Raw genomic sequence first — 52,531 nt, 5'->3', positions numbered from 1 at the left:
TTTATTTGTTTTTCAAAGTTTCGTTTTTCGGAACAACGAAAAACTCCACAATGTAAAACAGGGCCTTGCCCTAACAACAAAAGGCTTCAAACCATGAACGATTTGAAGCCCTTACGCCAAACTGATTATTCTGCCTCTACCGGAACGATAGAAACCTGTTTCTTATCGCGTCCTTTTCTGGTGAATCTTACAACACCATCTGTCAGTGCAAATAATGTATAGTCTTTACCGCAGCCTACGTTCACGCCTGGGTGAATCTTAGTTCCACGCTGTCTGTAAAGGATGTTGCCAGCTTTTACAAACTGTCCGTCTGCTCTCTTGGCACCAAGTCTTTTGGACTCGGAATCACGGCCGTTCTTTGTAGAACCAACACCTTTTTTATGTGCGAATAACTGAAGGTTCATTTTCATCATGTCGTTACACCTCCCTGACTTTTACTTTTAAATAACGTTTTGAATAGCTATGCTCAATTTCTGTCAGTCCAAGAACAAGGGCATCCATAAGGAGTGTCCCTCCCTCTGATACGGGCTCTGTAAAAATAAAAGAAACATAACCGTCCTTTTCTTTTACGGAAATCTGATCATGAGTCAGAGTTTCAAGGGAATTCACGGTATTGATCACCAAAACGGAAACCGCAGCACAGATTATATCCTGCCCTTCCTCAGCGTAACCGGCATGTCCCTGTGAAGTAAACTCTGTATAAGAATTGTTCTTCTTCGTGACTGTCACTGTAATCATACAAACACCAGATTAAGCGTTGATCTTTTCGATTTTCACTTTAGTGAACTGCTGTCTGTGACCGTTTTTCTTGTGATATCCAGTTTTTCTCTTGTACTTGTAAACGATGACTTTTTTAGCCTTTCCGTTTTCAACTACAGAAGCGGTAACACTGGCATCTTTTACATCTTCTCCAACTTTTAATCCGTCATTGCTGACTGCGATCACGTTGTCGAAAGTTACGGTTTCACCAGCTTCAACACCGAGTTTTTCAACTCTGATTACGTCGCCCTCGGCAACTTTGTACTGTTTACCACCTGTTGCAATAATTGCGTACATCTGTGGCACCTCCTGTAAAATTTACTCGCCAAATATGGTGGGCAGGTATAAAACCTTACCACTTCAACCTCTTTGTGCGGCATCTTTTGTATGATAGCACGATTATTTTCATTCGTCAAGATATGTAATGAAAATTTTTATTTTTTTAAACAATCGACTTATTTTTTACAAAGACGTTTGCGGCGCATGCGCTCGTTTCTGCTTCCACCATTATATAAATCCAGAATAGCATCAAGGATCATAAGCAGGGAAACAGGGATATAGCTAATCAGTCCTATCAGAAATCTTCCTTTATCCGATAATGCTGATCGTATTCCGGAATGTATATATAACTAACATTCTTCTATCATAGATATCCCTTCCGTATCTCAAAGATCTCTTCCCGCACAGGTTTTCTTACTTTTTTTCGGGTCATCTCCAGAATGTGCAGAGGTGTAATATCCACCGCTCTGGCTTTTACAGGATCTTTTCTGAGATATTTCTGAAGCACATGAAACAGCTCGTCCTGATGATCCGGATTCTGCATATTGATAAAATCAATCAGTATAATTCCCGAAAGATTGCGAAGCCGTATCTGACGGGCGATTTCCTCAGAAGCTTCAAGATTGATCTTCCGGTAGGTTTCCTCTGCCTTTTTCTTTCCTGTGTATTTGCCGCTGTTTACATCAATGGAAACAAAAGCCTCTGTCTGCTGGATCACAAGAAAGCCACCACTTTTCAGCCATATTTTTTCCTGCTGCACCTCTTCCAGAGCATGCTCCAGCCGATAGAGCTTATAAACAGGCAGAAGCTTATCTTCATAAAATTTCAGTTTTTCAAGCTCATCCGGAATAAAATCCTTCAGATATTCCTGCAGCTTCTCATAGATTTCCGGAATGTCCGTAATAATTTCCTCCAGATTACGGCTGTATACATCACGGACTGCTGCCACATAAAAAGGCTCTGCTTCATAGAGAAGACTGAAACAGGTACGGTTCTGTCCGCTGACTGCTGCCTTCTCATATGTTTTTTTCAGACAGAAAAGCTCATGAAGAAACTCTTCCTTGGAAGCTTCGGCTGCATTGGTACGGGCAATCAGCCCGTATCCTCTGTTTTTAAGCTCTCTTTCCGGTTCCAGCCACTTATTCAGAAGATTGCTTTCTTCCTTCGTAAGCTTCCCGGAAAATCCAATTTTGCGATTTCCGGTTGTAAGTACCAGATATTTTCCCGGAAAGTTCAGGTTTGTAGTAAGAGCAGGAAGCTTTCCTTTCATAGCGTCTCTGCTTACCTGAACCAGAAGCTCGTCTCCTGCCCTTAATGGAGCATTGCCTTTTCGACCGGCGGTAAAAATCACCTGCTCCGGCGGAACAAGGGGCAAATATCCGGTAAGCCCGTCCCCGAAGCGTACAAAAGCCGCCTGAATATTCTGGGCGATCTTTTCAATCTGCCCCACATAAATATTATTCAGAATACTTCTTTTCCCAGCTGCCTCAAGTCTCAGCTCCATTACTTTCTGATTTTCTGTAATGGCACACACAATGGCCGGACAGCCAAAAAGCTTCAGTTCTGTGATGATCAGCTTACTCAATTTTTTCTCCCAGGGCTTCCAGCGGAAGAAAGCGCGAATTTTTGTCCTCGCCTGCATCCGCATAAACCTCTCTCCGTTCAATCATATAAGAAAACTCCTGCGGTTCTCTGCCCATCCATCGCACAAAAGTATCCATTACCAGTTCCGGTTTTGTGTAATTGGAGCTTGCAGAAGCCAGCTGCATGAACACTCCTCCATCACAAACCTTCATCTGATAAATAAACGGCCGGATATCCACAGTTTTTTCACTTCGCTTTGTTTTTTTGGTTACTGTAATCTCTTTCTGTGCAAGAAAATCTGCCAGTTTATCCTGCCAGTTTCCGCAGGGTTCTTTTCCCGGCCGGAAAGCAACAAAATAATCTGCTGCAGCCACAAGAGCCATGGCAGTGCTTGCCTTTCCATCCTCTACCTGCCTTGCAGAGCAGACCGTAACACCCTCCACCATAACTGCATTGAGCCGTTTCTCTATTTCATCAGTAGGAACCGTTTCCGTAAGTTCCATGTCAAAATATTCTCCCAAACTTGTTGTTCCCACGCCAAGAGGAGCTGCAAAGGACATGATCATATGAGGACTGTAGCCTCCGGAGAATGCCACCGGAAGCTCTGCCCTTCTGATTGCCTTCTGGAAATAACGCATAGTATCCAGATGTCCCACAAATTTCATATATCCGGTTTTTGTAAACTTAATTCTTACCTTCACAGCACACCCCTCCTCCGTATTTTCTGGCTCCGCAGCCTGAGCATTTCTGACGGCAGTTAGGAGTTACTGTCTCCGCCTTTGCCTGTTTCCATTCACGGATCAAAAATTCTTTGCTTACGCCTGCATCAATGAAATCCCAGGGAAGGATCTCATCTGTTTCTCGCTGACGGAGAGTGTAGAACTCCATGTCGATGCCTGTTTCCGCAAAAGCTTCTTTCCAGATATCATATCGGAAACTTTCAGACCAGGCATCATAAAGCGCACCCTTTTCATAGGCTTTCAGGATTACCTGAGAGCTTCTTCTGTCTCCCCTTGCCAGAAAACCTTCCAGAACTGTCACATCCGGTTCATGCCAGCTGTACCGGATACTTCTTTGATTTAACTGAGAACGTATCTCATTTTTTACTATTTTGGCTTTTTCAATAAATTCTTCTTCCCTGAACATAGGCGCCCACTGAAAGGGCGTAAATGGTTTTGGCACAAAGAAAGAAGTGCTGACATTGATCTGTACCTTGCCGTTACGTTTGTCCTTTGGAATCTCATAGTAGCGTTCTGCAATTTTTTCCGCAAGGTGGGCAATACCCTTCATATCCTCTTCGGTTTCTGTTGGAAGCCCCAGCATAAAGTAAAGCTTTACGCGGTTCCATCCGCCTTCAAAGGCCTGTCCTGCTCCATGCAGGATATCTTCCTCTGTAAGCCCCTTGTTGATCACATTACGAAGACGCTGAGATCCTGCTTCCGGAGCAAATGTAAGACTGCTCTTTTTTACATCCTGAACCTTACTCATAACATCCAGAGCAAACGCATCAATACGCAGGGAAGGGAGAGAAATGTTTACTGCCTTTTCACGGAATTCATCAATCAGAAAATTTACAAGTTCCTTCAGTTCACTGTAATCACTGGAGCTTAACGAACTTAAGGAAATTTCTTCATGTCCGGTATTTTTTAACATGATCCGCGCAGCTTCTTTTAATTTTTTAATATCTCTTTCCCGTGTCGGACGATAGATCATTCCGGCCTGACAGAAACGACAGCCTCGGATGCAACCTCTCTGGATTTCCAGAGTTACACGGTCCTGGGTAGCCTTAATAAAAGGAACCACCGGCTTCTCCAGAAAATTGTAGTCCTTTTCCATATCCATAACCAGCTGTTTTTCTACCTTCTCCGGCACCTCCGGCTGATTTGGTCCAAAGGAAGCAATGGTTCCGTCCTCTTTATAAGTTACATCATAAAAGGCAGGTACATAGATTCCCGGAATCTGAGCTGCCTTTAAAAGAAATTCTTTCTTTGTTCCGCCTGCCTTTTTATTGGCAATATATGCGTCAAACAGCGCATTATAGGCAATCTCGCCTTCTCCGATATAAAAAATATCAAAGAACTCTGCCAGCGGCTCCGGATTATAAGCGCAGGCCCCTCCGCCGATCACCAGAGGAAATTCCTCGCCGCGCTCTTTGGCCAGAAGCGGAATCTTTGAAAGATCCAGAAGCTGCAGAACATTGGTATAACACATTTCATAGCCCAGTGTGATACCAAGAAAATCAAAATCTTTTACCGGGTCCTGAGATTCCAGAGCAAAAAGAGGGATTTCCTGTTCCCGCATGATCTTATCCAGATCCATCCATGGGGAAAACAGGCGTTCGCACCATACGTCCTCCCTTTTATTAAACATATCATAGAGAATAGCCATTCCAAGATTGGACATTCCGATCTCATAGACATCCGGAAACGCAAGACAAAATCTGAGTTCTGTTTTGCTCTTATCCTTCATCACTGAGTTGACCTCACCGCCAATATAGCGGGCGGCTTTGTCAATACTCATTAAAATTTCATCATTTAATGCCAGTTTTCTCATAGTTATCCTTTCGAACTCCGCAAAAATAATTATATGCGGAAAGTCATAATTAATCTATTGTATTATATACATTTTGTGCAAGAAGTTCAAGGGCGAGAAAAAAGCATGCACGTTAAACCTCTTCCTCGCCCTTGAAATTATTCGTTTTCGTCGAATTTCGTATATTCCTGTTTTTCAAACCATCTCTGAAATTTCTGTGCCAGGGAATCATCAGAAAATTTTAATGTATGTATTTTTCCGTCGATATCTTCATAAACCACATGATAGACCTCTCCTCTTGCATGTTCTGCGATTTCTGTCTCCACCCGGGAACCGATCACACGCTCAATATAATCCCTGTGGCATAGAATAAACCCCGCCCGGTCACACTCCAGATACCAGTCTCTTTCCCATTCCGGGCGATTGTAATCCGTTCGGTCCTTCCAGTAAATGCCAAGTCGATGTTCCTGCTTCCAGACCTTGATCAGACTGATAAATGGCAAACCATAGGAGAATGGCAGAGTAAGTGCCAGCCAAAATAGTATGATCTTTATATCATCGGAATCAGAATGTCTGTAAAAGAATGCAAAACCTCCTATAAATATACCGGCGATCAGCATGATAACAAACACTGTGATTCCGGACCAGAAGAATATCCCGAACAGGGAATAGTCATAAATTGTTTTTTCTTTATTGTTATTACTTTTCATTATTTTTCTCCAATATGCTGCTCAGAGCTTTTTTCGTAAGTCTGTTTTTCCCCATGGTGTTTTTAGCACCGTATTACTCTCTCTTACTTTTCCTGTTATAGATCTACACGCATAATGTATTCCTCTGGACTTTCATCAACAACAGTAAAGCCAGCTTTTTGATACATTCTCACTGCATAATTATTTTTTTGTACCGATAAGGAAATTCTGGAATAACCAGCAGCTTTTTCTTCTGCTAACAGTTGGTTTAACAATGACGTTCCAATCCCCTGTCCTCTGTACTCTCTGTAAACAGAAACAGCAAGAGACGGCGTATCTGTATCAATATGTCCATAATCATTCATAACCCTTACCCAGACAGCGCCCACAACATTTCTCTGAACTTCAGCAACCAAAGCTTTATCATGTTGTCTTTTTCCAAATTCCGCAATATATTCCTGAAGCTCAGGACAGTTTATTACAGATCTGTCTGGCGGCTCCATGCCCTCTGGGATATAAATTGCCTCGTATAAAAAATCATCAAGCAGACAATATTCTTCTTTTTTCATCTCTCGTATCAGATAATCCACTGCTTCGCCTCCGATTTCATGCTATACTCCCGTCAGGAATTTTTCCGTCCACGGGCACTCTGCTTTTTCCTCCTGTTATCCGGCAGGGAAAAAGTCCTGATATAATCCTGTCGGATCTCCGTTACATCCCGGGAAAGAAAAGCTGTGATCCGCTCCTGATCAGAATTCTGTTCCGGGAAAAAGGAAACAAATTTCTGTGCCAGTTCTTTCTCTTTTCCATGTAGTTTCAATGGTTCCTCATATCCTATCAGCTCCTTCAGAACAGAAGTAAGATCCCGGTATCTGGAATCGTCGATATACAAACCGACTTTCACTTTGGCAGTTGTTCCATCAAGGTAAAGTACCTTCAGTAAAGTATCGTGTTGTCCACGATCCATTGTAACTCCAAACGCCAATTTTTTGGAAAACAGCTTTCCACCTATCAGCATCCAGTTCTCACTTCGATAAACGTCAAGATTCTGTTTCATAAAAGTATCTTCAAACCCTATTTGTTCAAAGCATTCTCCATCCATAAGCATCTGCAACTGATTTTTTTCAAGAATCTGTCCCAGCACCGGTATGCTGTGATACGGTGTACAGATATATCGTTTCACTTTTTTAAAAAATACAGCAACCAGAACACCTGTAACAAAGAAAAATAGTAAATATTCCCCGTCCAATTCTATTTTTCCGGTTATCGTCACCCAAATACCCCTCAGAATTATCACGATACCAAAACTCCACAGTCCAAAAACCAGCAGTTTTTTCAACGGATAAAAATGAATCCACTCAATGACGCTCAACTTTTGTTTACCACTCATTGGTTTATCACTTAAAAGCTGACGGGAAACCCATTGATTGAGCATCACCGGAATATTTGCGATTCCAAACAAAAAAGCAGCAATACCGGCATAAAGGGCAATGCCGATCAATCCAATATCAAGGTAAGACTCCAGAAGTAGAAGAAAAATAATCACCAGAATCGGTATGATAAAAAATAGTAAATCTGATTTCTTTTTTCCCTTTCGGATGTTTAAGTCATTTAACGCTGAGGCGATGCACAGGGCAGCGATCATTGTTGCTGACATACCGCCGCTCACCCAGTTTTTAAGACCTGAGAACCGCATTATATGCTCAACTTTGTGCATAGCGGGAAATTTCCCGGTAATACCTGCATAAAGACAAAACCCCAAATAGCTTAGCGCAATCAGTGCCACTGTCAACTTCAGAATTGTTTTTCCTGAAAGCTTTCGTTTCTCCATGTTTTCAACTCCTCCTGCGGAATTAATATTGTATGTAAATAATCAAACAGCTTATTCCCCACGGCGCTGCCGGATGATAAAGTAAAGCAGAAAACAAAATGCAATAAAGGAAATTCCCATGCAGGGGAAATAAGCGGTATCGGATATTCCGGCAACAGCCGGATGACTCAGGATACACAGAATAACACCTGCTGCAAAGGCCAGTCCGCTCAGAAGGATATACAGAGGATTTCGATTTTCTGACGGCTCCAAAGTGTTTTCCCAGGTTTTTCTCCTTTCCAGTTCCTGAAGCAGCATTTTTTCATCTGGGATTCCCTTAACCAGAAAGTAGGTATGACGTCCTATATGCTTACCGAAATAGCGCGACTGACAGCGGACTGCATAATGACTGCTGTTTTCTTTGATACTCAACACCTTCAGGATTTCCTCTGCTCCTTTTGGAAGAAATGGCTGTTTACTCTCCTTGCGTAAAAATGCCTGGGTTTTCATAGAGCTGATGGCAAACGCCAAAAATCCGTCCCCATGGCTGGGAATACCGCGGGCATCCATAACCCATAAGCGGTCTTCTTCTGTAAGGAAAAAAATTACAGCATCCTGCAGCCCGCGCCGCCCCATGCGTACAGTCAGTGCAATTCCCAGTATACCGGCAAAAAGCACCAAAATCATAGAAAAGCTTTGCTGAGGCAATCCAAAAGAAATAGACAAAAAGCTCCCCAGAAAGAGTAACACTGTCATTAGCAGAACGATTCCAAGAATACCTCCAACCGTCCGATACCCATATCGACTTTTCTTCCCTGTTTCCGAGGACATCCATACTTTTTTCAGCTCCATAAACACCTCTCCTTTTCACCCGCCATATATTTTCTGATTTTGTTTTTTCTACTTTTCATAATTTTTATCATAATATCAGAGATTCTTATTACAGCCCAAAATCTGTTTCTCCTTTTACGATATTTTTCTTTGTAAGTATTTTATAACAGCATTATATATTATCAGATGTTTTTTGTATATATTTTTTTGATACAGGAAACATGTAAAATTCAGATAACCGGTTCTGCGTATGCTGATATACAGTCCATACCGAGAAAAAGGGGAGCAAAATCTTTGCCGATTCTGTTCCCCTTTTTGTTCTGCTAAACAATCTGAGCCTATTTTTTATAAAACTCTTCCAGCTCTCCCAAAAACACCTGAAGGATTTCCTCCCAGTTCACTCCTTTTTCTGCCATCAGTACCATAATATAATAAAGGAAATCTGAAATTTCATATTTCAGTTCATCCTTATCCGGATTCTTGGCAGCGATTATGATCTCCGCACATTTCTCACCTGTTTTTTTCAGAATTTCGTCAAGTCCTTCATCAAAAAGACAGCCTGTGTAAGACCCCTCTTCCAGGTGTTCTTTTTTGTAAAGGATCATGTCATAAACCTGCTGAAAAACTCTGAGAGGATTGACGTCATCATATTCCTTTTTTATAGGAGGCTTAAACCAGGAAATTGCACTTTCACAGATATTCATCGGAATTTTTTCTTTTTTGCACAGCTCTTTAAACACTGTAAGATCTGTATCAACTGCACTGACAAAGGCTCCGCTTAAACCGCCCACAGCCTTTTGTTTCATAAGATCCACCAGAGCCTTTTCATGATTTTCCTCTGTATGGAGGATCACCTGCATAGAAGAAACCTTTTCCACCTCATTCTGTACCATGTCCAGAGCCAGAATGCCTCCTGCGTAATTTTCGATCAGATTTTTATTCTCTGTAAATTCCTCAGGAGAGGAAATGCATACATACATTCTTTCCTGACCGAAGCGTTTGGACATTCCTTCCAGAAGCTCTATATTGCTCTGCTTGGAAAAATTCAGAGCAACTCTGGCACAGCCTGCATAAATCAATTTTTTTACATCTTCCGTCCGGTTGATATTGCCTGCTGCCATAACCGGTATTTCTGAGGCCGCACAGATCTCGCGGATTCTGGAAATGGCTTTTTCATGTTCCTCGTCCCCTGATGAAAAGTCAAAAACAAGAAGTTCATCTGCGCCATTACCACTGTAAAAGCCTGCCAGCGCTTCTACATCTCCGTTTCCAAAAAGATTTCTCTGACCGAATCCTGTTACCGCCCTGCCGGATTCCAGATAAAGGCAGGGGATCAATCGCTTATTTATCATAGGTTTTCTCCTTTTATCAGGTATTTGCAATAGGGACTGTCAATCCCGTAAATTCAGATCTGTTTTCAGTCCCTCCAGATAGGGAACAAAAAATCCGCTCTGTTTTGGAAGGTAAAACTGCTGTTCCAGTTCCTCTCTTCGGAAGCTTTTTCTGCCGCCCTGTTCCATTCTCTCCCAGAATATGAGAAGCTGACGTAAAGGAAGGTAATAAAAAGCATCCTCTCTGCTGAAAAAGAGCAAAAAGAATGCCACTCCTCCCTGCTCTTCAAACGATTTCATAAAGGCTACCTGATGTGAATGAATGTTGCTTAAAGGAAACGTATCTGTACTGCATTCCTTTGCGTCAAAGCATACAGGGATCCCCTGCACAGCGCCAATATAATCTACGGTACTGCGCTGTTCAAAATACGCCAGAGTAATCTGATGATGATCTTTATCCATGCGGACAGGTGTAATAGGAGTGGGGATCTTCTGTATCAGTGCCAGTTTTTTTTCTGCATATTGTTCATTTGTACGATTGACAAGTTCCTCCAGGGTAGAGCCCCGGAGGCCTCTGCTGACCCATGCCATAGACTGCTCCTTATTTCAGGATTTTAATGGATGGGAAATAACGGATCATTGCTTTTCCCACAATCTGGTCAAAGGTAACAAAAGTATTATCCCAGAATCTGGAATCTCTTGAATTTTCCCGGTTGTCTCCAAGCATAAAGTAAGAGTTCTCAGGAACTTTATATGGTCCGTAATCTCCGGTAGGCACTTCAGGGACAAAACTGTCATCCAGAGGCTCCTGTGATCCGTCAATATAAACTTTTCCGTCCCGGATCTCCACTGTTTCTCCCGGAAGCCCGATCAGACGCTTGATAAACAGCTGACTTTCATCATCCGGATATTTAAAAATAACAATATCAAAACGCTCCGGATCTTTTACTTTTTTGGAAATATGGTTTCCGAAAAGATCCACGTTCAGTCCATACGCAAGACGGAATCCAAATACGCGGTCTCCGGTCATAATGGTATTTTCCATGGACTCAGAAGGAATTTTTGCATTAATAAGAATAAAATTGTTGACAAAAAGTACCACAACCACTACGATTATGATCATTTTTACATAATCCCAGATTTCATTCCAGATTTTCATGATAACTCTCCTCTAAATGTTCTTCTTTTATAATGTGATCAAAAAGTTCCGGCAGCTCCGCATGAAAGGTTCTTTCTGAAACCTCGCAAAGACATCCCTCCAGCTGTGGGAAAGTAAGGCTGAATGCATGAAGAAGCTGATGATTCAGACCATAGCGCTCCCGACATTTTTTATTAAACACTCTGTCTCCGTACTTGGCATCTCCCATAAGCGGATATCCCTCAGAGGCAAGATGCGCTCGGATCTGATGAGTTCTTCCTGTCACCAGCCGCACCTTCAGAAGCGTTGCTTTTCCATTGTTTCCTAAAGGTGTGTACACGGTTTCTACAGGCTGGGCGTCCTGAACTTTATTTTTATATACAGTGACTTTATTATATCGGGAGTCCTTTTTTAAATATCCCCGGATATGCGTCTGTTCTTTTAATACCCCTTTTACAACACAAAGATAATCCTTATGGATCGTTCTGTCATGAAACAGCTCTGAAAGAGCCTGCAGTCCTGCCAGACTTTTTCCTGCTGCCACAAGTCCGCTGGTATTTTTGTCCAGGCGGTTGCACACAGAAGGCCTGAAAGTAACCAGCTCTTCTTCTGTCACAGCGCCGGTATCTAAAAGATAGCCTGTCACATACTCCACAAGAGAAGGTTCCTTTGTTTCATCCGGCTGAGAAAGCATTCCTGACGGCTTATTGATAAGAAGGATATCACTGTTTTCATAAACAACAGACAGTTCTGTATTTGCCCTGGGCGCGGATTCCTTTCCACTGAACTTCAGATAGGTTTCGTCACTTAAAAAAAGTCTGATCTTATCTCCCTGGTTCAGCTTCTCATTTCCTGTTGCCTTTTTTCCGTTCAGGGTAATATTTTTTTTTCGGAGCATTTTGTATACAAAGCTTTTGGGTGCCTCTCTTAAAAGCTTTGCAAGATATTTGTCAAAACGCTGCCCCGCTTCGTTTCCGTTGATCATAAACTGCTTCATAGGCCACCTACAGACAAATTGCCAGAATGGTATGACGGATCAGTTCATTTCTGGAAAGCTCCGGATAGCGCTCGTCCGGTCGGAATTTGATTCCCTCCTCCAGAGAGTCTTTATGCTCATTCATGGAATCCAGACGCTCCAAAAATGGTTTGAGATCTTTGAATATTTTTACATTTGCCCGGTATCCGTTGCCTTTCAGGATTTTCTGGGCTTCTGTTTCCATAAAGGCTGTGTCGATTTTGGGATCGCTACTGTATCCGACTACCAGATTACCGCAAATGGCAAAGGCATCAATAAACGCGCTTTTTTCATAAAAAGTCATATACATTTCGTAGGACATGACCAGGCTTCCACAATGCTTCTGAATCTGGCTGTAGATTTCCGGATCCATGGACGGGCAACGGAACAGCATAATAAGATTTACCAGCATTTTGCAGGCAGGAAGGCAGCCTACAACAGCAACCACTGTCCAGATAGTCAGTCTTGTTTTAAAATAAATCATTGCCGTAAAAAAGATCAGAAGCGGCACTGCAAACAGAATCGCCGTGATCAGGAATTTTCGTTTCTTCTCTGCTGCAATGTAACCGAATTCGCCCTTTTTGGCATGTTTCCCGGCATTTTTTTTGCTCATGAGATCCTCCTTTTTTCTATCTGTTTTTTTTCTTATGAGTATTACGAATTGTTTTTTTTACAGATTTTTTTGCAGGATTTTTTCCTGTTGTTCCCTGTGTTTTTCCTTTTTTATTGCTGCTGAAGCCCTTTTCTTTGAAGCCTTCTTTTCTGCTGCTGACAAAATTTTTCTCTCCCAGGCTTCCTTTTCTGCCTGTCCTTACCCCGTCGCTGTTTTTCCGTTCCGGACGGATCAGGCATTTCGGTCCGAATCCTACAAGATCCATTCGGTCTGCCATTTTCAGGCCTTCCAGCACCAATGAACGGTTGACCGGATTTTTATACTGCATCAGAGCTCTCTGAATGGCTTTTTCATGAGGATTTTTCGGAACATAGACCTTTTCCTTTGTAAGAGGATGGATTCCCGTATAATACATACAGGTGGAAAGAGTGGACGGCGTAGGATAAAAATCCTGCACCTGCTCCGGTGTAAATCCCAGATCTCTTACATATTCCGCAAGCTTCACAGCTTCTTTCATGGTACATCCCGGATGAGAGGACATAAAATACGGTACTGCATACTGCTTCTGTCCTGTTTTTCTGTTTTCATTTTCATATGCTTTCAGAAAATCCTGATAAACCTTATGGGAAGGCTTTCCCATATAATGAAGCACCTGGTCAGACACATGCTCCGGTGCTACCCGAAGCTGCCCGCTGATGTGATGACGGACCAGTTCCTGAAGAAATGCAGGATTTTTGTCTGCCATTACATAGTCAAACCGTACTCCGGAACGGATAAATACTTTTTTAACCCTTGGAATCTTCCGAAGCTTTCTAAGAAGCGCAACATAATCGCTGTGATCTGCAGTAAGATTTTTGCAGGGTGTGGGGAAAAGGCACTGTCGGTTCTGGCATACGCCTTTTGTCAGCTGCTTCTGACAGGAAGGCTGTCGAAAATCTGCAGTAGGACCTCCTACATCATGGATGTACCCCTTAAAAGCAGGATCCTCTGTCATTTTTTCTGCTTCTTTCAAAATAGACTCATGGCTTCTAGTCTGAAGAATCCTCCCCTGGTGAAAGGTAAGAGCACAGAAGCTACAGCCGCCAAAGCACCCACGGTTACTGGTAAGACTGAACCGGATCTCATCCAGAGCCGGAATCCCGCCCTGACTGTCGTACATGGGATGCCAGGTTCCCGCATAGGGAAGAGCATACACGTCATCCATTTCCTGCGTACTGAGAGGAAGAGCAGGCGGATTCTGGATTACATATCCCCGTGTACCGTAATCCTCGATCAAAGGTTTTGCTGTAAAGGGATCTGTATTTCTGTACTGAACGGCAAAACTGTCCGCATAGGCTGCTTTACTGTCCCTGACCTGCTCAAAAGACGGAAGAACTATGGGATTATAAGCAGTGTCACAGGTTTTGCTTTTGTAAACAGTTCCTGGTATGTAGGTGATCTCTTCCACCGGGATGCCACTGTTCAGCGCATCTGCAATTTCAATAATAGAATGTTCTCCCATTCCGTAAGAGATCAGATCTGCGCCGGAATCAAGAAGCACACTTCTTCTTACCCGATCCTCCCAGTAATCATAATGGGCCAGACGCCTTAAACTTGCCTCGATCCCACCCAGAATGATCGGCGTATGCTTATAAGTCTGACGGATCAGGTTACTGTAAACCACTGTAGGCATATCCGGTCTTAAACCCATTGTGCCTCCGGGAGAATATGAATCTTTCTGACGATGTTTTTTTGACACTGTGTAATGATTCACCATGGAATCCATATTTCCGGCGGTCACAAGAAAACCCAGGCGAGGTTCCCCGAACACCTGGATACTTTCTTTTTTCCGCCAGTCAGGCTGAGGAATGATTCCAACCCGGTATCCATGGCTTTCCAGAAGCCTGCTGATAATGGCGCTGCCAAAAGAAGAATGGTCTACATAGGCATCGCCTGTCAGATAGACAAAATCCACCTGTTCCCATCCCCGGTCTTTCATTTCCTGTGCTGTTACTGGTAAAAATTCATGCATGTATCTTGCTCCTAATTTGCTACTGACTGGGCACGATAGCCCTCTGCGATAATATCAAGCTGTCTGTGGAACCGTTCAAGCTGCTGAAGATCCTTGGTCTTAAATACTCTCAGGAATTCATCCTGGATCTTTTCCACCTCACGTTTGTTGGAAATCTTATAAAGATTCTCAATACTTAAAAGAATATCCTTTACAAGATTGGACTGCATCCTGGAAGAGTTCTGAGCATCCATGATCTCATTTCGCACAGAAGACATTTCCTGATCCAGCGCGATAATAGCGTCTGCCGCCTTGCTGAGGCGCTCTGCAACATGCATAGGCATTTCTCCTTTATATTTATACTGAAGAGAATGCTCGATGGTTGCCCAGAAATTCATTGCCATGGTACGGATCTGAATTTCTGCCTGGATAGTTTTTGGTCCTTCAATGGTTTCCACCGTATAATAAATAATCAGATGATAGCTGCGGTAACCGCTCTGCTTAATATGTTTCAGATAGTTTTTTTCACTTTTTATCCGCATGTCACTGCGCTTCTGGATCAGGGCCGCCACTGTATCAATGTCCTCTTCAAACTGACAGATGATACGGATCCCCGCGATGTCCTCCACTTCCTCTTCCATCCGTTCCATGGGGATATGCTTGCGCTGCATTTTTTCCAGAATGCTGGTAACACTTTTTACACGCCCTCTGACCTGCTCAATAGGCGAGTAAAGATCATTTTTTTTATGCTCCTCTATCATATGCTCAAACTTCACAGTCAGCTCTCTGACAGCAAGCTGATAAGGGCATAAAATACTTCTCCATAACTGTATTTCCATATAAATCACTCCTTGCAGGAAAATACCGGAGTATCCTTTGATACTCCTGCCTATTATAGCATACTTTTAAAAGATTATGTAATTTAATATGTATAGTTTCTGATTTTTTTCTCAAAAATTTTCAGAAGCCAGTAGGGATTTACACTCATCTCTTTCTGAAATGGAACTTCGATATAAATCCCCAGATGAAGATGTACAGGAAACCTGCCTCTGGTACCCTCCGGTCCATATCCGGTATTTCCCATGTACCCCAGAACATCTCCGGCTGCAACCATCTGGCCTTTCTCGATACCGCTTTCATATCCGGAAAGATGTGCATAATAAAAATATCCGCCATGAGGAGAACGGATACCGATCCGATAGCCTCCCAGAGGAAGCCAGCCTTTTTGTTCCACAATACCACTGGTCATACTGACAACAGGATAATAGCCGGACTTTGTGACTTTTCCAAACAGGTCTGTTCCTTCGTGGGTTCGCTGTCCTCCATATTCCCTTTTTGCCAGCCAGGTATTTTCAAAAGCAATTTCCGAAGAAGCAACCGGAAAATATCGCACATCCTCCCACACTGCCCGGTAAGCGTTCACAAGAAGCTGAAATTTCTCAGGTTTATATTTTCTGTAAAGCTCCCGATTCCCGGAAATTTCCTCAGGGTAAAATCCTCCCTCCGCCATAGAAGCAGCCAGTAACGGAATCCAGTCCCCAGTGTTATCGGAAATCTTATGAAGCTGTTTATAAAGGTTACCAGACAGTTTTTGCTCTCGAAATTCTTCGCTTTTCAGTACATCTCCGGATAAAACCGACACTCGGCTTCGATCCCGTATCACACCTTCCAGATCTGTAAGAAACAGGAGATAAAAAAATGCGATCATTATCAGAAATAGCTTTTTTCTTTTCATAAAGCCTCCACTTTAAATTCACAGTTTAAGGTATGCAGAGGAGAAACAAAAATTGCCGCTGCAGAAGTTCTCCCTCCACAGCGGCGCTTATATACCGTATTATCTTTTACTCCACAGATTCATCATTTTCTCCGAATGCTTCCATGCAAAACACCACCAGGTGTACTCCGGATAAAATTCTTTACACAGAACGGTAATTTTTACTTTTTTTATTTTTTCAGGGATTCCAGAACTTTTACAAGATATTTCCATACGCGCTCTGTGGAAGCAATATCAAGAACTTCCTCAGAGGTATGAATATCTTTCATGTTCGGTCCCAGGGAAACACAGTCCAGTCCTTCAATTTTTTTGTAGAACAGACCGCACTCAAGTCCTGCATGGATTGCCACAACATTTGGTTTTTCCCCGTACATTTCCTCATAAACTTCAACCATACGATCTCTCAGCGGAGAATCTTTCCGGTATTCCCATGCCGGATAAGCTCCCTGAACCGTGTAATCTCCTCCAAGAAATTCTGTCAGATAGCAGATCTTATCAGAAAGAGCTGCTCCTGCTGCCTCCACAGAGCTTCTGACACTGGAGGTTCCCAGAAATTCATTTTCTCCAGTCTTCACGATTCCAATATTGGTAGAAGTTTCCACAAGACCTTCAATACTTCCGCTCATTTTCTGGATGCCAAAAGGAACCTCCATCAGGAAAAACAGAACTTTTTCTCTGCTTGTAGGATGAAGAACTTTTGCAGATGCAGCACCCAGATCTGTAATTTCAATTGTGATGCCCTCGTCTGTTCCTGCATACTCCTCGCGGAATCCCTTCTGGACTTTTTCCGCACATGCCTTTACTGCATTTACGTCCTCAACAAGAAGTTCTGCATCCGCTTCTCTTGTAATGGCATTGTCTTTCTGTCCGCCTGCCAGAGAAATGATCTCATAAGCTGCTTCTTTCTGAAGTGTGTAAAGAAATCTTCCCATCAGAACATTGGCATTGGCACGTTTTTTGTCAATTTCTGCTCCTGAGTGACCTCCCATAAGACCTGTGATCTTTACTGCCACCTTCTGTCCTTCTGTCTCAACTCTCTGTACCGGAATTGTACTGATACCGGAAAGCCCGCCTGCACAGCTGATCCACAGACTTCCCTCAGCCTCGGAATCCAGGTTGATCAGTCTTTTTCCTTTTAAGAGACTGCAGTCAAAGCCTTCCGCTCCAAGAAGACCAATCTCCTCATCAACAGTGATCAGAACCTCCAGAGCAGGATGAGCAAGCTCTGTACTTTCCAGAAGAGCAAGTCCGTAGGCGACAGCAATACCATTGTCACCGCCTAAAGTTGTTCCGTTTGCAGTCACATATCCGTCCTTTACAGAAATGTTTAAAGGATCTTTCGTAAAATCGTGATCCACATCCGGTCTCTTTTCACATACCATGTCCATATGTCCCTGAAGAATCACTACAGGCGCATCCTCATAGCCTTCTGTTGCAGGTTTGTAGATCACAACATTATTCATCTCGTCCTGAACATATTCAAGTCCGTGTTCTTTTGCAAAGCCTACCAGATAATCGCTGATCTGCTTTGTGTTTCCGGAACCATGAGGAATCTTGCAAAGCTCCTCAAAGTAATAAAATACCCGTTTTGGTTCACAGTTTTCCAATGCTCTCATGTTCTGTTCCTCCATTTCATGTGATTATGAAAATTCTTCATATTTATTTAATACAAACCATATATTAAAGAAAAAACGATGGTTGTATATGAAGCGAATTTTTTATACAGCAGGAGCTCTCCTGCTGCTTCTGTTTTTGCTGCGTTTTCCAAAAGAAGCATTAAGCGCCTCAAGAGACGGTATGGAACTGTGGCTGAACACGCTGCTTCCTACGCTTCTGCCTTTTATCATCCTTACCGGAATTCTCATTCATACAGGAATCACCGAAAAGCTCCTGAAACCCCTAACTCCTGTATGGAGCCATATATTCGGCATTTCTTCGTCAGGAGCTTACGCCCTGCTTCTGGGACTTCTGTGCGGTTATCCCATGGGTGCCAAAATCACCTCAGATCTGTATGGCTGCGGCAAAATCAGCCACAGAGAAGCAGAATATCTTCTCACCTTTACCAATCATGCCAGTCCTGTTTTTATTTATACATATCTGATGCATATCTGTCTTAATGACAGATTTCATCCCTGGCTTATATATGGACCATTGCTTTTATCCAGCTTCCTTACTATGATGATCTTTCGTTTTTTTGTTTACAGAAACCATACAAAAAGCCCTGACAGTTTTTCTGATGAAAAAAATAAGGAGCCATCCGCGCCCGGTGTAACCGGAACTCTGCTGGATGCCTCCATTATGAATGGTTTTGAAACAATCACCCGTCTGGGCGGTTATATTCTCCTGTTTTCTATCCTGTCTGCCTTTGTCAGACATTACTGGAACGCAGGGAAAATGGCAGAATATCTGTTTCTGGGTACCCTGGAACTTACAACCGGACTTCATCAGCTTGCAAAATCAGGTTATTCTCCTGTTATCAGATATCTCTGCTCCATGCCCATGGCTGCTTTTGGCGGAGTCTGTATTCTCGCACAGACGAAAAGCCTTCTTCATGAAGATCTTTCTGTGCTGCCATATATTTCTGCAAAATGCCTCAACGCAGCAATTACTGCTATCTGTTCCTTAGTTTTCATCAAGGTCATCTAACAGCTCGTCATCCTCCGGAATCGGTTCACTGTCGTGATAGGTTCCGGTGATCGCAGCTGCCTGTGCAGTCTGAGGAGCAAGTTCCTGACGGTTCTGATTCACAACATCCAGACAGGTCTGAAGGGCTTCGATAAAACTCTTGTATTTACCGCCGGCGTCCTCAAATGTCTGATTCAGAACAGACCCGATGCTTGCCATCATATCGTCGGTATAAGTAATCGCACTGAGACGAATACTGTTTGCATCCTGTGTGGCGGAATCAAGGATTTCCTGAGCCTGCTTATTGGCTGCATTAATTGTATCATTTGCCTGTGCATAGGCCTTCTGCATGATCTCATGCTGAGTGACAAGCTCCTGAGCCTTGGCCTGAGCATCTGCAATGATCGCATCTGCCTTAGCCTGAGCATCCTCCAGAATCGCATCCTTGTTGCTGATGATCTTCTGGTAACGTCTGATCTCATCCGGAGTTTTCAGACGAAGTTCTTTTATCAGCTCATCAATTTCGTCTCTGTTTACAATAATCTTTGTATTAGACAAAGGCTGGTATTTACAACTGTCTATAAATTCCTCAATATCATTAATAATCTGTTCAATTCTGCTGCTCATTGTACATTCTCCTTATTTCTCTTCATTTTGTTCCTGCATCTTGGAATGCAGGGCCTGAATAATCTCAGGCGGTGCGAAATTAGACAAATCACCGCCAAAGCGGGCAACCTCTTTCATGATCGTAGAGCTGACATATGCATATTCCAGACTGGTGGTCAGGAACACGGTATCTACATCCGGTGCCAGAACGCGGTTTGTCTGTGCCATCTGCAACTCATATTCAAAGTCTGTAACTGCACGAAGTCCGCGCACAATAACCTGGGCTTCATTCTCTTTTGCAAAATTAACAGAAAGCCCATTAAATGGCTTTATAATAACATTCGGGATGTCCTTTGTTGCCTTTTCTAATATATTAACACGTTCTTCCACAGAAAACAACGGACTTTTTGCAGAATTATGCAAAACTCCCACTACTACTCTGTCAAAAGAAACGCTGGCCCTGCGGATCACATCCAGATGACCGTAGGTGGCAGGATCAAAGCTTCCCGGATAAACTGCTGTTACCATGTATGTTCTCACTTTCTTCTGTACAGAAAAACATGCTTGTTTGTCTTATATTCTTTTGAGCGGCTGATCTGATAACCGATTTCTTCCGCATAGGAAAAATCTGTATGAAGATCTGCCTCGACTATGATCAGCGTATGTTCATCTGCCAGTGTACTTTCCGCCAGATATTCCAGAACCTGACGTTCCAGGTCTTTTTCGTAAGGCGGATCCATAAAAATGCAGTCAAACGTCTGGCGTCCCTCCAGGGAACGCAGTGCCTGTAATGCATCCATGGCTAACAGTTTACCATTTTCCGCAAGTTTTGTAAATGTCAGATTTTCTCTGATACATGAGCAGGCTTTGGGATTTTTTTCTACAAAAACAGCAGATGCAGCACCTCTGCTTAACGCCTCGATACCAATCGCACCACTTCCGCTAAAAAGATCCAGAAAAGAGCAGTCCGGTATTTCCGGCTGAAGTATATTAAATAAAGTTTCTTTTATACGGTCCGTTGTGGGCCGTGTATCCGAACCCGGCAATGTCTTCAAAGGAAGACGGCGGGCTTTTCCTGCAATTACTCTCATTTAAGATTAAGTCTCCAATCCAGATCCCCGCGAGCAAGTCCGAGGATCAGAAGTTCTGCTGTAGCTATATTGGTAGCTACAGGTATATTATACTGGTCACAGCGCATGGTAATGGCTGCGATATCCGGCTCCTTGGGATCAAGCATTGCCGGATTGTAGAACAGGATCACCATGTCAAGATCCTGGCGCTCGATCATTTCCATAAACTGTTTGTCACCGCCTATGCTCCCTGCAAGAAATTTATGCACATGCAGGTTTGTGGCCTCCTCGATCCTTCTTCCGGTGGTTCCCGTAGCATAAACTTCATGCTTAGCGAGAATATTCTTATAAGCGATACAAAAATCTTCAATAAGTACTTTTTTACTGTTGTGTGCAATGATTCCTAAATTCATTGATCATCTCTCCATTCTCACCAATACATTTTATAGTTTCTTTATTTTGTCCCTTACACATTCTTTATTTCCCTTGATATTATAACAAATGTCCAAAAAAAACGCAATTAAATCTTATAGAATATACAAAATTCACAGAAAATTAATAATTTCAAGATTCTGGAAACAAAGACAGTATATTCTAGTGTATTATTCCGCAAATTTCACATACTACCAGTGTAACATCCAAATAACAAAAACAACCAAGGAGGAAATGAATCATGTCAAACACAAATTCTTCTAACAAAGCAACTGTACCGGAAGCAAAAGGTGCTCTTAACCGTTTTAAATTTGAGGTTGCCAATGAGCTTGGAGTACCGCTTACTGATGGTTACAACGGAAACCTGACATCCAAACAGAACGGATCTGTAGGCGGCGAAATGGTCCGTAAAATGATCGCTGAACAGGAACGCCAGATGTCCGGCAGCGCTCAGAACAGCCAGTTCTAATAAAACGACCAGAAGAAAAGCTCAGGTGACAAAACTGTCTCCTGAGCTTTTTTCTGTTTCTTATAAACCAAGGAAGCCTGTAATGTCGCCGTTAATGACATAATGTGCTCCATTGTCTTCCGGCTTAATGTATACTTTCAGGTCTTTCAGATCTGATTCTTTTTTGCCCATCTCGTCAGTCCAAATCTTTTTAACGCTTTCCACTATATCCTTTGTATATACCTCTTTACCCCAGAACTGTACATATACTTCCGTATTTACTGCTGCTGTTTTTTTCGCCGCAGTTCTTTTTACAGGCGTTTTTTTCACAGCAGGTTTCTTTTCCGTAGTTTTCTTTGCAGCTGTTGTCTTTCTGACAGTTGTTTTTTCTGTAGTTTTTTTAACTGCAGCTGCATCCGTTTTTTCCAGTTCTGCAGCAATATTTGCAGGAGCCTCTTTTTCCATAGCTGTTTTTGCAGTTGTTGTCTTAGGTTCTGCTTTCTTTGTTGTTTTTGTAGCCATAATAGCCTCCTTACAAGGTGAAATAAAATTATTACGGTACTAGAATACTACGTTTTTTGTTTTTTTGCAACAATTTATTTCGCTAAAGTCCTGATATTGCAGATTGTATCTTCTAAAGTCCAAAATTTTCCGGTCCGTCTTTTCTGCAGGAATCAAGCTGTTCTTTAAGAAGGCGATCCTGTTCCAGAGAAAGATCAGGATCGAGAGCAAGTATCTGTGCGGCAGCTTCGCTGGCAGTCTGCAGAATATTCGCATCATTATAGATATCTCCGATACGAAATTCCATCAGACCGCTCTGACGGATACCGAACAGATCTCCAGGACCCCGAAGCTTCAGATCTTCTGCCGCAATATAAAAACCATCGTTTGATTTCCCAAGAATCTCCAGACGCTTGGAAATTGTGCTTTCCTGACTGCCCTGAATAAAAATGCAGTAAGACTGATGTTCTCCGCGCCCTACCCGTCCCCGCAGCTGATGAAGCTGGGCAAGACCAAAGCGCTCGGCATTCTCTATCATCATCACCGTTGCGTTTGGAACATTGACGCCTACCTCCACAACGGTTGTGGAAACAAGTACCTGGATGTTTCCGGCTGCAAATTCCTCCATGATCCTGTTTTTTTCCTTTGGTTTCATTTTTCCATGCAGAAACTCCACGGAAATATCCTCCGGCAAAGCTTCTTTTAATTTTTTTGTATAATCCAGGACATTTTCCGCTTCCATGCCCTCGCTTTCTTCTACCATAGGGCAGATCACATATGCCTGCCTGCCTTCCCTGACCTGACGTTCAATAAAACGATAGGCTTTTGGGCGGTAGGATGTATCTACAACACAGTTTTTTATAGGAAGTCTTCTGGCCGGCAGCTCATCAATCACAGAAATATCCAGATCTCCGTACAGAATGATCGCAAGAGTTCTGGGGATAGGTGTTGCACTCATAACAAGAATATTGGGAGGATTCCCTCTGGTTGCGAGAGCTTCTCTCTGCTTTACCCCAAAACGATGCTGTTCATCTGTGATCACAAGCGCAAGGTTACGGTACTGTACCGCCTCCTGGATCAACGCATGAGTTCCTATGATCACAGACGCCTTTCCCTGCCTGATTTCCTCATAGATCAGTCTTTTTTCCTTTGCCGTATTGGATCCGGTAAGAAGAACAGCCGGAATATCCAGTCCCTGTTCCCGGACAAGTGTCTGAAAAGCTTCAAAATGCTGGCGGGCAAGAACCTCTGTAGGCACCATAAGTGCAGACTGATATCCGTTTTCAAAAGTCAGGATCATGGCAAGGAAGGCAAGGATTGTTTTTCCACTTCCCACATCTCCCTGCACCAGTCTGGACATCAGCGACTGGCCGGAAAGATCCCGTTCGATCTCATGCCAGGTATTCAGCTGAGCCCCGGTAAGCCTGTAAGGAAGATTTTCGATAACCTGCTCTGTTGTCCATGTTTTTTCCATGGGGAACAAATTTACTGCCTCTTCTGTTTTTTCTTTCAGCAACTGAACAGAAAGGATAAAAAACAGAAACTCATCAAACACCAGCCTTTTCCTGGACACCAGAAGCTCATCCATATTTTTTGGGAAATGAATGGTGCGAAGCGCATAATTAATATCTGAAAGCTGATATTTTTGCCTGATTTCTTCCGGGAGATATTCGCTTTTCAAAGACTGCTGCTTCAGAAGCTGATGAAGCAGCTTCACCACTGTCTTATTGGAAAGTCCTGCTGTAAGTCCATAAACCGGCTGAAGGCTGTGCAGTATCTCCTCGTAGGCAGCAGGGGTAAAAATTTCAGGATGTTCCATCTGAAGCTTACCCTGTCGTCTGATCACCCTTCCCCTGAATACAAAAACACTTCCCTTTTTCAGCGTGTTTTTCAGGTAGGATGCATTAAACCAGGTAACAGGAAGTCGTCCGCTGCTGTCGCACACCGTAACGGAAATCACCTGTTTTCCCCTTACCGGATTTACATAAACGCCGGAACATACTGCAGCGGAGACGGCTTTTACCGTCCCCTCCTTAAGATCTGCAATATCTGCCGGCGTTTCATACTCGTCATAATTCCGGGGATAATACCGGAGAAGAGATTCCGTATCAGAAATGCCTATTTTCTGAAACAGCTTCTCCGTTTTTTCTCCCACACCTTTCAGAGTTCTTAAACTTTCTCCCATTTTACTCTACAGAAATAATGTAATAATAAATTGGCTGTCCGCCTCTGTTAAGCTCTACTTCACATTCAGGATAAAGCTCTTCCACGGCAGCGGCAAGTTCCTCTGCCTTTTCCTCAGAAGCATCTTCTCCGTAATAAATACTGATCACTTCCGCATCTTCTGTCATCATGGCAGAGATGGTATCCTGAGCAACCTGTTCCTTATCTTTTCCTACAGCGAGAATTCCTCTGTCTCCGATTCCCATGATGTCTCCCTCATGGATCTCTTTATCATCAAGACGAGTATCCCGAACTGCATAGGTAATCTGACCGGTCTGAACCTTGGAGATTGCCTCTTCCATTTCCTGCGCGTTTTCTTCTGCTGATTTTTCCGGAACAAAGCTGATCATGGCAGTGATTCCCTGAGGAACCGTCTTTGTTGGAACAACGATGATCTTTTTATCCTTAGTCAGGTCACGGGCCTGATTTGCAGCAAGGATAATATTTTTATTATTCGGGAAAATATAAATGGTCTCTGCATTTACTTTCGCAATAGCGTTCAGCATATCCTCCGTACTTGGGTTCATGGTCTGTCCACCCTCAATAAGATAGTCAACGCCCAGCTCACGGAAGATCTCTGTAAGTCCGCTGCCTGCTGAAACTGCAATAAATCCGTTTTCCTTTGGCGGCTGCGCCTCTTCCTGCTCTCTGGCAAGCTTTTCCGCATCCTTGATCAGTCTTTCCTGATGCTCCTCCCGCATATTGTCAATTTTCATTCTGGAAAGAGCGCCGTAGGTCAGAGCCCGTTCAATGGCCTGTCCTGGGTGATTGGTGTGTACATGTACTTTAATGATCTCATCATCTGCAACCAGAACAATGGAATCACCGATAGAAGTAAGAAATTCTTTAAACTTATGTTCCTCTTCCTCTGAAACAGCTTTGTCCAGAAGAATAATAAACTCTGTACAATAGCCAAATTTGATGTCTGCCTCAGCCTGAGGAGAAATTTTTGTTACAGCAGGCGCACTGCTCTTTTCAAAAACAGAATAGTCAATTTCCTTACCAAGGAATCCGTCCATGGCGCCTCTCAGCACTTCCAGAAGTCCCTGTCCGCCGGAATCCACCACTCCGGCTTCTTTCAGAACAGGAAGCATTTCCGGAGTTCTGGCAAGAGTTGCCTCCGCATGAGCAAATACCTCCTCAAAAAACGGCTGAAGTTCTTCTGCTTCAGGAGCAATCTCCGCAGCTTTCAGCGCAGCCTCTTTTGCAACAGTAAGAATAGTTCCTTCCTTTGGTTTCATAACAGCTTTGTATGCAGTTTCCACCGCCCGTTCCATGGCAGCTGCAAGAGCAAGGGCATCCAGACGCTCTGCTTTTTTTACACTTTTTGTAAATCCTCTTAAAAGCTGGGAAAGGATAACTCCGGAGTTTCCTCTTGCGCCGCGAAGGGAACCGGAAGAAATGGCTTTTGCCAGAGTTTCCATATCAAATTCTTCAAGAGAGCTTACTTCAGAAGCTGCGGACATGATCGTCATGGTCATATTGGTTCCTGTATCTCCATCGGGTACAGGGAAAACATTCAGTTCATTGATCCATTCTTTTTTTGCCTCCAGATTTCTGGCTCCTGCCAGAAACATTTTAGCCAGTGTTTTTGCATCTATGGTTTTTATACTCACCACAAGTTCCTCCTCATAAACTTAGTCTATTGCACGTACGCCTTCCACATAGATGTTGATCTTTTCAATTTCCATGCCGGTAAAAGCTTCTACCTTATATTTGACATTGCTGACAAGGTTGTCCGCAATCGTGCTGATATTGATACCGTAAGCCACAATCACGTGGAAATTCAGACGGATTTTGTTTTCTTCTGTAATGATCACACTGATACCATGTTTCAGACTGTCTCTGTGGAGCAGCTTGACAAGACCATCCTTCATGCTGACAGCAGCCATGCCGATAATGCCGAAACATTCCACTGCCACACTGCCTGCATAGGTTGCAATCACATCGGTGTCAATCACTATCTGTCCGAGTCCGGAATCTATACGTCCATTCATATAGGTACCTCCATTTTTTTAATATGTATGTATTATAACCTTTTTTCACGGAAAAAGGAATATTATTTTTATATTTTTCCTTTTTTTGCTTGCAAAAGCCTTTTTCATCTGTTAAAATAAAATCTGTTGAAAAAAAGCGTCAAGGAGGTGCTATCATGGCTAAATGTGCAATCTGTGAAAAAGGTGCTCACTTCGGAAATAATGTAAGTCATTCCCATAGAAGATCCAATAAAATGTGGAAATCCAACGTAAAGTCTGTAAAAGTTAAAACTGCTACAGGCGGAGCTAAAAAGATGTATGTATGTACTTCTTGTCTGAGATCCGGAAAAGTTGAAAGAGCATAAAACTCAAATTTAAAAATTCCCCTCGCAATAGCGTGGGGAATTTTTTATCTGCAGAACATATGATATCCGCAAAGCAGGCAAAGACCTGCTGCGATCACAATAATCACACTTTCAGCGATCAGCATCCCGATCACCATTCCAATCCCTATACAAAAAAGCATCAGTCCCAGAAGTCTTCCCACATCGCACAACCTTTTCTCTCTGGTCTGTACTATCTTATGCGGCAAACACTTCCGGGAACACAAAAACAACTGCAAAATCAGATTTCTTCATTTACAGACTCACTATTTTCTTTACCTGCAGCAAATCTGTCCACAAAATCTGGCACCATATCAAGAATTTTTGTAAGTCCGTCCTGATTTTTGATGTTTACCAGTTTTGTGGTTCCATTCTGGATCACAAGCACAGCGCTTGGCGTCATCTTTCCGGTCATTCCACCGCCGCCATTGCTTTTTTTATCTCCCTCAAAGGCTCCGGCGCCAACACCAAAGGTAACGTCTACCAGAGGAAGAATGATCGTATCACCTACATGTACCGCTTCTCCCACTACAGTTTTTGCAGAAATAAAAGTATCCAGTCCTTTAAAAAGAGAATTCACCGTATCCTTAAAATTATTTTCGTTTGCCATTTTCAGACCTCCTTATGCTTCCATCGGCTGATGATATATTTGATATTTTTATTAAAATAAAGCTCTGTTAGTATTTTCACCGGTACAAAGCCGTAAATCCTGCCTTTTATTTTTATATTTCCCTTCAGAATATTCTGATTATCAAAAACAGGAATAATCTTCACTTTGTTTTTGTGGAACGGCATTGTCATTCCCAGAACAGCAAGAGCGGTTCCGGTTATGGAAGGATCCTCACTTCCAAAGGTCACCTGTCCTTTGATCTTCTTGGGAAATATATGATGCAGCAGTTTTTTGCTCCGGTCAAGAACCAGGTTCACCGCTTCTTTTGTCCTGGGATGGTCAAAAAACTGTTTGTACCAGTCTATCTTAGCATAAATCCTCTGGATTGTTAATGGAATCCTGCGAAGCATAGAAGGAATCTGCACAAGCTTATTCAGGATTGCCTTTAGTTTATCCAGAATTACTGATATTTTATTCGTTGTTTCAGAACGGATCCCCTCTTGTTTTTCTCTAAAATCAGAAGTTTCCGGTTCAGGCTCTTTTTCTTCCTTTATTGGATCAGAACTGCAGGAAAGATTGTTTTTCTCTTCCTCTGGTATGGATATTTTCGTTTCAAAGATGGATGTTTCTGTCTCGGACAGCAAATTTTCAGCCGACCGCTCAGGCAAAATACGGTTCCTGACCGAGCGGGATTTTTCCGCAGCGACCTTTTTTTCTCTGCGTTTCTTCAAAAAGCTCAAAATCGGAAATCCCAGGATCCGAACTTCCTGAATGTTTTCTCCCCCGGACCGTTCCACTCGAAAAGAAAGACCTCCGAACAACCAGCTTATACGAACCGTAGCTTCCGCTTCTTTAAAGGAAGATGTTTCCTTTACTGCCTCAGCACTGTACCTGACAGGGCAAAACAAAAGCAGAACAAGAACAAGCGCTGCCAGTCCCAAAACTGTTCCCAGAAGGATCAATATCAATTTTATCAGCATCCATAAGATATGTAACATGCCTTCACCTGTTTTTTAAATATTCTTCCACCAGGACATCCCCTGTTTCCTCATACACAGTCTGAACGATCATTTGTACTAGCTCCATGGCCTCATCCATGCCTTTTGCAATGCCTACGATCTCAGGACACAGCCGGGCAGCAGTTTTCTGGAACAGAGTCACAGCCGGGAGAATCTCCAGAATGTTATGAGGGTTGTCCGAAAAAGTCACCAGATAAATTCCGGGTACAAGTTTCCCTGCATCCAGTTTCTCATGGACAGCGCTTTCATCACGTACCTGTTCCCCTACGTAATAATGGTCATACCATTTCAGCATTTAAAGGATTCCCCCTTTTTGATAAATCTAAACAGGGCTGCGAAAAACACAACCCTGTTTATTTTTTGCCCCAGAGTCCCTGACTCCTCATTTCCAGATATTCCTGATATGCTTTCTCCACAATCTGTTTTTCATTGGAAAAACGGAGAAGATGATAAATTTCATGAAACTTGTAATACCCGGAGTCCACAAAAAATTCCTCTCTCTGAGGTCTGCTATGATAATTATCAGCCGTCATCAGATACCAGTGAACTTCCTTGGTGACCATATCCTCAGGAACTGTAAAATTGTAATGACTTTTACCTACATATTTTACAATAGAAGCATTTACGTCTGCTTCCTCCTTTACCTCCCGAAGTGCTGTCTGGATATGGGTCTCTCCCTTTTCAACGGTTCCCTTTGGCAATACCCAGCCTTCATATCTGTTTCTGTAAGATTTGTACAAAGCCAGTATTTTTCCACGATAAATTACCACACCGCCACAGCTCGTTGCTTCTATCATCTGCAAGTCCCTCCTGTAATGCGTGTGAATGATATTTCAAACTGGATATAGTATAACTCTTTTTGTGTCTGCTGGCAACTGTTTGTTCCGGTCAGTTGTAGTAATAAGCGTCAAAGAGCTGAGATGCGATCGGCACAGCAGCCTCACTTCCGGTGCCGCCCCCTTCAACGATCACCGCAACGGCAAGATCCGGATCATCCACATTGGAATATCCGATAAACCAGGAATGGCTAGAACCGTTTTCATCATATTCCGCAGAGCCGGTTTTTCCTGCTGCCGTGTACCCCTGTCCGGAAAGAGCAGAGGCTGTTCCATATTCCACAACATCTTTCATCAGCTCTCCCAGCATCACTGCCTCATTTTTTGTCATAAGACGTTTATATGCTTCTGGAGTCGTCTCATCTACCAGATCCCCCGTATTGTTTACTACCCTGTCAATGAGATACGGCTTCATAAGTACTCCGTTATTTGCAATGGCGCAGGTGATCATTGCCATATGAGCAGGAGAAACAAGGGTGTTTCCCTGACCGATAGAAGTCTGCATGGTAAGAGGGATTCCTGACCTTCCATTCAGGCTGAAGATACTTTTTTTATAGGAGGCAAGAGGAAGCTTTTTATTAAAAAGCAGATCCTCACTTGTTTCCAGAAGAGAGCCTCCACCGAGATCCAGCCCCATCTGCGCAAACGCACAGTTACAGGAGCTGGCAAAAGCTGAGTAAAAATCCTCCTGACCATGAACGGTTCCGTTATAGCACTGAATGGTATGGTCTTCTTTTGTAATGCTTCCCTCACAGACATAGGAATATCCGTTAAAGCTTCCGTGTTTTCTGAAATAATCAAGCGCTGTTACCACCTTGAAAGTAGAACCCGGAGGGTACTGTCCCTGGGTAGCTCTGTTTAACAGACTGGAGTTTGTTTCGTCACTGACCAGCCAGTCCCAGTTTTCCTCAATGGAATTCGGATCAAAATCCGGTTTACTGACCATGGCAAGAATCTTCCCGGTAGAAGGTTCCATAGCAATGACAGCACCTCTTCTGTCACCCAACGCATTGTAGGCTGTTGTCTGTAGATTTGCACTTAAAGTGGAAATTACCGTGTCTCCCATATTTTTTCTCTCCAGAAATTCGTTTTTCATCTGGTTCAGAAAAAATTCATGAGAACTCAGAAGCTGAAAATTTGCCTCGGATTCCAGCCCGCTTTTTCCATTGGAATCATATCCGATCACATGGGCAAATACATTTGCATAAGGATATATCCTGTCTTCCGTGCCGTCATCATAGACATCTGTTTTTGCAAGAATTTCTCCCTCGGAAGAAAGAATCTGTCCTCTTACAACCCGGTCCGAAAAGGTATCCTGTCTGGTATTATATGGGCTGTTGATAAAATCCTCGCTTTTTACTACATTAAAATATACGAGATATCCAATCATTGCCATAAAAACAGCCACAAAAAACCAGGATACAAATGTATACTCTCTGTTTCTAGCCCGTCTTCTTTTAGATTTCTCTCGCTCTGCGCGCTTCCTCTCTTGCTCGAATTCTCTGCGCTGCTTCTTTTCTGCGTCTCTCAAATTCCTCGTCCTCGTCTTCTCTTAAAATGTACAGTCCCTGAATAATGGCAAGCATCAGAATCGTACTCATCACCGAACTGCCTCCATAACTTACCAGCGGCAGCGTGACACCTGTCATAGGAATAAACTTGGTGGCTCCGCCTATGGTAAGGATTACCTGAAATGCATATTCTGTCCCCAGACCCAGAGCAATCAGCTTGTAGAAGGGATTTTTGATCCGAAGTGCAATATTTACGATCATCAGGAAAAAACTCATGCATACAAGGATCAGACAGATGGCAAAAATCCCTCCCAACTCCTCACAGATAGCACTGAAGATAAAGTCGTTTTTTACAACCGGAATAGCTTCCGGGGAACCCTGACAGAGTCCCATGCCAAACCAGCTTCCGGTTCCGATTGCAAACAGTGACTGAACAATCTGGTAGCCTTCATTCTGATAAACCGCCATGGGATCACTCCATGCACTGACTCTCTGACGCACATGGCCGAAGAGGAAGTACGCCACTACTGCACCAAGGCTTCCTCCTGCCAGTCCAAGTCCAAGATACTGCGGCTTTTTGGTGGAAACATATATCATCACGAGATAGGCGGCAAAAAAGATTACAGCACTTCCAAGATCCCTGGAAAGAACCAGGATTCCCACATGGAGAGCCGCCACTACCGTTACCAGCACTACTGTCCGGAAATCATTGGCTCTGGAAAGCAGAGATGCCATAAAAAATACAAAAGTAATTTTAATGACCTCAGAAGGCTGGATACCCATAAGAGACAGTTTTGCCCCGTAGCTTGTCCTTGCAAGAAGGAAAACTGCCGCAAGCAGGATAACACCTACCCCTGCATAGAGCCAGGTAAGCCTGCGCAGAAATTTCATTTTCCGGATCATAACCGGGATGATCAGCGCGATCCCACTGGCTGCGGCTGCGATCACAAGCTGTTTTGTGGCTGTGGCAATATCCAGCCTGCAGAGCATGATGAAACCCACGCTCAAAAGCATACACATATTATTCAGAAGAAGCAGGGACGCCTTTTTGTAAAAAATCCTGTACAAAATCTGCACCGCCGCAAAAAATACCATCATTTCAAGGTAAAAAACAATCACCTGAAAATTAAAGGTTTTCAGATAGATCACCAGAAATGCAGTAAAATCCATAAAAAAGATCAGAACAAGCTGCTGACGCAGAAGTTCATTTCTTTCGATCTCATCCTGCTGACGCACTGTGTAAAAACAATGAAAGGTATATATGATCATCAGTGTCAGGATCAGATACTTTGATAATTCAACAATTACATTAATCATATGCCTTATTCGGCTCCTCTTTTAAAATGTCCCTTTGTGAACTCGCGTACAGGAGCTTTTTTCCCGTAAACATACACATCCAGAAACTCCCTGGCGATCGCCTGTGTCTCTTCTGCAGATTCCAGTGTAAAGGAAAGTCTGAGAGATGTGGTGTTAAGCTCCTTTACCTTTTGACTTTCATTCAAAAGTCCATAGGGGATGCTGTTATAAATAATATTATAACAGAACTCTTTTCTGTCTGTAGTTCCGGTTTTCCAGGGATGGCAGACGCAGACGCACGGAAACTCCTTGTCATATCTGTCCTTTAATACCATTTGCGCCTCTTTTCGGTCACACTGAAGAGTATTTTTACGCACACACTGAGCAGACAACATCAGGGGAATATAACCGTAAATAACGAACTCACTGTCCCGGTTTATTCTGTGACGCAGTTCCTTTTCGTTTAATTCCAGAGGAACCGTATTTCTCAAAATCCCCTGGTCTTTCCAGAAGGCGCAGGCTTCGTCATTCCAGGTATACAGAGATGCGTCTGCCACACAGTATTTCTGAAGTCCCTCTTCTCGCAGCATTCCATAAGATTCCAGATTCCGCACCAGAAATCCTTTCATTCCCATAGAAAGCCAGGTCAGGGCTTTTTCCCGAAACTCCTGAGGCATCTTCCCACGGGTGATCACCGGAAGAGAAAGATACAGTTCTTTTTCTTTCTGAAGCCCCTGTTCCATACAGATTTCCATAATATCAAAAGGCAAGTAAAGGCCTGAAATCTCCGGACTGTTAAAGAGAACTTCTGCCTGTTCCGGTTTCTCACAGGATGCGTAGATGGGCGGAATGTTCTCTGCACTTTCTTTCACGGACTTCTGCATCTCATCCGGGCAGATAGATTTTTCCGGAAGCATTCTTTTGTATTTTTCAAGAAACGCCTGTTCTAACTGCGCAAGAGCGGTTCTTCTCAGTTCATTCAAAACCTTCACCGGAACAAAAATATTTCCGTCTGACTGAATATCCAGGCTGTCCCAGACGAACTCCGTATTTCCCAGCTTTTCCATCTGCTGACGGATTCGCGTTTCTTCCATGGGATGCTCTCTGGCATACTGAACCTCCCCCGCAGATACCACTGCCTCTGTATCCTTCAGAGAAACCTGAAGCACAGCAGGACTTTCCGGATACAGCATCAGGGTTCCGCTGATTTTTTCCTTTTTCCGGGTAAGAGATACGGAAATATCTCCTGTTTTTTTATGGTTGGAAAAAGCCACCATGGAAGGGCCGTTCTGCTGTTTATAATATCCGGAACAGGATCCTCCTCGGTTGAATACATCCAGAAGATATTTTCGGTCACAGTCATCCACCTTATAGGAATCTCTGTTTTCTTTTAGTATATCCAGATATTTCCGGTAAATTCCCGTAACTGCCGCCGTATATTCCGGCTGCTTCATTCTTCCCTCTATCTTCAAAGACATCACACCTGCATCCAGAATTTCCGGAAGAATATCAAGAGTACAGATATCCTTAAGACTCAGAGGGCAGGTTTCTTTCCCTTTAAATCTTCCCTGTTGTTCCCGTACCTGATAAGGAAGCCTGCAGGGCTGAGCGCATTTTCCCCGGTTTCCGCTTCTTCCTCCGATCATACTGCTCATAAGACACTGACCGGAAATACTATAACAAAGCGCGCCGTGTATAAACGCCTCGATCTCAATCGAGCTTTCTCTGTGCATGGCTGCAAGCTCCTCAAGAGTCAGTTCACGGGCAGGCACCACACGGGTCACTCCCTGCTGCTCCAGGAACCTCATCCCTTTCGGTCCGGTAACAGCCATCTGTGTGCTTGCATGAATAGGCAGATCCGGAAAATTTCTCCTGATAAACCGCAGGACTCCCATATCCTGTACGATCACCGCATCCAGTCCTTCCAGATAAGATGGAAGAAGAGAATCATAAAGCCGCTCCTTCAGCTCTCTGTTTTTCAGCAACGTATTTACTGTAAGATATAACTTTTTTCCATGGATATGGGCTGTACGAACAGCACGGATCAGTTCCTCCTGGGTAAAATTTTTTGCATAAGCTCTGGCGCCGAAATCAGGTCCGCCAACATACACTGCATCTGCCCCTGCTCCCAGGGCAGCCTCAAAAGCTTCATAAGAACCTGCAGGCGCCAGAAGCTCTGTTTTATTCATATCTGTCATAATCCCTCGCTTATCTTTTCTGCTGAACAGAAACTGTTTTCAGAATACTTAAAAACAGACAAAGGGGACTACCGAAGCAATCCCCCCTCTGACTTTTACTTTAGTAATGACTCAATTTCACCTTCCAGCTCTTTGATCTTCCCTTCCATCAGGATACGCTGGTGTTCTGCTTCCTGCTGGTGTTTTTCTGCTTCCTCCATTTTCATACGGAGAGCGATCAATTCGTGTTTTAATTCATACATTTCCTGATCTTTTTGCTGAAGATCCTGTTCAAAAATTTCCGCCTGTTTTTTGGCCTTAAAATAATCGTCTGTAATATTCAGGCTGAGCAGAGTATGCTTTGTCTCCATAGGCTGCCTGGAATAACCCGGCATTTCGCTGAGCTCCGCAATTTTGTTATTTATGTAAGACGCTACCTTCTGAAAATATTCCTCTGATTCATAGCCTCCTAAAGTGATGATCTTTCCTCCGATCACTACCTGTGCCGTATTCTTGACTGCCATACAAAGCCTCCTGTGTATATAAAATTTCCTGGATTTTCCATTAAAGTTTCTGTCTCATTCCTCTTCAAAATCAAGGTTTGCCAAAGACAGAAAAAATCATTCATATTTTATTATACCCGAAACCTGTCGAAAAGTATAGAATTTTTTATGAAATCTTCTCATAGCCCAGATGACTGTAAGCAAGAGGCGAAGCCATACGCCCTCTGGGTGTACGGTTTAAAAAACCATTTTGAAGAAGATACGGCTCATAAACATCTTCCAGTGTACCGGAATCCTCACCGATAGCAGCAGCCAGTGTTTCCAGACCTACCGGTCCTCCTTTGAAGTTTACGATCAGAGTTTTCAGAATACGCCTGTCGATCTTGTCAAGTCCATACTGATCCACTTCCAGAAGATCCAGAGCAAAAACAGCTACCTCATAGGTGATCTTTCCGTCATATTTTACCTGGGCAAAATCCCGGACACGTTTTAATAGTCTGTTGGCAAGTCTTGGTGTTCCCCTTGATCGTTTGGCAATCTCCGCCGCTCCCTTCTGGTCAATCTCCACTTCCAGAACCTGTGCAGAACGGAGGATGATAGTTTCCAGTTCTTTGTGATTATAAAATTCCAGATGATGCATCACTCCGAAACGGTCACGCAAAGGCGCAGATAAAAGTCCCGCTCTTGTGGTTGCTCCTACAAGCGTGAACTTAGGCAGGTCCAGACGGATAGAACGAGCAGACGCTCCCTTTCCGATCATAATATCAATGGCAAAATCTTCCATGGCAGGATAAAGAACTTCCTCCACCTGCCGGTTCAATCTGTGGATCTCATCCACAAAAAGAATGTCTCCCTCCTGAAGGTTGTTAAGGATCGCGGCCATTTCCCCCGGTTTTTCTATGGCAGGGCCTGAGGTAACCTTCATATGCACTCCCATCTCATTTGCAATGATTCCGGACAGAGTTGTTTTTCCCAGCCCTGGAGGGCCGTAAAAAAGCACATGATCCAGAGCATCCTTTCGCTGTTTGGCTGCCTCTATATAAATTTTCAGTGTTTTTTTTGTTTTTTCCTGACCAATGTATTCTTCCAGTGTCTGAGGTCTTAAATTCCCCTCCAGAGGAAAATCTTCTTCTGTTACATCGGTGGTGATCATTCTTTTTTCCATATATACTCCTACAGATTCTTAAGGGCTGCTTTCAGAATGGCTTCCACATCATCCGGCGCCACATCTGTTACCTTACGGACTGCGCGCAAAGCATCTGTACTGCTGTAGCCCAGTGCAACCAGAGCTTCCACTGCCTCTTTGCTTCCATCCAGAATATTTGTCCCGGAAATAGCAGCCGCCTCCTGCTCATGGGCAAGCTTCTTCTCAAATGCATCCTCCAGCTTCAGCTTGTCCTTCAACTCCAGGATCAGTTTCTGAGCCGTTTTCTTTCCAATACCCGGAGCTCTGGAAATAGTTTTTGTATCATCGGATAAAACAGCAAATCTCAGTTCATCGGCTGTAAGCCCTGCCAGAACCCCCAGTGCTGCCTTTGGTCCGATCCCGTTAACGCCGAGAAGAAGCCGGAACATCTGAAGATCATCCTTGTTCAAAAATCCGAACAGCTGCATGGCATCCTCTCGCACATGAAAATGCGTATGTATTTTAACCGGCTCTTCTTTTCTGACTGCCTGTTCAATGGCAGAACCTGTCATAAAAATTTCATAACCGATCCCGGCTGTCTCCACGATCACGGAAGTTTCTGTAGAGTCCACCACTGTGCCATATATAAATGAAATCATAAACTTCTGCTCCTGTGATTAATTTTTCTGTATCGACTTATGATATCATAGTTACCGCAAAAAAGCAAACATCTATTCGAAAAATTCTACAGATAGATTGCAGCAGCTATTATAACTTCTTTTCTGTTAAAAAATCCCGGCACAGATTTTATCTGTAAACCGGGATTTTACTGTATATACAACAGTTTTATGTTTTTTACAGGATTACGCCTCTGGGACAGACATCTTTACATGCGCCGCAGTTGGTACATTTTTTATAATCAATATGCGCACAGAAATCTGTTACAGTAATAGCGCTGTTCGGACAGGTTTTCTCACATTTTTTGCAGCCGATACATCCCACCTCACAGGCAGAAGTAACTGCCTTGCCTTTGTCATGAGAGCTACAGCCCACAAAAACAGTCTGAGTATACGGAACCAGCTCAATCAGATGATTTGGACATTTGGCAACACATTTGCCGCAGGCTTTGCATTTTTCCTTATCTACCACAGCCACACCGTTGATTATGTGAATAGCATCAAAAGGACAGGCCTTTACACAGCTTCCAAAGCCCATACATCCATAGGAACAGCTTTTTGCCCCGCCGCCTGGGATAAAGGCCATCATCTCGCAGTCCTCAACACCTGTATATACAAAATCACTTTTTGTTTTTTCACAGGTTCCGGTACATTTTACAAAGGCAGTCTGACGAACGGTTTCCACAACCTCCTGCCCCATGATCCCTGCGATCACTTTTCCCACTGCTTCTCCTCCTACCGGACATCCATTAACCGGCGCCTCTCCTTTGGCGATTGCCGCAGCCAGACCATCACAGCCGGGAAATCCGCATCCGCCACAGTTGTTACCGGGAAGAGCCTCACGGACAGCCACCTCTTTTTCGTCTGTTTTCACCGCAAATTTCTTTCCTGCAACTCCAAGAAAAATGCCGATAAAGAGGCCTACTGCCGCAACTACAATAGTTGCTATGATAATTGCTCCGATATTCATATTCACGCCTCCTTAGATCAGTCCTGAAAATCCGAAAAACGCGATCGCCATCAGTCCTGCTGTAATTAGAACAATAGGAAATCCACGGAAAGATTCCGGAATGTCATTGTACTCGATTTTTTCACGGATACCTGCCATTACAATGATAGCCAGGGTAAAGCCCACTGCCGTGGCAAAACCGTTTACAGTACCCTGAAGGATATTATATTCCTTCTGCACATTAATAAGAGCCACACCCAGAACAGCACAGTTTGTGGTGATCAGAGGAAGATACACTCCAAGGGCCTGATAAAGAGAAGGCATTGCCTTTTTCAGGAACATTTCCACAAACTGAACAAGGGCTGCAATAATCAGAATAAAAACAATGGTCTGCAGATACTCCATATGAGTTGGAACCAGAATAAACTTATAGATCACACTTGTAACAAAAGAAGAAAGCGTAATAACAAAGATGACTGCTCCACCCATACCTGCTGCAGTTTCTGTTTTTTTGGAAACACCCAGAAACGGACACAAGCCCAGGAACTGGCTGAGGACTACGTTATTTACAAGTACAGAACCTACAATGATAAGCATTAATTCTTTCATTAATGTTTACCTCCTTTGCACATGGTATTTCCGCAGGAAGCGCAGGCTCCGCCGCACTTATCCGGATTACTCGGATCAATTCCGCGCTTTGCAGCGCCAATCTTGAATTTATTCTGAAGGGCTGCCAGAATAGCCAGAACAAAGAAGGCTCCCGGTGCCAGAATGAAAATAGTAACCGGCTCATATCCCATTTTTCCGGCTGCCGCATCTGCCAGCGGCAGAATCTGCCGTCCGAAAAGCTGTCCTGCACCGATCAGTTCTCTGACTGCACCGATACAGGTAATACTTAAAGTAAATCCAAGCCCCATTCCGATACCGTCAAAAAGTGATGGAATCGGAGGATTTTTGGATGCATATGACTCTGCGCGTCCAAGGATAATACAGTTTACAACGATCAGAGGAATATATAGTCCCAGAGATGCATAAAGTCCGGGAAGGAAACCTTCCAGAAGCATCTGTACAATCGTTACAAATGATGCCACAACCACAATAAACGCAGGCATACGCACACCGTCCGGAATGAATTTACGCAGCATGGAGATCAGAAGATTGGACGCTGCAAGAACAGCCGTTGTTGTCAGCCCCATTCCGATACCGTTCACCGCTGAAGTGGTAACTGCCAGTGTAGGGCACATACCAAGCATCAGCACAAAAGTAGGATTTTCCTTAATAATACCGTTGATCAGACGTTCTGATGGTGTATTTGCTTTCATTGTTCTCCTCCTTCCATGTACTGAAATGCAGTGAGTCCTGCGTTTACTCCATTCGTCACAGCATTGGTGGTTATGGTTGCGCCGCTGATCGCGTCAATTTCATTCTCTGATGCTGCTCCTGTTTTGGTATATTTGAATTTTTCCACCTTTTTATCCCGGAACTGATTTTTAAAATCGTCTGTGTCTGCCTTCATTCCAAGGCCTGCAGTCTCACTGATTGACAGTATGGAGATTCCGTTAAGAGTACCGTCTTTCTGTACGCCCATGGCAAACTGGATATCTCCGCCGTAACCCTCAGAACTTGTTACGGTAAACGCATATCCGATTTCATTTTCAGAAGCGTCAAAAGCAGTCATGACTTCATCAATGGTCTGCGCGCCGTAGCTATTGTCGCTGAGCACACCGGCCAGTTCCTGAGCCTTATCTCCCAGAACAACTTCGCCAAAGCTGTCTGCGTCCGGAAAGACTGATTTATAAGCTTCCTGCTTTGCCTTTAATTTCTGTTCTGCAATAGGATCTGCAGTAATATCCTGGACCACTCCCAGAGCCAGACCTGCAACGAGGGTGATAACAGTAATAGAAATCGTGTCTTTTACAATACTCATGCTTTTTTCCCTCCCTTTCCAAATGCTGCAGGATAAGTTGCTTTTTCAATAAGCGGAACCAGAAGGTTGCAGAAAATAATCGCATAGGAAACACCTTCTGCGGATCCACCGAACAGACGGAATACTGCCGTTACCACACCAAGGCAGCAGCCGTATACAAGCTGTCCCTTAAAGGTGATTGGTGTCGTCACATAATCCGTTGCCATAAACCATGCTCCGAGCATCAGACCGCCGCCGAACAGATAGCTTAACAGATAATTTGCATCAAAGCCCATTCCGGTACACAGCATATAAATAATCACAAATACAGAAAAGCTGCCGATATATGTAAGGGGGATCTTCAGGTCGATCACCTTAAACGCAAGAAGGATTACTGCGCCAATAAGGATCGCAAGAGCCGAAGTTTCTCCGATGGTTCCCTGGATATTTCCGAAAAACAGATTCTGTACCGGTACAGAAGTACCTTCCACGAATCCCTGAGCTTTCAGAGCTGCAAGAGGAGTCGCTCCGGTAACTGTATCCACAACGCCACGGAAATGGTCTGACACTGCAAAATCTGTCATTCTTCCTGCGAAAGAAATCATCAGGAAACATCTTCCTGCAAGAGCCGGGTTCATAAAGTTCTGTCCCAGTCCGCCAAAAAGCTGTTTTACTACAATAATAGAAAATGCGCTTCCCAGAACAGGCATCCACAGAGGGATCTGCGGCGGCATATTCAGGGCAAGAAGAAGTCCTGTGACAACTGCACTGAAATCTTTTATGGTATTTGGTTTATGCATAAAGTGATCATAAAGCCACTCAAAAATAACGCTGGATGCCACTGTTACAGCAACAACAAAGAATGCATGAAAACCAAAATTCCAGATTCCGAACAGTGTTGCAGGAAGAAGTGCGAGCACTACCAGCTGCATGATTCTGCTTGTTGTCATACAATCCCTTACATGAGGATTCGATGACACATGATACTTTTGTTCCATTGGTTTACCTCCCCCTATTTCTTTCTGCGGCTGGCAAGAACCATCTTCCGCATGGATTTGATACTCTGAGTCAGCGGCCTCTTTGCAGGACATACATAACTGCAGCAGCCACATTCACAACATTCCATTCCATTTAATTTTTCAAATCCTGTCATATCCCCTCTTTCTGCCAGTGTGGCAAGACGGGCAGGGAGAACACGTCCCGGACAGACGCGCACACAGCGTCCGCAGTTAATGCAGGCTGTCATCTGTTTCTGAGCCTCTGACACGGCATCTTTTTCCAGACAAAGGAAGGCAGATGTTGTTTTTACGCAGGGAACATGAAGGTCAAACATGGCGAATCCCATCATCGGCCCACCTGAGATTACTTTTGCAGCATCCATTTTCAGCCCACCGGCTGCTTCAATCAGCTCTTCCATATTTGTTCCGGTAAGAACCATAAAGTTTTTCGGACTGGCAACAGCCTCTCCTGTTACCGTTACGATCCTGTTCATAACAGGACGCCCAAGGATAACTGCTTTGTAAACAGCTACAACTGTATCCACATTATCTACCACACAGCCTGCGTCTGCCGGAAGCATGGAGGAATTGATCTCTCTTCCTGTAGTGGCATAGATCAATGTACGCTCACCACCCTGAGGATATTTAGTCATAACCTCTTTGACTTCTATTCTGGAATGTCCCTTTACCAGTTCACGCATCTTTGCAATACAGTCCGGCTTATTGTCTTCAATACAGATATAGCCTTTTGCATGATCAAAAAGCTTCAGCATCACTTCAAGACCTGCAATGACCTTGTCCGGTTCTTCCAACATTCTTCGATAATCACTTGTCAGATAAGGTTCACACTCTGCTCCGTTTACCAGAACATATTCAATTTTATCCGGTTCCTTTGGGGAGAGCTTTACATGGGTAGGAAAACCGGCGCCTCCCATTCCCACAACACCGCCTTCACGGATTCTTGCAATGATCTCTTCTTTTGACAATGCTGAAAGCTCTGCTGTCTGAAATTCTGTTTCTTCATACTGCTGATCGTTTTCTATGATAATAGAATCTGCCATATTTCCCGTAGCAGTCAGCCTTTTTTCAAAGCCTTTTACGATTCCTGAAACAGAAGCATGCAGGGGCACGGATACAAATCCATTGGCTTCTGCAATTTTCTGTCCTGCCAGAACCCGGTCTCCCTTGTTCACACAGGGAACAGAAGGAGCTCCAATATGCTGAGACAGCGGATAAACCATCTCTCCCTTTGGAAGATACTTTTCAATTGGACTGTTTTTGGACAGCTCCTTGCCCTCATAGGGATGAATCCCACCCTTAAAGGTAAGTTTTCCCATATCTATTTCCTCCTTTTACAAGTTATTTTTTATCTTTCTTATGGCGCATACGGTATCCACGGTTCAGATGAGGATAGGCCTTCAGGAAACGTCTGGTATTTCCCTTGGTTCTGTTTACCAGAGTTTTTCTGTAAACCCGAAGTTCTTCCGTAAACTCTTTCTGGAATGCAAGACGTTTTTCGCTTAAAATTCTGAGAGCCTCTGAATCTTCCAATTTTTCTCTGAGAAGTTCAGGAGAAGCGCCTTTGGGAAGTTCCAGTGATTCCAGCTTTACATTCAATCTCAGCATAAGCTCCACACGTTTCTTTTCCAGTTCCTGCTCCCAATAGGGGATTCTCTCTTTCAGATGGAAAGCAGCACACGCAGAACGGAAAAAATCACACAAATATCCTGCTGCAATCACACATACTGCAATTTTACCTGCATATACAGGATAAAGAGCAACGATCTTTTCTACAAGCGGATGCAGAACTCTGAACAGAAGAACTGTCAAAACGCCCCAGCCCAGAGAAACTCCCAGGCAGATCCGTCCCTGAAAATTAAATTTCTGGTCACTGTAATCCCACCAGGAAGTATGAAAAATACTTTCCATCAGAACCGCAGTAATATATTCCAGCACTGTGGCAACCACAACGCCCCCTAAGAACAAAATCAATACATGATCCTCTGCCGGCTTCAGAATCAGATAAACTGATATGGCGCCAAAACCGTAAATGGTACAAAAGGGTCCACTGACGAACCCCCTGTTCACAAACTCTCCATGCTTTGTGGAAACATAAAAGGTTTCCCATACCCAGCCAAAAAAGCTGTAAATGAAAAACCAATTTAAAATATGGTAAACATCTATTCCGTTAATTGTCAGATTCCACATAATCATCCCGTCTTTCTGTCTTAAATATCTGTTTCGTATGAACAGCAATGATGTCCGGTTACTGTTTGCTACATTCACAGTAACGATGTTTATACTATAACTCAATTTATGAAAAAATTCACTATTATTTTTTTATTTTTTTGTGTATAATTAAATACAATCATGAAAGGAATGGAAAAATATGATTGTTAAAAAAATGCCTATTTTACAAGGGTTTCCGGGCTTTGAGACTGTTAAAAAATTGTCGAAATATGTCTCTGTTGACTGTGGAAACACTCCTGTTTTTTATGACATCGAAACCACCGGACTATCACGATATTCCACTTTTTTATATTTAATCGGGGCGGTAATCCAGGAAAATAACCGATGGTTTCTGTATCAGTGGATGGCTGAAAAAGAGGAAGAAGAACCAGAGATTCTTTGTGAATTTTTTAATTTTTTGGCTTCCGCAACTTCAACTATACAGTATAACGGAAGAAAATTTGATCAGCCTTATCTGGAAGAACGTTACAAAAAACACAATCTTCCCTCTCCCTTTAGAAATCTTCCTGCTCTGGATCTGTATCAGGAGCTGAAGCCATGCAAAAATCTTCTGAATCTGGAGCGAATGAAACAGCCGGATCTGGAAAAATTTCTGGGGCGGGGCTCCCGCACTCACTGCGATGGCGGACAGTGCATCCGTCTTTACAAATCTTATATAAAAAATCCCACTGCTGAGTCTGAACAGATCATCCTCGGACATAATCAGGAAGACCTTCTGGGACTTGGCTGTATTTTCCCAATGCTTGGATATCGGGCTTTGATGAAAGGCAGTTATCTGCCCCTGAAGGCGGAAACAGATGAAAGTCAGATAATCCTTTATTTTCAGCTTCCGGCTCCTGTGCCAAAACCAGTATCCAAAAAGGGAAAAGATTTTTATGTTACTGTCAGGGAACAGGAGGGAGCTCTTCTGGTCGTTTCCACAGATCAGAAAATACGCCAGTATTACCAAGATTACAAGTCCTATGATTATATTCCCGGGGAAGATACCGCCATGCCCAGGCAGTTAAGTCAGTATATGGATAAAAGTCTGAGAGTTCCTGCCACACCAGAAACCTGTTATACCTGGTTTCCCTGTACCGAATCTTTTCTGTCCAATCCGGAAAAACAAACACAGTATCTAAAAAGCACTCTTCCGTGTCTTCTTGGCCTTTAAACAAAAAGGATCATTACAGTCTGCAAAATCCGCATCACTGTAATGACCCTTTTATTCATTCAGTTTATGTTTCAGTGTTTACACTGACAAAACTTTTCTTATGCCTCTTCGCCTTCTGCATCCTCTGCAGCCGGAGCTTCCATTGCTTTCATGCTGAGGCTGATTTTCTTTTCTTCGCCGTTGAAATCAACAACTTTTGCCTGGATTTCCTGACCGATAGAAAGTACGTCAGACGGTTTTGCAACATGCTCTCTGGAAATCTGAGAAACATGAAGCAGAGCATCGATTCCAGGTGCAAGCTCTACGAAAGCACCGAAATCTGTCATACGTGCAACTTTTCCTTCTACTACGTTGCCTACTGCAAATTTCTCAGCAGCAGTCAGCCACGGATTTTCTTCCGGGAATTTCAGAGAAAGGGCAATCTTATCTCCGTTGATTTCTTTGATGAGAACCTTAACTTCTTCACCAACAGTAAATACTTTCTTCGGATTCTCTACTCTGCCCCAGGACATTTCGGAAATATGAAGAAGACCGTCAGCTCCGCCAAGATCGATGAATGCACCAAAATCTGTTACATTCTTAACAACACCTGTTACAGTATCGCCTGCATGGATTCTCTCCATAAGCTCTTTCTGCTTCTCAGCTTTTTCTGCAAGAAGAAGCTGTTTGCGATTACCGATAATACGGCGTCTTCTCGGGTTGAACTCTGTGATAACGAATTCAATTTCCTGATCTGCATATTTGGACAGATCTCTCTCGTAAGTATCAGATACAAGGCTTGCAGGAATAAATACTCTTGCTTCCTCAACATTTACACAAAGACCTCCGTCCAGTACCTGAGTTACAGGTGCTTTCAGGACTTCCTGAGACTCGAATGCAGCTTCCAGACGTTTGTTGCCTTTTTCAGCAGCAAGTCTCTTGTATGTCAGGATAACCTGACCTTCGCCGTCGTTCACTTTAAGAACCTTGGCTTCCATTGTGTCACCTACGTGTACAGCGTCTGCAAGTACAAGGGAGCTGTCGTTGGAATACTCGCTCTTGGTGATAATACCGTCTGCTTTATAGCCGATATTCAGGATAATCTCATCTTCTTTTACGTCGATGACAGTACCCTGCACGATCTCTCCATTTCTGATAGTTTTTACGGAATCTTCCAGCATCTGTTCAAAACTTAATTCTGACATGTTCTTGAACCTCCTCAATAATTTTCTTTGGGGTGGACGCCCCTGCTGTAATACCTACATAACTACTGTGATGGAACATTTCAGAATCCAAGTCTACAGGTGTTTGTATATAGTAAGTATTTTCACATTCCTCTTTACATATTTCAAACAGCTTTTGAGTATTGGAACTATGTCTGCCGCCGATGACAAGCATAGTGTCTACCTCTCCGGCTATGGACTGTGCTTCTTTCTGCCGTTCTTCGGTAGCATTACAAATAGTGTTTAAAATATTGTCAATATTTAAAACATTATTATCATACCTCTTTTTGCAGAGAATTTCAACTAATTCTTTAAATTTGTTGTAATTAAATGTCGTCTGTGAAACGATGCAGGGTATTCTGCCCGGATCCGGGACAAAATTTTCTGCATCCTCCCTGTTTCTGAGAACTGTACAGGAGCCCTCGCACCATCCGCAGATCCCTTTTACTTCCGGATGGGATGGATCTCCAAATATGATAATCTGTTTTCCGGCTCTGCTCTCCCGTTCCACGATCCTGTGGATCTTCAGTACGAAAGGACAGGTAACATCTACAAAGGAAATTCCCGCGGCCTCAAGCATATCATAGATCCTGCGGCCCACTCCGTGAGAGCGGATCACAACCGTGCCTTCGTGGAGTTTCGGAATATCCGCTTCTGTGATTACAGTCACACCCTTTTTTTCAAAATCCGAAACCACTTCCTCATTATGAATAATCGGACCCAGAGTATAAATAGGTGAAACTCCATTCTCAATAAGCTCATATACCTTGTCCACTGCTCTTTTTACCCCAAAGCAGAAACCGGCTGTTTTTGCGGTCTTAACCTTCATTTTTTCCAACCTCGTCTGATAATATCACTTTTTCATGAAAAATCTGTAAAATGCATTTTACCACTTCCTCAATGGTCATTTCGGAAGAATCTACAAGAACTGCATCCTCAGCCTGTCTGAGAGGAGAAATCTCCCGATTCATATCGCGGCTGTCACGTTCTTCAATATCTTTTCTGATCTCTTCCAGATCACAGGAAAGACCTTTTTCCTGAAGTTCCAGATAACGACGTTCTGCTCTTGTAAGGGAACTGGCAGTCAGGTAGATCTTCACCTCTGCATTGGGAAGGATTGTAGTACCGATGTCTCTTCCGTCCATAACCACGCTCATGGAAGCTGCAAGCTTTCTCTGAAGATCAAGAAGCTTTTCCCTCACTTTTGGATTTGCAGAGCTTACAGAAGCCATGTTACCCACTTCTTCTCTTCTGAGAAACGGATTCACATTTTCGCCGTTTAAAAGAACGATCTGCTCTCCGTTTTTATATTCTATAGATATTTCCGCTCCCTGGCAGACCTCTCCGATCTCCTCCGGATTTTCTCTGTCTACATTCCGGCGGAGAAGATAAAGAGCCATTGCCCTGTACATGGCGCCTGTGTCTACATACACACAGGAAAGCTCTCTGGCAACTTTTTTTGCAATCGTACTTTTTCCGGCTCCTGCCGGGCCGTCAATGGCAATATTATAGATCATGTAATTGTCCTCCTTTATTCTCCGCATACAGCCATAGCTGCAAGATAGGCGGTTGACCATGCAATCTGAAGATTATAACCTCCTGTCACAGCATCCAGATCAAGCACTTCTCCCACAAAATAAAGATTCTGTATTTTCTTTGATTCCATAGTTGCAGGATTGATCTCTTTTACAGAAACACCGCCCCTGGTAATGACAGCTTCTTTAAATTCCCCGAAACCATTGATGGTAAACGGAAATGTCTTTACAAGAGCGCCGAATTTCAGTCGTTCCTCTCTGGAAATTTCATGAATCGGTTTTTCCGGAGAAATCCCTCCGATTTTCAGCATAACCGGAGTCAGAGAAGAAGGAAACAGAACACTGATGACATTTTTAAACTGTTTATTTTTTCCCAATTCAAATTCTCTCAGAATCCTGGCGTCCAGCTGCTCTGAAGTAAGCGCAGGCTTCAGATCCAGAAAAGCCGAAAGCTCCCCTGATTTTCTGAGAGCCGTACCCAGTCTGGCACTTGCAGAAAGAACCAGAGGACCTGTAATTCCGGAATGGGTAAACATCATCTCCCCAAAATCCCGATAAAGGACTTTTTTCCCGTTTTTTACTGTCAGCTCCACATTTTTCAAAGAAAGACCTGCCATTTCCGGAATATAATCCTCTTTTGTATGAAGAGGAACCAAGGAGGGAGATAAATCCGTCACAGTATGTCCCGCTTCCCGGGCAAAGCGATATCCGTCTCCTGTAGAACCGGTTGTGGGATAAGACAGACCGCCTGTTGCCACGATAACCCCTTCTGCCCTGTGAACACTGCCATCTGTCAAGGAAATACCTGTTACCTTTCCCTCTTCCACGAGGAGCTTCTGCACCTGACTCTTCAAACGGATCTGCACTCCATATTTTTTCATCTGACGTTCCAGAGCCCGGATAATGTCAGATGAGTGATCTGAACAGGGAAAAACACGGTTTCCACGCTCTGTTTTAAGAGCTGTGCCTGCTTCTTCCAGAAAATCCATCATATCCTGACTGGTAAAGGTATAAAAGGCACTGTACAAGAACTTGGCATTTGTTACAACACTGTTCAAAAGCTCTTCCGGATCACAGTTATTGGTCACATTGCAGCGCCCTTTTCCTGTAATATACAGTTTTTTGCCAAGTTTTTCGTTTTTTTCAAAAAGCGTAACTTCACAGCCTTTTTTTGCTGCAAAAACCGATGCCAGCATTCCGGCTGCGCCTCCGCCAACGATTATGACTCTGTTTTTCATTCTTATCCTTTCATGCAGCAAAGGGCTGTACAGTTTTTCCTGCACAGCCCCCTGACTTTTCTTTTATAAAAACTTTATACCGGATAAGCTCCGTTTTTTGTGTCCGCTGCTGTTTCGTCCACCTTTGTCTCCTGTGCCTGACGGTACTTAAAGAACTCAGTAGCAACCTGTGGGAACAGAGCGTAGGAAAGTACGTCCTCATCCTGCTCCTTGTACTGTGCCATTTCGCCTTCCAGTTTGTCAAGCTCATTGTCCAGAAGATCTGCCGGACGGCAGGTGATCGGCTGAGTATCTCCGATACATTTTTTCTGAACATCTTCATTAAACGGTTTTACAGTAGCACCATATTTACCGCTTAAGATATCTTTTGTTTCTTTTGTAACCATCTTATATCTCTCGCCCATAAGAACGTTAAATACAGCCTGTGTACCAACGATCTGTGAAGACGGAGTAACCAGAGGCGGCTCGCCAAGGTCTTTACGAACTCTCGGAACCTCTTCAAGAACATCATAGAACTTGTCTTCCGCATGCTGCTCTTTCAGCTGAGAAGTCAGGTTGGAAAGCATACCGCCCGGTACCTGATACAGAAGAGTTTTGATGTTTACGCCAAGGTTCTTCGGATTCAGAAGGCCGCTGTCCAGAGCCTCGTCACGGATCGGACGGAAGTAGTCAGCAATCTCAGCAAGAAGCTGCTGATCAAATCCTGTATCATAAGGAGTTCCCTTAAAGGTTTCAACCATAACCTCTGTTGCCGGCTGGGAAGTACCCAAAGCAAACGGAGAGATTGCAGTGTCAATGATATCCACACCTGCCTCTACTGCTTTCAGATAAGTCATGGAAGCAACACCTGAGGTGTAATGTGTATGCAGATCAATCGGAATCTTAACAGCGTCTTTCAGAGCGCCTACAAGCTCTGTAGCCTGATATGGAAGAAGAAGTCCTGCCATATCCTTGATGCAGATGGAATCCGCACCCATTTCCTCGATCTCTTTTGCAATGTTGGTCCAGTAATCCAGAGTATAAGCATCGCCAAGAGTATAGGAAAGAGCTACCTGAGCATGAGCTTTTTCCTTATTTGCTGCCTTAACTGCAGTTTTCAGGTTACGCATATCGTTGAGACAGTCAAAAATACGGATGATATCAATGCCGTTTGCTACGGATTTCTGCACAAAATATTCTACAACATCATCTGCGTAAGGACGATATCCAAGGATATTCTGTCCACGGAACAGCATCTGAAGTTTTGTGTTTTTGAAGCCGTCACGGAATTTACGAAGTCTTTCCCACGGATCTTCTTTCAGGAAACGAAGAGACGCATCAAAGGTAGCGCCGCCCCAGCACTCTACTGCATGGTAGCCAACTTTGTCCATTTTATCAACAATAGGAAGCATCTGCTCTGTGCTGAGTCTTGTTGCGATCAGAGACTGATGCGCATCACGCAGAACAGTTTCCACGATTTTAACAGGTTTTTTTTCTAATTCTGCCATTATTTATTCTCCTTTAATCAGTTTTCACAAGGAAATTCAATATATCTGACGATTACAGGCATCCAACTGTCATATCAGATCAGACACCAAAAATAGCCATAAAGGTTCCGGCTGCTACGGCTGTACCGATAACACCGGCAACGTTTGGTCCCATAGCATGCATCAGGAGGAAGTTTGTCGGATCTGCCTCAGCACCAACCTTCTGAGATACACGGGCCGCCATTGGAACTGCGGACACACCTGCGGAACCAATCAGAGGATTGATCTTTCCACCGGAAAGCTTGCACATCAGTTTTCCCAGCATAACGCCACCGAAAGTACCGAACGCAAACGCAACAAGACCAAGAGCTACGATCTTCAGGGTATCAAGATTCAGGAATGCTTCAGCGCTTGTAGAAGCACCTACGGAAGTACCCAGAAGAATAACTACGATGTACATCAGTGCATTGGATGCTGTTTCTGTAAGCTGTTTTACAACGCCGGACTCACGGAACAGGTTACCAAGCATCAGCATACCTACCAGCGGAGCTGTTGTAGGAAGGATCAGGCACACTACGATAGTGATCACAATCGGGAAAAGGATCTTCTCCAGCTTGCTGACCGGACGAAGCTGATCCATTTTGATCTTACGCTCTTTCTCTGTTGTAAAGAGTTTCATGATCGGAGGCTGGATGATCGGAACAAGAGACATATAGGAATATGCCGCCACCGCAATCGGTCCCATCAAAGCAGTCTGTCCAAGTTTTCCTGCAAGGAAGATAGAAGTCGGGCCATCAGCACCACCGATAATAGAGATCGCTGCTGCTGCTTTTCCATTGAATCCCATAAAGATCGCAAGGAAATATGCAACGTAAATACCAAGCTGAGCCGCAGCGCCAAGAAGGAAGCTCTTCGGGTTTGCGATCAGCGGACCAAAGTCTGTCATGGCTCCTACGCCCATAAAAATCAGGGACGGAAGAATACTCCATTCATCAAGCAGGTAGAAATAGTGAAGAAGTCCGCCTACTCCGTTTGACATATCTTCCGGACGCGCCATAATATCCGGGTAAATATTTACCAGAAGCATACCAAAAGCGATGGGAACAAGAAGAAGCGGTTCAAATCCTTTTTTGATAGCAAGGAATAAGAACACACATGCCACCGCGATCATCAGATAGTTGCCCCAGGTAAGATTAAAGAAGGCTGTCTGATGAATCAGGTTGGACAGGGTTTCTGTTACATAAGACATCTGAATACCTCCCGTCTTAGTTCATAGTAGCCAGGGTATCTCCGTTCTCTACGGAAGCACCTTCTGTTGTATCAATGCTTGCAACTGTACCGTCCTGAGGTGCAACTACAGGAATCTCCATTTTCATGGACTCCAGGATCACGATGTTGTCGCCTGCTTTTACTGTCTGTCCTGCAGATGCAACAATCTTAAGCACTTTACCCGGAACAGATGCAGTTACTTTTACAGCGCCTGCACCAGCTGCAGGAGCTGCTGCCTTCGGAGCCGGTGCAGCTTTCGGTGCCACAGGAGCTGCTGCTCTTGCTGCAGGAGCCGGTGCAGCAACACTTCCTGTTTCCTCTACAGTTACTTCATATGCGGTTCCGTTTACAGTAATTGTATAACTTTTCATTTTATAATCCTCCTAATTATCAATTATCTTCTTGGGCGGTTGATTTTGCGGATAGAACGTACAACAAATCCGTCTGTTGTGGTTCCCTCTGCTGCCGCGATCGCTGCCGCGATAACTGCGATCAGTTCTGTATCATCAGCTGCCTGTACTGTTTCCTGAACCGGAACAGCAACAGGTGCCGGAGATTCTTCTTTTTTCTCTTTTTTTGCGGCTGCCGGTGAACCCGGAATAAATTTGAAAAGAGAAATAATAAAGATCAGAAGAACCAGGATTACAAATACGGTTCCAATCCCCATAAGTGTATTTAATCCGGCATTTTTCATAATCGTGGATAACGGATACTGAACATCTACTGAAGCGGAAACCGGTGTCAGCATACCCTCAATTTCCTCAAATACATATACAAAGTCAGCATCCAGCTTCTCAAAATCTACCGGAACGGTTGCAGTGTACTGATGATTGGAAAATTCCACCTCAGCCTTTCCTGCCTCTTTCAGCTCACCAACTTCTTCTTTGGCGCTGTCCCATGCAGTCATTGCGCTCAAGGTAAATTCATCGTCAGTTTTCAGATATGCCTCGATCTCCTCATCACTGAGCGGAATGATCGTCTGAGTCAGTCCCTCTGCAGTCATGGTGATCTGAGTCATGGTTGCCTCGTCGATCTCACTGTCAGCCATTACAACAGAAGCGCCGGAAAACATAAGAGAAGCGGCGCACACTGCTGCTGCGCAGACAGAGGATGCTTTTTTTAACATCTGATTCATATGCTCACCTCACTTAGACTGCACTGTGCTTTTTAGCCGGACGGTCTTCTCTTTTTGTGAACAGCATTTCAAAAGCTCCAATCACATATTTTCTGGTATCAGCCGGAGCGATCACAGTATCTACATAGCCTCTTGCTGCTGCAGATTCCACGCCTGACTGAAGAGTTCTGTACTCTGCTGCCTTTTCATTAAGAGAAGCAGCATCTGCACCCGGGTACATGATCTTGGCTGCCAGAGAAGCATCCATCATACCGATTTCTGCGCTGTCCCATGCATACACAAGGTCTGCGCCGACAGATTTGCTGTTCATGGCAACATATGCTGTTCCATAAGCTTTACCGATCACAACGTTCACCTTCGGAACAGTCGCATCAGCAAAAGCATGAACCATTTCGCCAACGGATGCTGCCATCATTTTTTCGTTGCAGAGAGTTGCCTTAAAGCCAGTCACATTGGTAAGTGTCAGAACCGGGATATCAAAAGCGTCGCAGAATTTTACAAAAGCTGCAGCTTTTCTTGCGCCTCTTGCAGAGATGGTTCCGTCAAATTCTTCTGTTTTTTCGCCTTCTTCATTGTAGATCTCTGTTCTGTTTGCCACAGCACCTACTGTTGCGCCGTTCAGGCGAAGGAATCCTGTAACCACATCTTTTCCGTAGTTTTTCTTTGTCTCAAAGAAAAGTCCCTCATCTGCGATTCTGGAAAGTGCAAGGGAAGTATCTCCCACACAGGCAGCCAGATCGTCGCAGGTACGGTTCAGATCATCTGCACATTCTACAAAAGAATCATTGTCTTCAAAGTTGGAAGGAAGCAGACTTACAAGCTGGCGGATCTGTCCAAGGATCTCTTCCTCTGTGCCTGTACCGTCAATAAGACCTGTCTCCTGGCTCTGGAAATCAGCAGATGCGGTATCACATTTGTCCACATGATTACCTTCCAGTGCATTAGGAGTATTTACAAACATTTTACCTTTTTTTGCTTCCATAAAAGTAAAATCTGTCAGTGCCGGAACAACAGCCATGCCGCCGCCGCAGGTGCCGAAAATTGCTGTGATCTGCGGGATCATCCC

The 52,531-nt window shown here is 43.7% G+C and carries 58 protein-coding genes (1 of these 58 only partly in view); 4 read left to right on the top strand and 54 right to left on the bottom strand.

From position 1 onward, the window contains the following. Positions 1 to 125: 125 nt before the first annotated feature. The 19 genes from rpmA to LU279_RS06645 form a co-directional block, all read right to left on the bottom strand. The gene (gene rpmA / locus LU279_RS06735) at positions 126 to 413 is read right to left on the bottom strand and encodes a 50S ribosomal protein L27 (RefSeq protein ID WP_022067452.1); all 288 of its coding nucleotides are present in this window, start codon (positions 411 to 413) and stop codon (positions 126 to 128) included. Between the two features lie 4 nt (positions 414 to 417). Then, positions 418 to 738, bottom strand: coding sequence for a ribosomal-processing cysteine protease Prp (locus tag LU279_RS06730; RefSeq protein ID WP_274421768.1), 321 nt, complete (start codon positions 736 to 738; stop codon positions 418 to 420). Between the two features lie 12 nt (positions 739 to 750). Then, a complete protein-coding gene (rplU, locus tag LU279_RS06725) occupies positions 751 to 1,056 on the bottom strand; it encodes a 50S ribosomal protein L21 (protein ID WP_022067450.1) in 306 nt (101 codons plus the stop codon). A gap of 346 nt (positions 1,057 to 1,402) precedes the next feature. Then, a complete protein-coding gene (locus tag LU279_RS06720) occupies positions 1,403 to 2,623 on the bottom strand; it encodes a ribonuclease E/G (RefSeq protein ID WP_274421766.1) in 1,221 nt (406 codons plus the stop codon). Further along, on the bottom strand, positions 2,616 to 3,323 hold the full coding sequence (locus LU279_RS06715) for a TIGR03936 family radical SAM-associated protein (protein WP_274421765.1): 708 nt from the start codon (positions 3,321 to 3,323) through the stop codon (positions 2,616 to 2,618). The genes LU279_RS06720 and LU279_RS06715 overlap by 8 nt, the downstream gene beginning before the upstream one ends. Next, positions 3,307 to 5,175, bottom strand: coding sequence for a TIGR03960 family B12-binding radical SAM protein (locus LU279_RS06710; RefSeq protein ID WP_274421764.1), 1,869 nt, complete (start codon positions 5,173 to 5,175; stop codon positions 3,307 to 3,309). Before LU279_RS06710 ends, LU279_RS06715 begins: the two co-directional genes overlap by 17 nt. 137 nt (positions 5,176 to 5,312) lie before the next feature. Then, a complete protein-coding gene (locus LU279_RS06705; RefSeq protein ID WP_274421763.1) occupies positions 5,313 to 5,864 on the bottom strand; it encodes a hypothetical protein in 552 nt (183 codons plus the stop codon). Positions 5,865 to 5,959: 95 nt separating this feature from the next. Further along, positions 5,960 to 6,433 carry a GNAT family N-acetyltransferase gene (locus LU279_RS06700; RefSeq protein ID WP_274421761.1) on the bottom strand — a complete coding sequence of 158 codons (474 nt, stop codon included), beginning with the start codon at positions 6,431 to 6,433 and terminating at the stop codon, positions 5,960 to 5,962. A 32-nt stretch (positions 6,434 to 6,465) separates the two neighbouring features. Continuing rightward, positions 6,466 to 7,674 carry a hypothetical protein gene (locus tag LU279_RS06695; RefSeq protein WP_274421760.1) on the bottom strand — a complete coding sequence of 403 codons (1,209 nt, stop codon included), beginning with the start codon at positions 7,672 to 7,674 and terminating at the stop codon, positions 6,466 to 6,468. A 51-nt stretch (positions 7,675 to 7,725) separates the two neighbouring features. After that, the gene (locus tag LU279_RS06690; RefSeq protein ID WP_274421758.1) at positions 7,726 to 8,505 is read right to left on the bottom strand and encodes a hypothetical protein; all 780 of its coding nucleotides are present in this window, start codon (positions 8,503 to 8,505) and stop codon (positions 7,726 to 7,728) included. A gap of 317 nt (positions 8,506 to 8,822) precedes the next feature. After that, positions 8,823 to 9,836 (bottom strand): phosphoribosyl-ATP diphosphatase, encoded by a 1,014-nt coding sequence (gene hisE / locus LU279_RS06685; protein WP_274421757.1) that lies wholly within the window; start codon positions 9,834 to 9,836, stop codon positions 8,823 to 8,825. A gap of 39 nt (positions 9,837 to 9,875) precedes the next feature. Next, positions 9,876 to 10,406 (bottom strand): Holliday junction resolvase RecU, encoded by a 531-nt coding sequence (locus LU279_RS06680; RefSeq protein WP_274421756.1) that lies wholly within the window; start codon positions 10,404 to 10,406, stop codon positions 9,876 to 9,878. A 10-nt stretch (positions 10,407 to 10,416) separates the two neighbouring features. Beyond that, positions 10,417 to 10,974: a signal peptidase I gene (lepB, locus tag LU279_RS06675; RefSeq protein ID WP_274421755.1), complete on the bottom strand. Its 558-nt coding sequence runs from the start codon at positions 10,972 to 10,974 to the stop codon at positions 10,417 to 10,419. Next, on the bottom strand, positions 10,958 to 11,950 hold the full coding sequence (locus tag LU279_RS06670) for an RluA family pseudouridine synthase (protein WP_274421754.1): 993 nt from the start codon (positions 11,948 to 11,950) through the stop codon (positions 10,958 to 10,960). The genes lepB and LU279_RS06670 overlap by 17 nt, the downstream gene beginning before the upstream one ends. A 7-nt stretch (positions 11,951 to 11,957) precedes the next feature. Further along, positions 11,958 to 12,581, bottom strand: a complete 624-nt coding sequence (locus LU279_RS06665; protein ID WP_274421753.1) for a hypothetical protein — start codon at positions 12,579 to 12,581, stop codon at positions 11,958 to 11,960. 16 nt (positions 12,582 to 12,597) lie between these two features. Beyond that, complete coding sequence (locus LU279_RS06660; protein ID WP_274421752.1) at positions 12,598 to 14,592, bottom strand: YgiQ family radical SAM protein; 1,995 nt, start codon at positions 14,590 to 14,592, stop codon at positions 12,598 to 12,600. Positions 14,593 to 14,603: 11 nt separating this feature from the next. Then, the gene (locus LU279_RS06655; protein WP_274421751.1) at positions 14,604 to 15,410 is read right to left on the bottom strand and encodes a GTP pyrophosphokinase; all 807 of its coding nucleotides are present in this window, start codon (positions 15,408 to 15,410) and stop codon (positions 14,604 to 14,606) included. An 83-nt stretch (positions 15,411 to 15,493) separates the two neighbouring features. After that, a complete protein-coding gene (locus LU279_RS06650; RefSeq protein ID WP_274421749.1) occupies positions 15,494 to 16,306 on the bottom strand; it encodes a M23 family metallopeptidase in 813 nt (270 codons plus the stop codon). 209 nt (positions 16,307 to 16,515) lie between these two features. Further along, on the bottom strand, positions 16,516 to 17,961 hold the full coding sequence (locus LU279_RS06645) for an aminoacyl-histidine dipeptidase (RefSeq protein ID WP_274421748.1): 1,446 nt from the start codon (positions 17,959 to 17,961) through the stop codon (positions 16,516 to 16,518). An 88-nt stretch (positions 17,962 to 18,049) separates the two neighbouring features. Between LU279_RS06645 and LU279_RS06640 the strand changes: the two genes are divergently transcribed. Continuing rightward, positions 18,050 to 18,991 (top strand): nucleoside recognition domain-containing protein, encoded by a 942-nt coding sequence (locus tag LU279_RS06640; protein ID WP_274421746.1) that lies wholly within the window; start codon positions 18,050 to 18,052, stop codon positions 18,989 to 18,991. Here the strand turns inward: LU279_RS06640 and LU279_RS06635 are convergent. From LU279_RS06635 to LU279_RS06620, 4 genes are read right to left on the bottom strand one after another with little or no spacing between them, the layout of a single operon-like run. Further along, on the bottom strand, positions 18,968 to 19,597 hold the full coding sequence (locus LU279_RS06635) for an ATPase (RefSeq protein ID WP_274421744.1): 630 nt from the start codon (positions 19,595 to 19,597) through the stop codon (positions 18,968 to 18,970). The two genes, LU279_RS06640 and LU279_RS06635, sit on opposite strands and share 24 nt — an antisense overlap. Before the next feature lie 12 nt (positions 19,598 to 19,609). Further along, positions 19,610 to 20,104: a pantetheine-phosphate adenylyltransferase gene (gene coaD / locus LU279_RS06630; protein WP_274421743.1), complete on the bottom strand. Its 495-nt coding sequence runs from the start codon at positions 20,102 to 20,104 to the stop codon at positions 19,610 to 19,612. Between the two features lie 8 nt (positions 20,105 to 20,112). Further along, the gene (rsmD, locus tag LU279_RS06625) at positions 20,113 to 20,667 is read right to left on the bottom strand and encodes a 16S rRNA (guanine(966)-N(2))-methyltransferase RsmD (RefSeq protein WP_274421741.1); all 555 of its coding nucleotides are present in this window, start codon (positions 20,665 to 20,667) and stop codon (positions 20,113 to 20,115) included. Continuing rightward, entirely contained in the window at positions 20,664 to 21,059 is a 396-nt protein-coding gene (locus LU279_RS06620) for a methylglyoxal synthase (RefSeq protein WP_022067414.1), read from the bottom strand. The genes rsmD and LU279_RS06620 overlap by 4 nt, the downstream gene beginning before the upstream one ends. A 260-nt stretch (positions 21,060 to 21,319) precedes the next feature. Here LU279_RS06620 and LU279_RS06615 point away from each other — a divergent pair, with 260 nt between their 5' ends. Continuing rightward, positions 21,320 to 21,547: an alpha/beta-type small acid-soluble spore protein gene (locus LU279_RS06615; protein WP_274421739.1), complete on the top strand. Its 228-nt coding sequence runs from the start codon at positions 21,320 to 21,322 to the stop codon at positions 21,545 to 21,547. 60 nt (positions 21,548 to 21,607) lie between these two features. Here the strand turns inward: LU279_RS06615 and LU279_RS06610 are convergent, their stop codons facing one another. The 4 genes from LU279_RS06610 to LU279_RS06595 all read right to left on the bottom strand — a co-directional run bounded on the left by LU279_RS06610 (position 21,608) and on the right by LU279_RS06595 (position 26,247). Continuing rightward, complete coding sequence (locus LU279_RS06610; RefSeq protein ID WP_274421738.1) at positions 21,608 to 22,048, bottom strand: DUF6465 family protein; 441 nt, start codon at positions 22,046 to 22,048, stop codon at positions 21,608 to 21,610. Between the two features lie 112 nt (positions 22,049 to 22,160). Next, complete coding sequence (gene recG, locus LU279_RS06605; RefSeq protein WP_274421737.1) at positions 22,161 to 24,212, bottom strand: ATP-dependent DNA helicase RecG; 2,052 nt, start codon at positions 24,210 to 24,212, stop codon at positions 22,161 to 22,163. A gap of 1 nt (position 24,213) precedes the next feature. Further along, positions 24,214 to 25,866, bottom strand: coding sequence for a DAK2 domain-containing protein (locus LU279_RS06600; protein WP_274421775.1), 1,653 nt, complete (start codon positions 25,864 to 25,866; stop codon positions 24,214 to 24,216). Positions 25,867 to 25,887: 21 nt separating this feature from the next. Then, positions 25,888 to 26,247 (bottom strand): Asp23/Gls24 family envelope stress response protein, encoded by a 360-nt coding sequence (locus LU279_RS06595; RefSeq protein WP_138270230.1) that lies wholly within the window; start codon positions 26,245 to 26,247, stop codon positions 25,888 to 25,890. Between the two features lie 155 nt (positions 26,248 to 26,402). Here LU279_RS06595 and rpmB point away from each other — a divergent pair, with 155 nt between their 5' ends. Continuing rightward, a complete protein-coding gene (gene rpmB / locus LU279_RS06590) occupies positions 26,403 to 26,591 on the top strand; it encodes a 50S ribosomal protein L28 (protein ID WP_022067408.1) in 189 nt (62 codons plus the stop codon). A gap of 44 nt (positions 26,592 to 26,635) precedes the next feature. Here the strand turns inward: rpmB and LU279_RS06585 are convergent, their stop codons facing one another. From LU279_RS06585 to LU279_RS06500, 18 genes are all read right to left on the bottom strand, one after another. After that, positions 26,636 to 26,818, bottom strand: coding sequence for a hypothetical protein (locus LU279_RS06585; protein ID WP_274421736.1), 183 nt, complete (start codon positions 26,816 to 26,818; stop codon positions 26,636 to 26,638). A 32-nt stretch (positions 26,819 to 26,850) separates the two neighbouring features. Then, a complete protein-coding gene (locus tag LU279_RS06580; protein WP_274421735.1) occupies positions 26,851 to 27,219 on the bottom strand; it encodes a GerW family sporulation protein in 369 nt (122 codons plus the stop codon). Between the two features lie 2 nt (positions 27,220 to 27,221). Continuing rightward, on the bottom strand, positions 27,222 to 28,217 hold the full coding sequence (locus LU279_RS06575; RefSeq protein WP_274421734.1) for a DUF2953 domain-containing protein: 996 nt from the start codon (positions 28,215 to 28,217) through the stop codon (positions 27,222 to 27,224). A 4-nt stretch (positions 28,218 to 28,221) separates the two neighbouring features. Continuing rightward, positions 28,222 to 28,533, bottom strand: a complete 312-nt coding sequence (locus LU279_RS06570; protein WP_274421733.1) for a hypothetical protein — start codon at positions 28,531 to 28,533, stop codon at positions 28,222 to 28,224. Positions 28,534 to 28,591: 58 nt separating this feature from the next. Further along, a complete protein-coding gene (locus LU279_RS06565) occupies positions 28,592 to 29,035 on the bottom strand; it encodes an NUDIX hydrolase (protein WP_138270228.1) in 444 nt (147 codons plus the stop codon). Between the two features lie 91 nt (positions 29,036 to 29,126). After that, positions 29,127 to 30,605: a peptidoglycan D,D-transpeptidase FtsI family protein gene (locus tag LU279_RS06560; RefSeq protein WP_330684576.1), complete on the bottom strand. Its 1,479-nt coding sequence runs from the start codon at positions 30,603 to 30,605 to the stop codon at positions 29,127 to 29,129. Beyond that, positions 30,532 to 31,902: an FtsW/RodA/SpoVE family cell cycle protein gene (locus tag LU279_RS06555; protein WP_274421732.1), complete on the bottom strand. Its 1,371-nt coding sequence runs from the start codon at positions 31,900 to 31,902 to the stop codon at positions 30,532 to 30,534. Before LU279_RS06555 ends, LU279_RS06560 begins: the two co-directional genes overlap by 74 nt. A gap of 5 nt (positions 31,903 to 31,907) precedes the next feature. After that, positions 31,908 to 34,079 carry a peptidase U32 family protein gene (locus LU279_RS06550; protein ID WP_274421731.1) on the bottom strand — a complete coding sequence of 724 codons (2,172 nt, stop codon included), beginning with the start codon at positions 34,077 to 34,079 and terminating at the stop codon, positions 31,908 to 31,910. A gap of 95 nt (positions 34,080 to 34,174) precedes the next feature. Continuing rightward, positions 34,175 to 34,582 (bottom strand): cell division protein ZapA, encoded by a 408-nt coding sequence (locus LU279_RS06545; RefSeq protein ID WP_274421730.1) that lies wholly within the window; start codon positions 34,580 to 34,582, stop codon positions 34,175 to 34,177. Between the two features lie 145 nt (positions 34,583 to 34,727). After that, the gene (gene ruvB / locus LU279_RS06540) at positions 34,728 to 35,726 is read right to left on the bottom strand and encodes a Holliday junction branch migration DNA helicase RuvB (RefSeq protein ID WP_022067398.1); all 999 of its coding nucleotides are present in this window, start codon (positions 35,724 to 35,726) and stop codon (positions 34,728 to 34,730) included. A gap of 8 nt (positions 35,727 to 35,734) precedes the next feature. After that, positions 35,735 to 36,346: a Holliday junction branch migration protein RuvA gene (ruvA, locus tag LU279_RS06535; protein WP_274421727.1), complete on the bottom strand. Its 612-nt coding sequence runs from the start codon at positions 36,344 to 36,346 to the stop codon at positions 35,735 to 35,737. A gap of 196 nt (positions 36,347 to 36,542) precedes the next feature. After that, positions 36,543 to 37,334 (bottom strand): RnfABCDGE type electron transport complex subunit B, encoded by a 792-nt coding sequence (locus LU279_RS06530; RefSeq protein ID WP_274421726.1) that lies wholly within the window; start codon positions 37,332 to 37,334, stop codon positions 36,543 to 36,545. Between the two features lie 12 nt (positions 37,335 to 37,346). After that, the gene (rsxA, locus tag LU279_RS06525; RefSeq protein WP_274421725.1) at positions 37,347 to 37,922 is read right to left on the bottom strand and encodes an electron transport complex subunit RsxA; all 576 of its coding nucleotides are present in this window, start codon (positions 37,920 to 37,922) and stop codon (positions 37,347 to 37,349) included. Then, entirely contained in the window at positions 37,922 to 38,635 is a 714-nt protein-coding gene (rsxE, locus tag LU279_RS06520) for an electron transport complex subunit RsxE (protein ID WP_274421724.1), read from the bottom strand. The genes rsxA and rsxE overlap by 1 nt, the downstream gene beginning before the upstream one ends. Beyond that, positions 38,632 to 39,240 carry an RnfABCDGE type electron transport complex subunit G gene (locus tag LU279_RS06515; RefSeq protein WP_274421723.1) on the bottom strand — a complete coding sequence of 203 codons (609 nt, stop codon included), beginning with the start codon at positions 39,238 to 39,240 and terminating at the stop codon, positions 38,632 to 38,634. Before LU279_RS06515 ends, rsxE begins: the two co-directional genes overlap by 4 nt. Further along, entirely contained in the window at positions 39,237 to 40,217 is a 981-nt protein-coding gene (locus LU279_RS06510) for an RnfABCDGE type electron transport complex subunit D (RefSeq protein WP_274421722.1), read from the bottom strand. Before LU279_RS06510 ends, LU279_RS06515 begins: the two co-directional genes overlap by 4 nt. Before the next feature lie 14 nt (positions 40,218 to 40,231). Beyond that, positions 40,232 to 41,554: an electron transport complex subunit RsxC gene (gene rsxC / locus LU279_RS06505; RefSeq protein ID WP_274421721.1), complete on the bottom strand. Its 1,323-nt coding sequence runs from the start codon at positions 41,552 to 41,554 to the stop codon at positions 40,232 to 40,234. A 22-nt stretch (positions 41,555 to 41,576) separates the two neighbouring features. After that, positions 41,577 to 42,425: a putative ABC transporter permease gene (locus tag LU279_RS06500; RefSeq protein ID WP_274421719.1), complete on the bottom strand. Its 849-nt coding sequence runs from the start codon at positions 42,423 to 42,425 to the stop codon at positions 41,577 to 41,579. A gap of 181 nt (positions 42,426 to 42,606) precedes the next feature. Here LU279_RS06500 and LU279_RS06495 point away from each other — a divergent pair, with 181 nt between their 5' ends. Next, positions 42,607 to 43,620, top strand: coding sequence for a ribonuclease H-like domain-containing protein (locus LU279_RS06495; protein WP_274421718.1), 1,014 nt, complete (start codon positions 42,607 to 42,609; stop codon positions 43,618 to 43,620). A 98-nt stretch (positions 43,621 to 43,718) separates the two neighbouring features. Here the strand turns inward: LU279_RS06495 and rpsA are convergent, their stop codons facing one another. The 9 genes from rpsA to LU279_RS06450 form a co-directional block, all read right to left on the bottom strand. Further along, positions 43,719 to 44,804, bottom strand: coding sequence for a 30S ribosomal protein S1 (gene rpsA, locus LU279_RS06490; protein WP_274421717.1), 1,086 nt, complete (start codon positions 44,802 to 44,804; stop codon positions 43,719 to 43,721). Continuing rightward, the gene (gene ispH / locus LU279_RS06485; RefSeq protein ID WP_274421716.1) at positions 44,785 to 45,651 is read right to left on the bottom strand and encodes a 4-hydroxy-3-methylbut-2-enyl diphosphate reductase; all 867 of its coding nucleotides are present in this window, start codon (positions 45,649 to 45,651) and stop codon (positions 44,785 to 44,787) included. The genes rpsA and ispH overlap by 20 nt, the downstream gene beginning before the upstream one ends. Next, the gene (cmk, locus tag LU279_RS06480) at positions 45,641 to 46,339 is read right to left on the bottom strand and encodes a (d)CMP kinase (protein ID WP_274421715.1); all 699 of its coding nucleotides are present in this window, start codon (positions 46,337 to 46,339) and stop codon (positions 45,641 to 45,643) included. Before cmk ends, ispH begins: the two co-directional genes overlap by 11 nt. Positions 46,340 to 46,353: 14 nt before the next feature. Beyond that, positions 46,354 to 47,595, bottom strand: a complete 1,242-nt coding sequence (locus LU279_RS06475; RefSeq protein WP_274421714.1) for an NAD(P)/FAD-dependent oxidoreductase — start codon at positions 47,593 to 47,595, stop codon at positions 46,354 to 46,356. A 74-nt stretch (positions 47,596 to 47,669) separates the two neighbouring features. Beyond that, on the bottom strand, positions 47,670 to 49,082 hold the full coding sequence (locus tag LU279_RS06470; RefSeq protein ID WP_274421713.1) for an oxaloacetate decarboxylase subunit alpha: 1,413 nt from the start codon (positions 49,080 to 49,082) through the stop codon (positions 47,670 to 47,672). Positions 49,083 to 49,161: 79 nt separating this feature from the next. Continuing rightward, complete coding sequence (locus tag LU279_RS06465) at positions 49,162 to 50,310, bottom strand: sodium ion-translocating decarboxylase subunit beta (protein ID WP_274421712.1); 1,149 nt, start codon at positions 50,308 to 50,310, stop codon at positions 49,162 to 49,164. A 16-nt stretch (positions 50,311 to 50,326) separates the two neighbouring features. After that, a complete protein-coding gene (locus LU279_RS06460) occupies positions 50,327 to 50,701 on the bottom strand; it encodes a biotin/lipoyl-binding carrier protein (protein WP_274421711.1) in 375 nt (124 codons plus the stop codon). A gap of 23 nt (positions 50,702 to 50,724) precedes the next feature. Beyond that, positions 50,725 to 51,465 (bottom strand): OadG family protein, encoded by a 741-nt coding sequence (locus tag LU279_RS06455; RefSeq protein WP_274421710.1) that lies wholly within the window; start codon positions 51,463 to 51,465, stop codon positions 50,725 to 50,727. A gap of 13 nt (positions 51,466 to 51,478) precedes the next feature. Beyond that, positions 51,479 to 52,531: the 3' portion of an acyl-CoA carboxylase subunit beta gene (locus tag LU279_RS06450; RefSeq protein WP_274421709.1), read on the bottom strand. Its footprint extends 384 nt past the window's final position; 1,053 of the gene's 1,437 nt are visible here — the last part of the coding sequence; its start codon lies beyond the right edge, outside the window — the gene reads right to left on this strand; the stop codon is at positions 51,479 to 51,481.

Source organism: Blautia sp. XA-2221 (assembly GCF_028767025.1).
Taxonomy (GTDB): Bacteria; Bacillota; Clostridia; order Lachnospirales; family Lachnospiraceae; genus Blautia_A.
The sequence above is the reverse complement of the archived record's forward strand: the minus strand, read 5'-3'. Positions and strand labels throughout refer to the sequence as shown.

What these genes read in the sequence shown, in the direction of transcription:
- rpmA (WP_022067452.1), bottom strand. Translation starts at nt 413, where the DNA reads ATGATGAAAATGAACCTTCAGTTATTCGCACATAAAAAAGGTGTTGGT.
- LU279_RS06730 (WP_274421768.1), bottom strand. Translation starts at nt 738, where the DNA reads ATGATTACAGTGACAGTCACGAAGAAGAACAATTCTTATACAGAGTTT.
- rplU (WP_022067450.1), bottom strand. Translation starts at nt 1,056, where the DNA reads ATGTACGCAATTATTGCAACAGGTGGTAAACAGTACAAAGTTGCCGAG.
- LU279_RS06710 (WP_274421764.1), bottom strand. Translation starts at nt 5,175, where the DNA reads ATGAGAAAACTGGCATTAAATGATGAAATTTTAATGAGTATTGACAAA.
- LU279_RS06705 (WP_274421763.1), bottom strand. Translation starts at nt 5,864, where the DNA reads ATGAAAAGTAATAACAATAAAGAAAAAACAATTTATGACTATTCCCTG.
- LU279_RS06695 (WP_274421760.1), bottom strand. Translation starts at nt 7,674, where the DNA reads ATGGAGAAACGAAAGCTTTCAGGAAAAACAATTCTGAAGTTGACAGTG.
- LU279_RS06690 (WP_274421758.1), bottom strand. Translation starts at nt 8,505, where the DNA reads ATGGAGCTGAAAAAAGTATGGATGTCCTCGGAAACAGGGAAGAAAAGT.
- hisE (WP_274421757.1), bottom strand. Translation starts at nt 9,836, where the DNA reads ATGATAAATAAGCGATTGATCCCCTGCCTTTATCTGGAATCCGGCAGG.
- LU279_RS06680 (WP_274421756.1), bottom strand. Translation starts at nt 10,406, where the DNA reads ATGGCATGGGTCAGCAGAGGCCTCCGGGGCTCTACCCTGGAGGAACTT.
- lepB (WP_274421755.1), bottom strand. Translation starts at nt 10,974, where the DNA reads ATGAAAATCTGGAATGAAATCTGGGATTATGTAAAAATGATCATAATC.
- LU279_RS06670 (WP_274421754.1), bottom strand. Translation starts at nt 11,950, where the DNA reads ATGAAGCAGTTTATGATCAACGGAAACGAAGCGGGGCAGCGTTTTGAC.
- LU279_RS06665 (WP_274421753.1), bottom strand. Translation starts at nt 12,581, where the DNA reads ATGAGCAAAAAAAATGCCGGGAAACATGCCAAAAAGGGCGAATTCGGT.
- LU279_RS06660 (WP_274421752.1), bottom strand. Translation starts at nt 14,592, where the DNA reads ATGCATGAATTTTTACCAGTAACAGCACAGGAAATGAAAGACCGGGGA.
- LU279_RS06655 (WP_274421751.1), bottom strand. Translation starts at nt 15,410, where the DNA reads ATGGAAATACAGTTATGGAGAAGTATTTTATGCCCTTATCAGCTTGCT.
- LU279_RS06650 (WP_274421749.1), bottom strand. Translation starts at nt 16,306, where the DNA reads ATGAAAAGAAAAAAGCTATTTCTGATAATGATCGCATTTTTTTATCTC.
- LU279_RS06645 (WP_274421748.1), bottom strand. Translation starts at nt 17,961, where the DNA reads ATGAGAGCATTGGAAAACTGTGAACCAAAACGGGTATTTTATTACTTT.
- LU279_RS06640 (WP_274421746.1), top strand. Translation starts at nt 18,050, where the DNA reads ATGAAGCGAATTTTTTATACAGCAGGAGCTCTCCTGCTGCTTCTGTTT.
- LU279_RS06635 (WP_274421744.1), bottom strand. Translation starts at nt 19,597, where the DNA reads ATGAGCAGCAGAATTGAACAGATTATTAATGATATTGAGGAATTTATA.
- coaD (WP_274421743.1), bottom strand. Translation starts at nt 20,104, where the DNA reads ATGGTAACAGCAGTTTATCCGGGAAGCTTTGATCCTGCCACCTACGGT.
- rsmD (WP_274421741.1), bottom strand. Translation starts at nt 20,667, where the DNA reads ATGAGAGTAATTGCAGGAAAAGCCCGCCGTCTTCCTTTGAAGACATTG.
- LU279_RS06620 (WP_022067414.1), bottom strand. Translation starts at nt 21,059, where the DNA reads ATGAATTTAGGAATCATTGCACACAACAGTAAAAAAGTACTTATTGAA.
- LU279_RS06615 (WP_274421739.1), top strand. Translation starts at nt 21,320, where the DNA reads ATGTCAAACACAAATTCTTCTAACAAAGCAACTGTACCGGAAGCAAAA.
- LU279_RS06610 (WP_274421738.1), bottom strand. Translation starts at nt 22,048, where the DNA reads ATGGCTACAAAAACAACAAAGAAAGCAGAACCTAAGACAACAACTGCA.
- recG (WP_274421737.1), bottom strand. Translation starts at nt 24,212, where the DNA reads ATGGGAGAAAGTTTAAGAACTCTGAAAGGTGTGGGAGAAAAAACGGAG.
- LU279_RS06595 (WP_138270230.1), bottom strand. Translation starts at nt 26,247, where the DNA reads ATGAATGGACGTATAGATTCCGGACTCGGACAGATAGTGATTGACACC.
- rpmB (WP_022067408.1), top strand. Translation starts at nt 26,403, where the DNA reads ATGGCTAAATGTGCAATCTGTGAAAAAGGTGCTCACTTCGGAAATAAT.
- LU279_RS06580 (WP_274421735.1), bottom strand. Translation starts at nt 27,219, where the DNA reads ATGGCAAACGAAAATAATTTTAAGGATACGGTGAATTCTCTTTTTAAA.
- LU279_RS06575 (WP_274421734.1), bottom strand. Translation starts at nt 28,217, where the DNA reads ATGTTACATATCTTATGGATGCTGATAAAATTGATATTGATCCTTCTG.
- LU279_RS06570 (WP_274421733.1), bottom strand. Translation starts at nt 28,533, where the DNA reads ATGCTGAAATGGTATGACCATTATTACGTAGGGGAACAGGTACGTGAT.
- LU279_RS06565 (WP_138270228.1), bottom strand. Translation starts at nt 29,035, where the DNA reads ATGATAGAAGCAACGAGCTGTGGCGGTGTGGTAATTTATCGTGGAAAA.
- LU279_RS06555 (WP_274421732.1), bottom strand. Translation starts at nt 31,902, where the DNA reads ATGATTAATGTAATTGTTGAATTATCAAAGTATCTGATCCTGACACTG.
- LU279_RS06550 (WP_274421731.1), bottom strand. Translation starts at nt 34,079, where the DNA reads ATGACAGATATGAATAAAACAGAGCTTCTGGCGCCTGCAGGTTCTTAT.
- LU279_RS06545 (WP_274421730.1), bottom strand. Translation starts at nt 34,582, where the DNA reads ATGGCAGTCAAGAATACGGCACAGGTAGTGATCGGAGGAAAGATCATC.
- ruvB (WP_022067398.1), bottom strand. Translation starts at nt 35,726, where the DNA reads ATGGAAAAAAGAATGATCACCACCGATGTAACAGAAGAAGATTTTCCT.
- ruvA (WP_274421727.1), bottom strand. Translation starts at nt 36,346, where the DNA reads ATGATTTCATTTATATATGGCACAGTGGTGGACTCTACAGAAACTTCC.
- LU279_RS06530 (WP_274421726.1), bottom strand. Translation starts at nt 37,334, where the DNA reads ATGAATATCGGAGCAATTATCATAGCAACTATTGTAGTTGCGGCAGTA.
- rsxA (WP_274421725.1), bottom strand. Translation starts at nt 37,922, where the DNA reads ATGAAAGAATTAATGCTTATCATTGTAGGTTCTGTACTTGTAAATAAC.
- rsxE (WP_274421724.1), bottom strand. Translation starts at nt 38,635, where the DNA reads ATGAAAGCAAATACACCATCAGAACGTCTGATCAACGGTATTATTAAG.
- LU279_RS06515 (WP_274421723.1), bottom strand. Translation starts at nt 39,240, where the DNA reads ATGAGTATTGTAAAAGACACGATTTCTATTACTGTTATCACCCTCGTT.
- LU279_RS06510 (WP_274421722.1), bottom strand. Translation starts at nt 40,217, where the DNA reads ATGGAACAAAAGTATCATGTGTCATCGAATCCTCATGTAAGGGATTGT.
- rsxC (WP_274421721.1), bottom strand. Translation starts at nt 41,554, where the DNA reads ATGGGAAAACTTACCTTTAAGGGTGGGATTCATCCCTATGAGGGCAAG.
- LU279_RS06500 (WP_274421719.1), bottom strand. Translation starts at nt 42,425, where the DNA reads ATGTGGAATCTGACAATTAACGGAATAGATGTTTACCATATTTTAAAT.
- LU279_RS06495 (WP_274421718.1), top strand. Translation starts at nt 42,607, where the DNA reads ATGATTGTTAAAAAAATGCCTATTTTACAAGGGTTTCCGGGCTTTGAG.
- rpsA (WP_274421717.1), bottom strand. Translation starts at nt 44,804, where the DNA reads ATGTCAGAATTAAGTTTTGAACAGATGCTGGAAGATTCCGTAAAAACT.
- ispH (WP_274421716.1), bottom strand. Translation starts at nt 45,651, where the DNA reads ATGAAGGTTAAGACCGCAAAAACAGCCGGTTTCTGCTTTGGGGTAAAA.
- cmk (WP_274421715.1), bottom strand. Translation starts at nt 46,339, where the DNA reads ATGATCTATAATATTGCCATTGACGGCCCGGCAGGAGCCGGAAAAAGT.
- LU279_RS06475 (WP_274421714.1), bottom strand. Translation starts at nt 47,595, where the DNA reads ATGAAAAACAGAGTCATAATCGTTGGCGGAGGCGCAGCCGGAATGCTG.
- LU279_RS06470 (WP_274421713.1), bottom strand. Translation starts at nt 49,082, where the DNA reads ATGGCAGAATTAGAAAAAAAACCTGTTAAAATCGTGGAAACTGTTCTG.
- LU279_RS06465 (WP_274421712.1), bottom strand. Translation starts at nt 50,310, where the DNA reads ATGTCTTATGTAACAGAAACCCTGTCCAACCTGATTCATCAGACAGCC.
- LU279_RS06460 (WP_274421711.1), bottom strand. Translation starts at nt 50,701, where the DNA reads ATGAAAAGTTATACAATTACTGTAAACGGAACCGCATATGAAGTAACT.
- LU279_RS06455 (WP_274421710.1), bottom strand. Translation starts at nt 51,465, where the DNA reads ATGAATCAGATGTTAAAAAAAGCATCCTCTGTCTGCGCAGCAGCAGTG.